We start from the raw sequence: 57,436 nt of genomic DNA on the forward strand, positions 1-57,436 counted from the left end.
TGCCGGACGCGTGGCTGCGCGCTATTGTAAATCAGCTTCTGGTCAGCAAAACCACGCCGACGATGATCACCCCGATGGCCAGCAAACGCTGGGCAGAGACGACTTCACCGAGGAAATACCAGGCGCCGACAGCGTTGATGATGTAACCCAATGACAGCATCGGGTAGGCGATGGTCACGTCCACACGCGACAAGCCGATGATCCATACCACCACCGAAATCACATAGCACGACAAACCGCCGATGATCGGCAACTGCGTGGCAAGCTTCAGGCCCGTGGAAAACCAGTTCTCCGCCGTCAGGTGGATCGCGCCCACGGCATTGGTGCCTGCCTTGAGCAGAAGCTGTGCCACGGCATTGAGGCAGATGCCGACGAAGATGAAACCGAAAGTGGCCAGGTTCATTGTGCCGCTTTCTTGCCGTCGTCGGTAGCGGCGGCATCCGCATCGGGGGCCGGGTCATTGGCCACAATCACGCGGCGCGGATCCTGCCCGATCAGGCGCATCGGCAGCTTGCGTTCCTGCAACTGCTTGTAGAGGGTGGGATCGACGATGGCGATATCCTTCTTGCCGGCCGTGTGGTCAGCCACCCATTGGGCGACAAAAGCGTCCACCGTGGGGAGCCAGAGTTGCGGTTCCTGTTTCAGCCCGAACTCCATTTCGTCGGCGTGCTGCACCAGCGTCATCGTGCGGCGCAGGTAGAAAGGCAGCGCCTGCTCATAGCGGCCCACCAGGTAAATCGGGGTTTCCGGCTTCAATTCCGCCTGCAGTGCGGGGACGTAGTCGACACCGGCGGAGTAGCGGCCCTGCGGATCGTGCCCCAGCATCAGCACCTGGCCGGCGAGGAAAGCGGTGGCGGCCAACGCGGTCACCGCCGCGTCCTTGTGCCGGCGTGCCAGGCGGATAGCGGCGATGCCGCCGATGAAGAAGATCAGCGTGGCGGCATAGATATACGGCACATGCGCCTCGACCAGCGGGCGCGAGAAGGCGTCCTTGGCCAGCGAGGGGACGCGCGGAATGAACGCCAACCCAACCGCGCACGGCACCGCCACCAGCGAGCCGGCCCAGGCCAGCGCCTTGTAGTCGGCCTTTTCCAGGTAACAGGCGACCAGCAGCGCCAGGGCCGGGAAGATCGGCAGGATGTAGGAGGGCAGCTTCGAATCCGAGATGCTGAAGAAGACGAAGATGAATACGGCCCAGATCAGCAGCAGTTTCTTCGGCTGGAAATGCCCGCCGTTGAGGCTGTTGTAGGCAGCGGTGTCACGCTGCTCGCGCATGCCTTGCCACAAGCCCTGGAAGAACACGCCCAGCCACGGGATCACGCCCAGCAGCAGGATGGGAATGAAGTAGTACCAGGGGCCGGTACGGCTGTGGATCTTGGTGGTGAAGCGCTGGAAGTGCTCGTGGATGAAGAAGAACTGGGGGAATTCAGGATTCTTCAGCGAGACGGCCACGAACCACGGCGTGGTAATGGCGAAAAACAGGAGCAGGCCCTTGACCAGGTGCAGCCGCTTCCAGATCGCCCAGTCGCGCGAGAACAGCGTGTACAGCACCAGTACCGCGCCCGGCAGCACGACGCCGATCAGGCCCTTGGACAGCACCGCCAGCGCCATCCCGGCCCAGCACAGCAGCATCCAGTTGCGCTGGCTTTCACGCGAGGCCTCGTTGCGCTGCGCCATCAGCAGCGCGCACAGCGCGATGGTCATCATGCCCGACAGGCCCATGTCCAGCGTGTTGATATGGCCCATGCCGGCCCAGAAGAAGCTCGACGCCAGCACCAGTGCGGCATAGAAGCCGACGCGGCCGCTGAACACGCGGGTGCCGGTGTAGGCAGCAAGGCCGATGCCGAGCAAGCCGCACAGGCCGGTCCACAGGCGCGCCTGCCATTCACCCAGGCCGAACAGCTCGAAGGTGATGGCATTCATCCAGGTTTGCAGCGGCGGCTTTTCGAAATACTTGATGCCGTTCAGGCGGGTGGTGATCCAGTCCTGGGTGGCGACCATTTCGCGCGCCATTTCCGCATAGCGGCCCTCATCGGTGGGCACCAGGGTGCGGGCGCCCAGCATGTAGAACCACACCAGCAAAAACAGGATAAGCAGCGTCCAGACGAACGCCTTCGATTTGTACAGTTCGCGCATTGACGGCGGTTCCTTGTGCGTGTCTTGGGTTTTTTATCGCGGCAGGCCGAAGCCGCTCAGCTCTTGGGGGAAATGATCAGCGCCAGCGCCACCTTGCGGCCTTCGGCCATCAGGATGTTATAGGTGCGGCAGGCAGCCTGGTTGTCCATGCACTCGACGCCGATGCGGCGCGCGGTCAGGGCGGCGATCAGCTTGGGATGGATGAAGCGCTGGCGCTCGCCGGTACCGAGGATGACCACGTCGGGCTGGGTAGCGTCGATCTGGGCAAAGTCGGCCGCGCTGAGCGCCTCGAAGCTTTCCACGGGCCATGGCGCCGGTTCGGTTTCGGGCAGCACTACCAGGCTGTGGATGAAACGGATGGCATTGAGCTCGACGCCGTCTTCATCGTAAGCGGTGACAGTCTGGTATTGCTTGGTTTCGGTTGAATGAAGCTTCATCGCAAGATGGGCTGGAAGGCGGGCGGATCATCGGCCGGCGGGGAACGCCGGGATGTCATTCCGACATGCATTGCAGCAATCTGGTCGTAAAGTGCTGCATTGTAGCCGTTTCCTTATCCGGCGCACGCCTATTTGATTGATAAAACGGACAGCTTTGGGCAAAATGGCCGGTTCCCGGCCGGTGGGTAATGGGCGCTCAGAAGCGTGTTTTCCGCCGCTTTTCATTGCGCCGCACGAATGCGCATCAAGCGAAGCCGCCACGGGAGTTGCCGGAAGGCACCGGATGTAAATCAAAGAATGCGCCGTGATGGAGACGCGGGAGCCCGAAAGGTTCCTTGTCCGCCTGGCGCCAAGCGAAACGGATTCAGCCCGGCATGCCGCGGCGTCCCGCTTCAGAACAAGTAGAGGAATGGCTGTGCGACCGATTCAGAAATCCAAGAAACTGGCAGATGTTTGTTACGACATTCGTGGTCCCGTGCTGGAAAAAGCGCGTCAGATGGAGGAAGAGGGTCACAAGATCATCAAGCTCAACATCGGCAACCTGGCCGCCTTTGGCTTCGACGCCCCGGACGAGATCGTCCAGGACATGATCCGCAACATGGGCAATGCCTCCGGCTATACCGATTCCAAGGGCTTGTTCGCGCCGCGCAAGTCGGTCATGCACTACACCCAGCAAAAGAAGATCGAGGGCGTCACCATCGATGACATCTACTTGGGCAACGGCGCTTCCGAGCTGATCGTCATGAGCGTCAACGCGCTCCTCAATACCGGCGACGAAGTGCTGGTGCCGTCGCCCGACTATCCGCTGTGGACCGCTGCGGTCAGCCTCTCGGGCGGCACCCCGGTGCACTATGTGTGCGACGAGCAGCAAGGCTGGCAGCCCGATATCGCCGATATCAAGAAGAAGATCACGCCCAACACCAAGGCGATCGTGGTCATCAACCCCAACAATCCGACCGGCGCGCTCTACTCGGTCGAGGTGCTGAAGGAAATCATCGAACTGGCGCGCCAGCACCAGTTGATCATCCTGGCCGACGAGATCTACGACAAGGTGCTCTACGACGGCAACGCGCACACCTCGCTGGCTTCGCTGGCCGACGACGTGCTGTTCATCACCTTCAACGGCCTGTCCAAGAACTACCGCTCATGCGGCTATCGTGCCGGCTGGATGGTAGTTTCGGGCGAGAAGAAGCACGCCAAGGACTACATCGAGGGCCTCAACATGCTGGCTTCGATGCGCCTGTGCGCCAACGCGCCGGGCCAGTTTGCAATCCAGACCGCGCTGGGCGGCTACCAGAGCATCAACGACCTGGTCGGCCCGAACGGCCGCCTGACCAAGCAGCGCGACCTGGCGCACAAGCTGTTGACCGATATCCCGGGCGTGAGCTGCGTCAAGCCGAAGTCGGCGTTGTACATGTTCCCGCGCCTCGATCCGGAAATCTATCCGATCAAGGACGACCAGGAGTTCGCCTACGAACTGCTGGCCGAAGAGAAGGTGCTGATCGTGCAGGGCACGGGCTTCAACTGCCCGACGCCAGATCACTTCCGCGTGGTGTTCCTGCCCAATACCGATGACCTGACCGAATCCATGGGCCGCATCGCTCATTTCCTCGAAGGCTATCGCCGTCGTCACGGCACCGCCTGATCCATCGGCAGCGCATCAAGGATCGCCGCGCGGCAACGTGGCAAGGCCGCACGGCGATTACCGTTTTACTTGCAGTACCCGTCCTGTTCCGTGAACAGGGCGGCAATTTTTCACCAACCACGAAGACAATATGAAATCCATCAAAGTAGGTTTGCTCGGCATCGGCACCGTGGGTTCCGGTACTTTCAATGTTCTCAAGCGCAACCAGGAAGAGATTGCGGGCCGCGCCGGCCGGGGCATTGAAATTACCATGGTGGCCGATCTCAACACCGAGCGCGCCACCGAACTGACCAATGGAGAAGTCAAGGTTGTCAACGACGCCAACCTGGTGGTGAACGCCCCTGACATCGACATCGTCATCGAGCTGATCGGCGGCTACGGCATCGCCAAGGACCTGGTCCTGAAGGCGATTGCCAACGGCAAGCACGTGGTCACCGCCAACAAGGCGCTGATCGCCACGCACGGCAACGAGATCTTCAAGGCGGCGCAAGAAAAGGGCGTGATGGTCGCGTTCGAAGCGGCCGTGGCCGGCGGCATCCCCATCATCAAGGCGCTGCGCGAAGGCCTGACCGCCAACCGCATCCAGTGGATCGCCGGCATCATCAACGGCACCACCAACTTCATTCTGTCCGAGATGCGCGACAAGGGCCTGGACTTCGACGTGGTGCTCAAGGAAGCGCAACGCCTGGGCTACGCCGAAGCCGACCCGACCTTCGATATCGAAGGCGTGGACGCCGCCCACAAGCTGACCATCATGGCTTCGATCGCCTTCGGTATTCCGGTGCAGTTCGGCAAAGCGCACGTGGAAGGCATCACCAAGCTGCAGGCCAGCGACATCACCTACGCCGAGCAACTGGGCTACCGCATCAAGCTGCTGGGCATCACGCGCCAGACCGAGAAGGGCATCGAACTGCGCGTGCACCCGACGCTGATCCCGGCACAGCGCCTGATTGCCAATGTCGAAGGTGCGATGAACGCAGTGGTGGTGCGCGGCGACGCCGTCGGCGAGACCCTGTACTACGGCAAGGGCGCCGGCGCCGAGCCGACCGCTTCGGCGGTCATCGCCGATCTGGTCGACATCACCCGCCTGGCCACTGCCGATCCGGAACACCGCGTGCCTTACCTGGCGTTCCAGCCCGGCGCCATGGCCGATACTCCGGTGCTGCCGATGGCCGAGGTCACCACCAGCTACTACCTGCGCATGCGCGTGGCCGACAAGCCGGGCGTGCTGGCCGACGTTACCCGCATCCTGGCGGACTCGTCGATTTCGATCGATGCCATGCTGCAGAAGGAGCCTGCCGAAGGCGAGCAGCAGACCGACATCATCATGCTGACCCACCAGACCCAGGAAAAGAACATCGAGGCGGCCATCGCCAAGATTGAAGCGCTGGAGACTATCGTCGGCAAGACCACCAAGATCCGTCTGGAAGAGCTGAACTGAACGGCGGGGCAAAATGGCCCGCCAATGAAAAACGGAGCCGTATGGCTCCGTTTTTTTATGCTTGATGCAGGGTGGGGCGGGAGGCTTACTTCTTCTTGATCTCGTAGCCGCACACTGCTTGCATCATGGCATCACCGACCGACATCGGCTTGGGTTTGGTGAACTCCATGCCCTTGAGTGCGTCGGAATGGTCGCGCTTGTCGCCCTTGCCGTCGTTCTCGGCGAAGATGATCTCACGCACCAGCTTCATGGTGCCGGCCTTGCAGTTGTACTGGTGCAAATCCTTGTAGGACTTCAGGCTGGGGAAGCTGGTGTCGCCGGTGTTGGGACGGGCTTCCTTGAAATTCCACATCGACCATGCTTCACGAATGCCGCCGCTTTCAACGATGGAATCGGTATCGACCAGCAGCGTCGACTGGTCCGAATCCCCCAGCGATTGCCAGTTTTCCGCGTGCGCCGGGGCGCCAGCCAGCAAGGCGCCGAATGCACCGGAGATCGCCAGCAAGGTCTTGATCTTTTGTTTCATGCCGTTTCCATCCTTCTTGAGTTAATGCCGTCTTTGATGTGGCTGCCGTGCAGGAGTTTCCGCCGGAGCGGATGCACGAAGTGCCGCAGCATAGCCCGGCGTTGCCGGGCTTTCAAGGGTGGTAACGTTTTATTTCATCTGGCCGGGCGCAATTTGTTTTCTTTTTGGAAATAAATCGCAGCCCGGCATAGAGGTATGTCACTTGAAGACCACGGTGCGCTCTTCCTGCGCCGATGCGCCGGCCGGTCCCGCATTGCGCGATGCGCGGGAAGCGCGTGTGGAGGCGGCCGGGTTGAATTGCGCCTCCATTTCGCTGGCCACGGCATCGCCCAGCGAGCGCGAGACCTCCTGCATTACCTTGCTCTTGTTGAGCGCGATCCGGGTTCCGGCGGAATTGGCCAGGCGCGTGTCAGAACCTTCGCCCATGGCCGAGAAGGCAGCCTTGATTTCATAGGTCTTGGTGTTGATCAGCGAGAACTCGCCCACCAGTTCCAGCGCCAGCGAGAACGACACCGCATTGGATCCCTGGATGGGATTGGTTTCCTGGCGGAAGTCGATATTGTTGATGCTGCCGAACAGCACATAGTCCGCGCCGGGGTAATAGCCTTGCTTGATGCGGGCGATGATGTCGTACAGTTTTTCCGTGTTTTGCTGCGTCCACGGCTTGCCTTGCACCAAACGGTATGAGCCGGACTTGAGCAGTTCCCCCTTGATGTCGGCGGTAAATTTGCGCAGTTCGCCGCGGCTGATGACGGTGATGCTGCCCGAGGCCGCCACGACCGAGCTTTCACCGCGGCTCGACGAGCGCTCGGAGGCTGAGCCCGAGGAGCTGTTGGCCGAATCGCGGAACTGGCCGCTGGAAGATGAGCGGTTGTCGTGCTTCTCGCGCGCTTCGTAGTATTGGAAATACTCCTTCACTTGCTCTTCATACGACAGGTCGGTGACGGCGATCTTGGGCAGGTTCTGGGCCACGGCTGCCGAAGAGGCCAGCACGGAGCAGGCCAGGCAGCCGATCGCGGAAGCAGTGCGCAAGGCGCGCAGGATGGATGGGTGCATGAGAGTTCCCTGAAGCGGTGGTCAGCGGCGCGAGGTCTTGCGGATTTCCTTCTCGTCGGCCCATTCGATGGTGCCGGCCTCGATGTCGGTCATGATCAGGCTGAACTTGTAATAGACATCCTTGACATCGCCGCCGCGCTTGACGATGGAAGTGATGTTGCCTTCGATGCGATATTGCGCGCCTTGCATCTTGCCGACCTTGGCGGTAGCCGATTTCTTGTACAGGCCGCTGTTGTTCTGGCGGGTCAGTTCGTCGGTCTGGTTCTGCATGGCGTCGATATCGGTGGCGAAGCGCATGGTGCCGCTCTTGATCAGTTGAGTGCGGATCGAATCGCTGATGGAGCGCGTATCGATGTATTCGCTGGTCTTGTTCTTGACGTCGGCGAAGGTGACCAGCGGCTTGCTCTTGTAGCCGCTGGCCGATTGCGCCAGCGAGCGCGCCATCGATTCGGCGATGGTTTGCAGGTCGGTCGAGCCGAATTCATTGGTGACTTGCTCCACGGCTTTGGCGTCGCCGTACTGGACGTTGCTGCCGACGGTCGGCGTGCCGGGCGTGGCGCAGCCGAACAGGGTGGCGCACAAGGCGCACAGGGCCGTGTAGCGAAGCTGGTGGGAGTGGAGGATGGCGTACATAGGGTATTTCCTTTGGAATGGCGAATAAGGGTGTTCTGTGGGGCGAGAATGCCGCCCCAGCCGTTTCAGCAGGTCATGGGCTGTTGCCGGAAGCACTGGGCTGGCTCAGCGGACGGTTATCGGTGGCGCTGAACTGGATCTTGAAGTCGCGCGCCTTGGTGGTCGGCGCGACAATCTGCAGCGTCAGTTTTTGCGCGCCGTGCAGCAGCACCGGTTTCCAGGCTTCGTCGTCCCATACCTGGAAACCGGACTCATCCAGCCATTGCACCCGGTAATAGGCGCTTTGCTGGCGGGTGTCGAGATTGGAGAGTTCGGCCTGTATCCGGAGCAGGCCGTTCTGTTCGCGCATGCGCAAACCGGTGAATTGCAGCGAGGCCGGCTCGCCCATGGTTTCGATCTTGGATGCGATGGTCTGGCCTACGGCCGGTGGCGCAGCAACCAGCGCGCAGGATGCTGCCAGCACGATGTTGCGTAAAAAAAATTGCATCTGGATTCTCCGATGTGTCGATGTCGTGATGGCGTTGCCGGATGGCCGTTATTCGTTGGCCGACGCCGAGACCGGCACGATGGCCTTCTTCTTGGCGGCGGCGCTGGCCAGCGCCTTTTCTTTGGCCGCCGCAGCCGCTTTGGCGGCATTGTTCGGCGCGGCTTTCTTGCCGCCCTTGGCGACCTTGGCCGGCGGCGTGTCCGGGGCGGCCAGGGCCAATGCGGCTTTTTGTTCGTCGAAAGGCGTCTGGGCGAGATAGAGCGACGGCCCGGAGGTGCGCATGGTCACCACGGCGTAATTGCCGGAGAGCTTCACTTCCCGTGTCAGTTGTCCGGCGCCGGACAGCAGGCTGATGGTGTGGGCGCCGACCGGCAGCTTGACCCGTGCCACCGAGAAGAAGCCAGGCAGGGTGCGCCAGGTACGTTCATCGGCCACTTCCGTCACTACCGTGCCGACCTTGGCCGCCAGGCTCAGCAGCGAGCCGAAGGCGCCCATCGAACCGGCGTTGTCGTCGATGGCTTTCTGTGCGACGCCACGCGTGATGGCGCGCACCGAGGAGCGCGCGATGATGCCGGGCATTTCGTCGGAAAGCGCCTTGCGCGCCATCTGGTCGACGCTGGTCAGCAGGGCGACCGGTGCGGATTGGCCGTCGATGTTGATGGCAGACGGCACCATCGAGCTGTCCGCGGCGCGGATCACCGGCCAGGAAATCGGCGTGGCGATGATGGACAAACCACTGCGTCCCGGAATCGGCAGCATGATGGGCAGGGTCATGGACGTGATGGCCGGGGCGCTGCCCGACTCGATCACGATCAGCGTATCCACCAGCTTGGGCGAGCGCGCGCGTACGCGGCCGTCCAGTCCCTTGAGCCCGTCTTCCAGCACCGGCTCGCCAGGGCGCATCTCGATTGCCTTGCGGTAGCCTGCCGCAGCCAGCGAAGGCTCGCCCAGGCTTTCATAGACGAAGCCGGCCAGGTAGTTGGCGATCGCGGATTCATAGGAATTCTTCAGCGCCTGCACTTGCGGGTCGGTCAGGGTCTCGACCGGATAGCCGTTGAGTTCCTTGAAGGAGGTCGTCTTCAGCCCCTTGGATTCCGCGCTGCCTTTGGCTTCTTCCAGTTCCTTGCTGCGGAACTCGGCGATGATGGCCTCGCGCTCGTGCATCTTCTTGATCTCGGTACGCGCCGAATCCCAGTCGCCGATGGCCAGATGGTCCAGCGCCAGCCGCAGGTTGATGAACGTCTTTTCGTAATCGCGGCCGTCATAGCGGCGCGTGGTGTCGTTGAGCACGAAGGAGCCGATATCGCCGAACAATTTGGACGGATCGGTCTTGGCCTGGTCTTCCCAGCCGCGCACTTTCTCGTCGGCGGCCAGCCAGCTTTCCTTGCTGCTCTCGTAGGAACCCTTCATGCGCAGCAGCTCGCCCTTCTCCATGAAGTAGAGCAAGTCCTTCTCTTTGTCGGGATTCTGCTGTTCGAGCGCTTGCAGCGCGATGTCGGGATTGCCGCCTTGCATGGCGCCGACAGTGCTGCTGGCCTTGTTGTCGTAGCCCTGGGTGGCGCAACCGGCAATCAGTCCTGCTGCCATGGCCCCCGCACACAGCCGTTTGCCCAAATAGAGGGCGGCAGTTGCCCTCCGGTAGTTTTGCTTGTTTTTCATGATGTGTTTCTCCCCGGAATTACCTGCACCCTCAGCCTTGCATGTCTCCTGACAATTGCTTTTGTGAAAAAGCGAGCCGGTTGAGTGTTGAGCAAGAGAAAATTCTAGAGAAACGCAACAGAAAAAGCCTCATCCGTTTGAATGAGAAAGTGAAATGTTCTATCCTCGGAGCGGGGTAGGCCAATCAAGTCGCCATTGTGAGCGGCACGGGGATAAAACAATGAAAACCGCCAATCAGGAACGGCAGTTCGATCATCTGGTCGGGCTGATTTACGAGTCGGTGCACAATGTCGGGCAACTGGTGCCGGCCATGGAGTTGATGTGCGATGAGCTTGGCGCGATCGCCGGACATTACCTCCACATGGATATGTCGAGCAGGGAAGTGTTCAGCTCAGTCATCAGCGATCCTGCATTCAACGCGGCCGATGCCGAATACCGGACTTATTACAACAGTGTCGACGAGCGTCTGCCGTGGGTCGCCACCGGCGCCGTCGGCGAGTGGCGCGCGGACTACGAGCGCTTCGACGAAGGCTTCGTTCGCCGCAGCGAGATCTATAACGATTTCCTGTTCAAGTACGGCGCACGCCACATGGTCCTCGGCCGCATCGGCGGCGAGGCTTCGGAGAATGAAATACTGTCGTTCCTGCGTCCGGTCGGCGCCGAGCAATACGATGCGGATGATCTCCAGTTCCTGACGCGCATCACCGGGCACATGATCCGCTCCTCCATGCTGCGGCGGCGCCTGCGGGCTCTGGAAAGCCAGCAGCAGGCCGACCAGACCCTGTTGCAATACTTTCCTTACGGTACGGTATGGGTCGATGCTGCCTGCCGCGTGGTGTCGTTCAACAATGTCGCGGCAGACATGCTGGCCGGCGCCGATGGCATTTGCGTGAAAGCGCAGCGGTTGCGCATGGCCGACCCCGGCGCCGATTGCATGCTGGCTACCGCCATCGGGCAGGCCACCGGCGCCGAAGGCCGGCGCGGGCAATGGTTTGCTGCCCGCCGCGAGCGGGACGGGCAGCCGCTGGTCGTGTCGGTCATCCCGGCGCAGCCGGATCGCCAGACCGAACTTGCCAATAGCGGCGGGCCGCTGGCCCTGGTGATCCTGCAGGACATGAGCCGGCAGCATCTGCCGCGCAGCGCCATATTGCGCAAGATGTTCGGTTTGACGCCGGCCGAAGCCCGGTTGGCCGAAGCGCTGCTTGATAACGAGACTATCGAAAGTTACGCGCAAAAAGCCAGTGTCAGCCGCAATACGGTGCGCACCCATATGGCCAGTTTGTTCTCCAAGACAGGCACGCGGCGCCAGGCGGAACTCTTGCGTATCCTGATGATGGCTGAGCCGCCGATCCATATCTGAAACGCATCCAGGCATCTATTCCGGGCTGCCGGCTGCAACAAGCTGGGGCAAAAGTGAGCGCGGCAGTGGCGGGGCGCTATAATGTCGGACTTCTCCGATTCCCCCGCATTCACGCATCCTGCAGCCATTACACGTCATGCAATACGTATCCACTCGCGGTCATTCTGCTACTCCTTCCTTTTCTGAAATCCTGCTGGGCGGCCTGGCGCCGGATGGCGGCTTGTACTTGCCGCGCGAATATCCGCAAGTGAGCAATGCCGAGCTGGACCAGTGGCGCAAACTCTCCTACGCCGACCTGGCGTTTGAAGTGCTGAAGAAATTCGCCACCGACATTCCCGAGGCAGACCTGAAAGCCCTGGCGCACAAGACCTATACCGCCGATACCTACCGCAACACCCACGCCGGTGAAGACGCATCGCAGATCACTCCGCTGCGCACGCTGGAAGACAAGGATGGCAAGAAGCTGGTGCTGCAAGGCTTGTCCAACGGCCCGACCCTGGCCTTCAAGGACATGGCCATGCAATTGCTGGGCAACCTGTTCGAATACGCGCTGGCCAAGAAGGGCGCGGAACTGAATATCGTCGGCGCCACCTCGGGCGACACCGGCAGCGCCGCTGAATATGCGATGCGCGGCAAGCAGGGCATCCGCGTGTTCATGCTGTCGCCGCACAAGAAGATGAGCGCCTTCCAGACCGCGCAGATGTTCAGCCTGCAGGACCCCAACATCTTCAACATCGCCATCGAAGGCGTGTTCGACGATTGCCAGGACATCGTCAAGGCGATTTCCAACGACCTGGAATACAAGGCCGCCAAGAAGATCGGCACCGTCAACTCGATCAACTGGGCGCGCGTCGTGGCGCAGGTGGTGTACTACTTCCGCGGTTACCTGGCGGCGACCACCTCGAATGAACAGAAGGTCTCGTTCACGGTTCCATCCGGCAACTTCGGCAATATCTGCGCCGGCCACATCGCGCGCATGATGGGTCTGCCGATCGACAAGCTGGTGGTGGCCACCAACGAGAACGACGTGCTCGACGAGTTTTTCCGCACCGGCGTCTACCGTGTGCGCAAGTCGGCCGAGACCTACCACACCAGCAGCCCCAGCATGGACATCAGCAAGGCCTCGAACTTCGAGCGCTTCATCTACGACCTGCTGGGCCGCGACAGCGATCGCGTCAAGGCGCTGTTCCACAAGGTCGAGACCGCCGGCGGCTTCGACCTGACCGGCAAGCCCGGCAGCGATGGCAACGAATTCACCAGCGTGATCAAGTACGGTTTTGCATCCGGAAAGTCGACCCATGCCGACCGCCTGGACACCATCCGCTTTGCGGAAGAGCGTTACGGCATCACGGTCGATACCCACACCGCCGACGGCATCAAGGTGGCGCGCGAGAACCTGGCGCAGGGCGTGACCATGATCGTGCTGGAAACCGCCTTGCCGGCCAAGTTCAACGAAACCATCCGCGAAGCGCTGGGCCGCGACGCCGACCGTCCGGCCGGGTTCGAGAACATCGAGGCGCTGCCGCAGCGCTTCGAAGTCATGCCGGCCGACGCCGCCAGCGTCAAGAATTTCGTGGCGCAGCACACCGGCCTGTAAGTCTCATCGGCATAGCGGACGCCGCCCGGGCCGAGCAGGCCTGCGCGGCGTTTTTTCATGCGGGAAATCCCGTACGAGGTGATACCGGCCTGCCGTGTCGATTGCATTAAAATGGCAGGTCGCTATATCCAGGCGAAATCAGCGAAAACCAGTCAACAGGCAACAGGCGAAACATGCAAGCACCGAACCCAACCGACAAGCCGGCGCCATCGGCGCGCCCACCGCTGCAAAGCGTGGAGCAGGCGCTCAACACCTTGCTGGCCGCTGCCGTGCCGGTGCAAGGCAGCCAGACCATCTCCACGCTCGACGCCTGCGGCCGCGTGCTGGCGGAGCCTGTGCAAGCGCACATCAACGTGCCCGGCATGGACAATTCGCAGATGGACGGCTATGCGGTGCGCGCCGCCGATTGCACCTCGGGCCAGGCGCGCCTGCGCGTGTCGCAGCGCATTCCCGCCGGCCATGTCGGCCAGCCATTGGAGGCCGGCACCGCTGCGCGCATCTTTACCGGCGCGATGATGCCCGAAGGCGCGGATGCGGTGGTCATGCAGGAAGCCTGTGAAAGCGAAGGCGAATACGTCATCGTGCGCCACGTCCCGAAGCGGGGCGAATGGGTGCGCTACGTCGGAGAAGATATTCGCCAGGGCAGCACGATCCTTGAAGCCGGCACCCGCTTGCGTCCGCAGGAGCTGGGGTTGGCGGCGTCGGTGGGGCAGGCTGAACTCTCCGTCTGGCGCCGCTTGCGCGTGGCGGTGTTCTTCACCGGCGATGAGTTGGCCATGCCTGGCCAGCCGCTGAAGCCCGGCGCCATCTATAACTCCAACCGTTTCCTGCTGCGCGGTCTGCTGGAAAAACTGGGCTGCGACATCACCGACTACGGCATCGTCCCGGACAACCTGGACGCCACCCGCAAGACACTGCGCGACGCGGCACAACAGCATGACCTGATCATCACCAGCGGCGGCGTGTCGGTGGGCGAGGAAGACCACGTCAAGCCGGCGGTGGAAGCGGAAGGGCGCATCAACATGTGGCAGATCGCCATGAAGCCGGGCAAGCCGCTGGCCTTCGGCGAAGTGAACCGCCAGACGGCGCAAGAGGGGCGCGCCTTCTTCATCGGCCTGCCGGGCAATCCGGTGTCGTCCTTCGTTACCTTCCTGATCTTTGTGCGGCCCTTCCTGCTGCGGCTGCAGGGGCTGCCGCGTGAGGCCGTGCTGCCGCAAGCGGTGTCCATGCGTGCCGACTTCGCCTGGCCGAAGGCCGACAAGCGGCAGGAATTCCTGCGCGTGCGCCGCAACGCCAACGGCGGGCTCGACCTGTTTCCCAGCCAGGGCTCCAACGTGCTGACCTCCACCGCATGGGCCGATGGCGTCATCGACAATCCGCCGGGCAAGACCATTGCTGCGGGCGATATTGTCTCCTTCATTTCTTTCCAGGATTTGCTCTCATGAAAATCGAACTGCGTTTCTTCGCCAGCGTGCGCGAGGCACTCCAGACCACGCAGGAAGTCATCGAGCTGCCGCCCAGCGTCAAGACCATTGGCGACGTGCGCGCTTTCCTGATCGGCCGTGGCGGCATCTGGGCCGAAGTGCTGGGGCCGGAAAAGAATTTGCGCATGGCTTACGACCATGTCATGACTGAGGCCGATACCGAGGTCGTCGATGGCGGCGAAGTGGCGTTCTTCCCGCCGGTGACCGGCGGCTGAGGGGCGGCCGTGAGCGAGCGCAACAACGCCTCGGCCGGCACGCTGGGCCACTATCAGCGAAACGCATCGGGTTTCCGCGAGGGGACTTGGGCGCACGACGTCAGCCAGAACATTGCCGCCTTGCTGGAAGCGTTGGCCGGGCGCGATGGCGCTTCAAGCGTGGCGCGATTTTCGATTCTCGACTTCGGCTGCGGCCCGGGGCGCGACTTGCTGGCACTGTCGCGCCTGGGGCATGAGGCGGTCGGCCTGGACGGCGCCGAAGAGTTCGTGCGCATGGCGCGCGAAGCCTCGGGATGTGAAGTGTGGCATCAGGACTTCTTGCAGCTGGATTTGCCGGTATCGCGCTTTGACGGCATCTTTGCCAATGCCTCCCTGTTCCATGTACCGTCAGCCGATTTGCCGCGCGTGCTGGGGCAACTGCGCGATACGCTCAAGGCGGATGGCATCCTGTTCAGTTCCAATCCGCGCGGCCAGGATGTCGAAGGATGGAGCGGCGAACGCTATGGCGTGTGGCACAGCCTGGAAGGATGGCGCCGCTATCTGCAGGATGCGGGATTTGCCGAATTGAGGCATTATTACCGGCCAGATGGCCTTCCCCGTGAACAGCAGCCCTGGCTGGCCAGCGTGTGGGGCAAAGTCGCCTGAAGTCCGATTTGCCGATACTAAAAATTCCGCTACCTCATGACGCTGCAGACTTTCTTCCTCTACGTTGCTGCCGTATTCGTGCTCACCGTCACGCCTGGCCCTGCGGTGCTGATGTGCATCACCAACGGCATCCATTACGGGACTCGCCGGGCCCTGGCCGGTGCGCTGGGCAGCCTGACCGCAGTGTGCGCGATCATGGCCGTGTCGGCCGCCGGACTGGGGGCGTTCTTGCAACTTCCGAGAAGGTCTTTCTCATCCTGAAGTGGTCCGGTGTGGCCTATCTCGCGTATATTGGCGCGCGGACGTTTTTCTCGCGCGACAGCGGGTTCGACGTCGCCGGTGACGAGCAGCACGCGGCATCGGCCGCACCCAGGCAGCGCAGCGTCCTGTCGCTGTATGTGCAGGGGCTGCTGGTCGGCGGCAGCAATCCGAAGGCCTTGCTGTTTTTCACTGCATTCTTTCCCCAGTTCCTCAATCCGGATGCGCCGCAATTGCCGCAATTCCTGGTGCTGGGGCTGACCTTCATCTGCTTCGAGCTGTTCTGGCTGACCTTCTATGCCCACTTCGCATCGCGTGTGGCGCCGTGGTTGCGTACGCCCGGACGCGCGCGCATGTTCAACCGCCTGGCCGGAGCGACTTTCCTCGGCGCCAGTGCGTTGCTGGCCGGCGTGCGCAGATAGGGGCGCTGCACAATCCGTTTTTTGGGAGGAGACAGGGCATGCGCCAAACATGCCTGACCGAGGGGATGCACTAGACATCGTTCAACGATGCGCATTCATCCACACCTGAAGAAGGAACACATTGTGATATCAACCCAACTGGCCGCCTGGGCGGCACAGGATACCCAGCTCTTGCTGGTGACCTTGCTGGCGCTGGTCGCCATCGTGGTGCTGATCAGTTTTCTCAGCATCGCTCCCTTCCTCTCCATCCTGATCGGCACCTTCGTGGCCGGCATCGGCGCCGGCCTGCCGCTGGAAGAAATCGCCAAGGCATTCAGCAAGGGCGCCGGCAGCATCCTCGGCGAAGCCGGCATCATCATCGCCCTGGGCGCCATGCTGGGCGCGCTGATGGCCGATTCCGGCTCCGCCGACAAGATCGTCACCACCTTGCTGCGCTACGCGCGCGGCCGCGCCATCCCCTGGATGATGGCAGTAGTGGCGCTGGTGATCGGCCTGCCGCTGTTCTTTGAAGTCGGCCTGGTGATGATGGCGCCGATCATCTTCGTCATGGCGCGCCGCTCCGGCTTGCCCATCATGCGCGTGGCCATTCCCGCGCTGGCCGGCATGACCACGCTGCACGCCTTGCTGCCGCCGCACCCGGGCCCGCTGATTGCGGTGAGCGCGTTGCATGCCGATCTTGGCACCACCATGCTGCTGGGTTTCCTGGTGGCGATACCGGCGGTGATCATCGCCGGTCCCTTGTACGGCAATTTCCTGGCGCCGCGCCTGAACGTGGCCGAGCCGGACCAGATCGGCAAGCTGTTCGCCGAGCGCGAGCAGAAATCGCAGCCGGGTTTCGTGCCGGCGCTGGTGACCATCCTGCTGCCGGTGGTGCTGATGCTGGGCCGCACCGTGGCGCGCATCTGGGTCACGCCCAAGACCGAGCTGTATGAGATGCTGAACTTCTTCGGCGAGCCCATCATCGCGCTGACCGTCACGGTCCTGTTTGCCGTGGTGGTGCTGGGCTGGGGCCAGGGCACCAGTCGTTTCGATGTCGGCGCCACTTTGCGTAAGGCCTTGCCGCCGATCGCCGGCCTGCTGTTGACCATCGGTGCAGGCGGCGGCCTGAAGCAGGCGCTGTTGACCGCAGGCATTAGCGACACCATCACCAAGATCGCTGCCGGCACCCATGTGCCGCTGATCCTGCTGGCCTGGATCATCGCCGTGGCGCTGCGCCAAGCGACCGGTTCGGCCACGGTGGCGACCACCGCTACCGCCGGTATCGTGGCGCCGCTGGTGGCGGGCCTCTCGGCCACCCACAACTCGTTGATGGCGCTGGCTATCGGCGCCGGTTCGGTGTTCTTCTGCCACGTCAATGACGCCGGTTTCTGGATGGTCAAGGAATACTTCGGCCTGAACCTGAAACAGACGCTGGCGACCTGGTCGGTGATCCAGACCCTGGTGTCGGTGATCGGGTTGGGGATGACGCTGCTGTTGTGGGGCATACTGGTTTAAACGCCGGCGAGACACCGCCAGCGGCGCTGGGTCCCGACTTTCATCAGGACGACGGAGGAGCGCCAAGTCTTCCTGTCGTCCCGGCGGAAGCCGGGGCCCAGTGCCGTTTACGTCGCTTATGCGTCCGCAGGCGCTGTTAGAATCTATTACTTATCCCATTCTTTCTGCCGCCATGCCTGTACGCGTACAAACCGCCGATTTCGATCTCTCCGCCGAAGTGGCGCAACTGCGCCTGGCCAATCCCAAGGTCGGCGCGGTGGCGGCATTCGTGGGCACGGTACGCGACCTGAATGATGGTGCGGAAGTGTCCGGGATGGAGCTGGAACATTATCCGGAGATGACCGAGCGCGCACTGGAGCAGATCGTGGAGCAAGCCAAGGTGCGCTGGCCGATCTTCGACGCGCTGGTGATCCATCGCGTCGGCCCCATGACGCCGCTGGAACAGATCGTGCTGGTGGCCGTGACTGCACGCCATCGCGGCGAAGCCTTCGCCGCCTGCGAATTCATCATGGATTACCTCAAGACCCAGGCGCCGTTCTGGAAGAAGGAGCAGACGCCGGAGGGCGCCCGCTGGGTCGACGCGCGCGAAAGCGATGACGCCGCATTGGGCAAGTGGGATAACTGACGCCCAATGAAGCCGCCGCACCGATAAGAATCGAGGGGAAGCCAGCTCTTGCCATTTACATTCCGATTGCCGCGCATTCCGGGTTTGCCGACCACTGCGACGGCGCCTTTCTGTCCATCTGAAGTTGCCGGTACGGTGGATGTGCCGGCCACCGCCTCGGTCTGGCAAAAACTCAAGCTCTATGTCGGCCCGGGGCTGCTGGTGTCGATCGGTTACATGGACCCGGGCAACTGGGCTACCTCGATCCAGGCAGGTTCCCAGTTCGGCTACCAACTGCTGTTCGTGGTGATGTTGTCCAGCCTGGCGGCGATCGTGCTGCAATGCCTGTGCGCGCGGCTGGGCATCGCCACCGGCAAGGACCTCGCCGTGCATTCGCGCGAGCACTATCCTCCAATGGTCGGACGCGGCATGTGGGTGTTGGCCGAACTGTCCATCATCGCCTGCGACCTGGCTGAAGTGCTGGGCTGCGCACTGGCGTTCAACCTGCTGCTGGGCGTGTCGCTGCCGGTGGGCGTCATGCTGACAGCGCTGGACACGCTGATCGTGCTGGGCCTGAAGGGGCGGGGTTTCCGCCAGGTGGAGGCGATCATCCTGGCGCTGGTACTCACCATCGCCGTGTGCCTGCTGGCGCAACTGGCCTTCGTCAAGGCCGACTGGCACGCGGTGGTGCTGGGCTTCGTGCCGTCGCTGCAGGCCATTTCCAGCCGCGAACCGCTCTACCTTGCCATCGGCATCATCGGCGCCACCGTGATGCCGCACAACCTTTACCTGCATTCCTCCATCGTGCAGACGCGCACGGTGCGGCGCGATCCTGCTTCGTTGAAGGATGCCGTGCGCTACACCCGCATCGACACCGTCGTCTCGCTGCTGCTGGCCATGGTGATCAATGCCGCGATCCTGGTCCTGGCGGCCTCGGCCTTTCACCAGAGCGGCAACACGCAGGTGACGGAGTTGGATGAGGCGTACCACTTGCTGGACCCGATCACCGGTTCCGCGGCTGCCGCCATCCTGTTCGGCGTCGGTTTGTTCGCGGCCGGGCAGAGTTCAACCTTCACCGGCACTATCGCCGGCCAGGTGATCATGGAAGGTTTCCTGAAGATGAAGATCCCGTGCTGGCAGCGCCGCATCATTACCCGCGGGTTGGCGTTGATTCCGGCGCTGATAGGGGTAGTGACGCTGGGCCCGCACTCGGTGGGCAAGCTGCTGGTGCTGAGCCAGGTGGTGTTGAGTCTGCAACTGCCATTTGCCATGTATCCGCTGATCCGCCTGACCAGCCGGCGCGACCTGATGGGGGCACTGGCCAATCCGTGGTGGGTGGCGTTGACTGCGTGGATATTGTTTGCGGCGATTTCAGCGGCTAATGTCTGGCTGGTGGTGCAGGTGTTTGCCGGCTGAGCGCCAGGTTTCGGCCTCGATGCTTGCGATGCGGGTGGATGAAAAAAGCGGGCGGATGAGAAATCATCCGCCCGCTTTTTTGTTACCCGAGAATCCTGGAACTCAGCTCTTGGATGCCGGCGCAGTCTGCTTTTTCTCCTTGCCGCTACCCGGTTCCAGCACCACGGTACAGGTCAGGCCGGAAGCCAGCAATACATCTTTCGGCACTTCGTCCAGGTGGATGCGCACCGGGATGCGCTGGGCCAGGCGCACCCAGTTGAAGGTCGGGTTGACGTCGGCGATCAGCTCGCGGCTTTGCGGGTTGTCGCGGTCGTAGATGCCGCGCGCGATGCTGTCGACATGGCCGGAGAGGGTGGCGCCGTTGATCAGCTGGATATTGGCCTTGTCGCCCACGGACAGCAGCGGCAGCTTGGTTTCTTCGAAGTAGGCGTAGACCCAGAACGAATGGCTGTCGATCACTGCGATCTTGGCCGCGCCGGCGGTGGCATAGTCGCCGCGGCGCACGTTCAGGTTGGTAATGTAGCCGTCCACCGGCGAGAACACCTTGGTGCGCTCCAGGTTCAGCTTGGCGGTGTCGCGCTGGGCGACGGCGGCCTGGTACTGCGCCTGGGCCGACTGTAGCTGCGCTTGCGCGGCCTGGAACTGGGCCTCGGAGGAGGTGACCTGGGTGCCGGCGTCTTCGCGGGCTTCGCGCGAGACGACCAGCGCATCCATGTCGGCACGGCGGCGGGCCTGGGCGCGGCGCATGCTCAGGTCGGCGCGGCGCACGTCGATGTCGGCGCGGCGCACATCGAGATCGGACTTGCGCGCCGCCACGGCGGCATCGGCCTGCTGCAGCGCCAGTTGGTAGCGCGCTGGATCGATCTCCATCAGCAGGTCGCCTTTCTTGACCAACTGGTTATCGCGTACCGGCAGCTCGACCACCTGGCCGGAGACGTCCGGCGCGATGTTGACCACATCGGCGCGCACGCGCCCGTCGCGGGTCCACGGCGAGACCATGTAATGCTGCCATAGCGTCCAGGCGAGGAAGATGGCCAGCAGGAAAATCAGCAGGGTGATGGCGAGGCGAAAAATCGATTTGACCGACATGATGAACTACTCCTGAATGTTTCTTTATCTTTTCGTATTGCGTGTTTGGTGCTTGTTATAGGTTGGCGCGGCAGGCGTTGGGATACTCAGCTAGGCATACACGTACAGCCCCATCAGAGAGGCGAAGCAGACGAACATGCTCACGCGGAACAGCGCCGGATGCCATACCAGGTTGTACAGGCCGATGCGTACCAGGATGCGGTCGGCCACGAAGGCCACGGCGCCGGCCGCAATCACCAGCAGCAACAGCGTGGGGATATAGGCGTCGAAAAAGGAAATCTCACGTGGCATGGCGGGCTCCGGAATGCGTGGTGTTGGCTGCACCGTCGCGCATTGTGTGCAATGGCGACTGCTGGTCCAGCAGGGCGGTGCGGATGAAATGCAGGTAGCTCAGCGTGCGTTGCAGCCGGTGGCGTTCGCTGCGTTCGCGGTAGTGCGGGCCGATGGTTTGCTGCACCTGGGCAATCGCATGGTCGTTGGCGGCCAGGGCGTCTGCGAACGTATCGCGGTTGGGTGTACTGAACAGCGCAGGGATGGTTTCACGCAGGCGGTTCAGCGCGGCATAGGCCTCGGCCGACAGCAGGTCGGGGCGTTCGGTGCGGATGCCGTTGAGTTCGGTGCGCAGTTCGATGATGGCGTGGCCGACTTCCAGCGTGGCGAACGTCCAGCCGAATGCATTCTGGCGCAGTGCCGGGCGGCTGCTGGTGAGCATGGTGATCTGGTGCATCAGGTCGCGGGTGCCGCTTTCGAATTTCAGCGCCAGGTGGCCGAGCTTGCCGAAACAGGCGTCCACCACTTGTTTGCGTAGCTGTTTCTCCAGTACGCGCACAGTCCAGTCGGTGGTCGGCGGCAGCAGCAGCATGAAGGAGACGGCGGTGACGATGAGCGACACCAGCAAGGCGATCGATTCGTTGAGATAACCGGCGGCATTGAAATGCGCGAAGTTGTCCGGTACCGCGAGGAAGGGGAAGAAAATGCAGATCCCCAGGCCATAGCCGGCCCATTTCGGTTTGGTGGTCAGCCACACGGCCAGCATCAGCGCGGGCATGAGCATCGCCGCCAGCATCCAGTAGCCGTCGGTGCGCGGCAGCAGGTGGAAGGTATAGATGTAGCCGGCAATGGCGGCAAACACCACGCCGATGGCTACCGTGCGCGTGGCTCTGGCCGGATCGGGCGCGGCCGAGGTGATGGCGCAGAAGGCGGCGGCATTGAGTGCGGCCACGTCGCCGCTGGGCCAGCCGCTGGCGAGCCAGAAGGCCGAGAGCAGGAGCAGCGTGATGGCGGCGCGGGCGCCGGCGATCAGTGCGGTGGTCATGCTGGTCTTGGAGGCGTATGCGTGTTCCCATTGCTCGCGCTCATGGCGGCGCTGGTTCAGCGAAGCATAGGTCAGCGTGTAGGCGTGCAGTTCTTCGATGACGCGGTAGAGCAGTTCGGATGCGGTGTCGAAGTCCAGCATGGCGGCATCGCTGTCGAGCTGCAGCGTGTTGCGGGTGGCGCGCACGCGGCGCGGCAGTTCGCGCTTGTAGGTTTCCAGCTTCAGCGCGGCATCGGCGGCGTCTACCGCGCTCATCACCGGTTCGCCGCTCTCGCGGGTCAAGAGCGGCTGCACTTCCTTGAAATAGGGGGAAATGGCGTCGATGATGATCTGCGCGCTGGGCGCGGGATTGGCATGCAGCCGGTTCATCAGTTGATGCAGCGCGTGCACGCGGGTCGACAACGCCATGAACTCGCTGTTCATGCGCGTCAGGCGGCCGCTGCGCAGGCGGATTTCCGGGTCTTCGAAGATGGCCGAGCTGCGCAGCGCTTCCAGGCCGATGATGTCGCCGACGAAACGGGCATTGGCGATATCGAGTTGCTTGCGGTCGGTGGTGCCGCCCAGGGTGGCGCCGATCAGGTCGACGAAGGCGGTGAAGCGGCCGCGGATGATGCGCACCAGGCCAGGGGCGCTGGCTTGCGGAAACACCAGTGCGCTGACCAGGCCGGCGCATACGATGCCCACGGTGATTTCGGTGCCGCGGGTCATGACCGAATCGAAAGTGATGCCAGGATTAAGCGCGGCCGGCAGGCCGATCAGGGCCACCGTATAGCCCGACAGCACAAAGCCGTAGGAGCGGAAGTTGCGGTTGTGCGCCGAGCCCACGGTGCACAGGCCGATCCAAAGCGCCGACGCGATCAGGAACAGTTCGGGCGTCTGCGCGAACAGGCCGACGAACACGATGATGGCGACCGAGCCGACCAGGGTGCCGATCACGCGGTAGAAGCTCTTGGCCAGGATCATGCCGCTTTGCGGCTGCATCACGATGAACACCGTGATCAGCGCCGAACGCGGCGATTCGAGGTCGAGCGCGTAGCCGATGCCGAGCGCCAGCAGGCCGGCGAACACCATCTTGAAGACGTAGATCCAGGTCGGCCGTTCATTCTGCCACCAGTCGCTGGCGGCGTCGTGCAGCTGCGCCCCGAAGGACGGGCGCGGTGCGGCTGCTGCGGTGGTGTTGGCGGGCTGGTTCATTTTGCGGCAGCCTTGATGGTGTCGCCGCCGGCATCAGCATCAGGCGCGGCAGCCGGCTCCAGGCCGCCGCCCAAGGCAGCGATCAGCGCGGCATAGGCAGCCAGGTTCTGGGCCTGCAACTGTTGCACGATCTGTTGCTGGCGCAGCCATTGGGTCTGCGCTTGCAGCACATTGAGGTAGTCGGTGAGGCCGCGCTGGTAGGCGCGGATGGCGATGTCGACGTTCTTTTGCGCGGCGGTGACCGATTCATGCGCTTGCTGCTGCTGGCGGGCCACGGACTGCAGTGTCACGACCTGGTCGGAGATGGACTTCAATGCTTGCGACAGCAGGGCGTTGTAATGCTCGACCTCGATGTCGTAGCCGGCGGTGGTGGCGCCCAGCTGGCCGCGCAGGCGGCCGCCTTCGAAGATCGGCAGAGAGATCGCCGGTCCGTAGGTGGTTTGCCAGTTTTTCATGCTGAGGAAAGACAGTATGCTGCCGCCGGCGGCGGCCGGGCCGATGCCTGCCATCAGGTTGATGTTGGGATAGAAGGCGGCCTTGGCCACGGCGATGCCCTTGGCCGCGGCTTCCACGCGCCAGCGCGCGGCGCTGATGTCGGGACGGCGGCCGATCAGGTCGGCAGGCAGCGCGTTGGGCAGGCCGATGGCCGTGTGCAACGCCAGCACCGGCCGGGCGATGCTGTCGCCGGCGCCCGGGCCTTCGCCCAGCAGGGCGGCCAACTGGTTGCGCACCAGCGCAATGCTTTCATTGAGGGCTTCGATCTGGCGGCGGGTTTCCGGCAGCGGGGATTCGGCCTGGGTGATTTCCAGCTGGGTGCCGATGCCGCAGGTGAAGCGGCGGTGCGCCAGGCCGAGGATTTTCTGTTCTTCCTTGAGCATCGCCTCGGTGTTGTCCAACAAGCCGTATTGCAGCGCCAATTGGACGTAGGTGCGCACCACGTTGCTTTCCAGGTCGAGCTGGGCGGCGCGGGCATCGGCAGCGATCGCGTGCAACTCATCCTGGGCGCGTTCGGTAGTGTTCTTGTTGCGGTCCCACAGGTCAACGTTGTAGGCCAGGCTCAGGGTAGCGGTGTTGTTCCAGGTCAGCTTGTCGCGAAAGCTGGCGCCGTAATAGATGTTGTCGGACCAGTCCTTGCGGCCGACGGCGGCGTCCAGTTGCGCATTGGGCAATTCGCCGGCATGCGCCACCACCACCATCGATTGCGCCTGGCGCACGCGGGCGGCGGCGATGGCCATGCTGGGGTTGCCGGCTACGGCTTTTTGCACCAGCGCATCGAGTTGCGGGTCGTTATAGGCCTGCCACCATGCACGTTGCGGCCAGCCGGCTTCGGCGCCGGCCTGGCGAATGGCCTGGCCGGCATCCAGGGTGGCGATGTCGCGGACTTGCGCTTGCGGTTTGATGCCTCCCTGGTCGGCGCAGCCGGCGATTGTCAAAACTATCAGCGATAGCGCAATGACGGTCAGGGCAGACAAATGGCGGTAGGAGAGGCGGTTCATGAAATTACCCCAAAATATGCAAATATCAGATGATATGTATTGTATTTTGTAATTATCTTGGGAGAAATCCGACAATTTGCAATTGTTTATCCTATAAATTGAAATAATAACTAAGCCGTTTTAGGTAACAATGCTGTCATCCGCCAGTCCGGAAAATGCGAGCACGGCTCAGTGCAGCTTACCCGAGAACTGGCCACAGCATAGGATTAAGAGTATGGATACCTTGCAAAACATGCGCGTGTTTGTGCGCGTGGTCGATGCCGGCAGTTTTACCTCTGCGGCGCAGCAGATGGGCTTGACCACGGCCCATGTATCGCGCGCCGTGGCCGACCTGGAAAGGCATTTGCGCACCCGCCTGCTGAACCGCACCACCCGCCGCATTGCCTTGACGGAAGCCGGCGAGCGCTATCTATTGCGTTGCCAGCAGATCATGTCTTATGTCGAAGAGGCAGAAGCCGAGGCCAGCGCTGCCTATGTCAAGCCTTCCGGGCGTTTGCGAATCCACGCGATGACCAGTTTCGGCCAGCGCTACGTGATCCCGGCCATTTCCAGCTACCAGAAGCGCTATCCTGACGTGGCGGTGGAGTTGACCCTGGCCCAGCGCATTCCGGACATGCTGGAGGAGGGCTATGACGTCTCGCTGGTGCTGGCGCGCGAATTGCCGGATTCCGGCCTCATTTTTCGCCAGCTCGGCAGTACGTTCAGCATGCTGTGCGCCTCGCCCGCATATATCGACAAGCATGGCATGCCGCAAAAGCCGGCCGATCTGGCGAACTACACCTGCCTGCAACTGGTCAGCCCGGTTTCGCCACTGGACGAATGGGTGATCGAAGGGCCGGAAGGCATGGACACGATCGCCGTCAAGAGCAATTTCCAGGTCAACGTGGCCGAGGCCATGCTGGCCAGCATCCGCGAAGGCATGGGTATCGGCGTGCTGCCCATCTATTCGGCAGTGGACCCGTTGCGGGCCGGCACCATCGTGCGCGTGCTGCCGCAGCACCGCATGCAGCACATGGGCGTGTATGCGCTGTACCCGTCGCGCCAGTACCTGGACGCCAAGATCAGCACCTGGGTCGACTGGATGCACGAGAGCGTAGACAAGGCGCTGCAGGAAGACCATCAGGCGCTGGAGCGCATTGGATCGCTGCGTGAAGAAATGCAGGGGATTGTTACCGCCCAGGAACACATTTCCTGAGAGAGCACTGAGGTGGCTGGCCGGGACTATTGCAGTTTCTGGCATCATCGCAGCAGAGAACAAGACGAGGAGGCGGCATGGGATGGCTGGCGGTGGGCGTGGGAGCGACATTGGGGGCATGGCTGCGCTGGCGGCTCTCGGTGGTGTATAACGTCGGCGGCCATCTGGTGCCGATCGGCACGCTGGCGGCCAACTGGATAGGCGGTTATGTGATCGGTTTTCTGGTCGCCTATTTCGAGCAGCATCCAGGCCTGTCGCCGGAATGGCGCCTGTTTGCCATCACGGGTTTCCTCGGCGGATTGACCACCTTTTCCACCTTCTCCGCCGAGGCCATGATCCTGCTGCAGCGGGGCGACTATCTTTGGGCCATTGGCCATTCGGCGTTGCACTTGCTCGGCTCCATCGCGTTGTGCGTTGCCGGCTTTGCAACTTACCGCGCGCTGGCCGGATAACGAGGGACGAGCATGGGGTGTTGCGGGCATGATGCAAATCAAATTTCCGCACCGGCACTTTGCTTGAAAATCAAATGTCCGGCCCAATTTTCATTACATTGAAAAATTGGAGCGAACCATGCGTCTCGACAAACTCACCACAAAATTGCAGGAAGCGCTGGCCGACGCGCAATCCCAGGCGGTCGGCCACGATAACCAATACATCGAACCGGTACACCTCGTCATCGCCCTGTTGAACCAGGACGATGGCGGCGCGCGCTCGCTGTTGCAGCGCGCGGGCGTGAACGTGAACGGCCTGTCCATTGCTTTGCAGGGCGCCTTGCAACGCCTGCCGCAAGTGTCGGGCAACGGCGGCGAAGTGCAGATCGGCCGCGAACTGGTGGCCTTGCTGAACCTGGCCGACAAGGAAGCGCAAAAGCATGGCGACCAGTTCGTCGCCAGCGAAATGGTGCTGCTCGGCCTGGTGGACGACAAGTCCGACGCCGGCCGCGCCGCACGCGAAAACGGCCTCACCCGCAAGTCGCTGGAAGCCGCCATCAAGGCCGTGCGCGGCGGCGCTTCGGTGTCTTCGCAGCAGGACGAAGGCCAGCGCGAAGCGCTCAAGAAATACACGCTGGACCTGACCGAGCGCGCCCGCGCCGGCAAGCTCGACCCGGTGATCGGCCGCGACGATGAAATCCGCCGCGCGATCCAGGTGCTGCAGCGCCGTAGCAAGAACAACCCGGTGCTGATCGGTGAACCGGGCGTGGGCAAGACGGCTATCGTCGAAGGCCTGGCGCAACGTATCGTCAACGGCGAAGTGCCGGACAGCCTGAAGTCCAAGCGCGTGCTGTCGCTGGACATGGCGGCGCTGCTGGCTGGCGCGAAGTACCGCGGCGAATTCGAGGAGCGCCTGAAGGCGGTCCTGAAGGAGATTGCCCAGGACGAAGGCCAGACCATCGTCTTCATCGATGAGCTGCACACCATGGTCGGGGCCGGCAAGGCTGAAGGCGCGATGGATGCCGGCAACATGCTCAAGCCGGCATTGGCGCGCGGCGAGCTGCATTGCGTGGGTGCGACCACGCTGGACGAATACCGCCAGTACATCGAGAAGGATGCTGCGCTGGAGCGCCGCTTCCAGAAGATCCTGGTCGACGAGCCGAGCGTGGAGGCGACCATCGCCATCCTGCGCGGCCTGCAGGAAAAGTACGAGGTGCACCACGGCGTGGACATCACCGACCCGGCCATCGTGGCCGCGGCCGAATTGTCGCACCGCTACATCACCGACCGTTTCCTGCCGGACAAGGCGATCGACCTGATCGACGAAGCCGCTGCCAAGATCAAGATCGAGATCGATTCCAAGCCGGAAGTCATGGACAAGCTCGACCGTCGCCTGATCCAGCTGAAGATCGAGCGCGAAGCGGTCAAGCGCGAGAAAGATGAGGCTTCGCAGAAGCGCCTGCAACTGATCGAGGAAGAGATCGAGAAACTGGAGCGCGAGTACGCCGATCTGGAAGAGATCTGGAAGGCTGAGAAGTCGACCGCGCAGGGCGGCCAGCAGCTGAAGGAGGAGATCGAGAAGATTCGCCTGCAGATGGAAGAGGCGACCCGCAAGAGCGACTGGCAGCGGGTATCCGAGCTGAAGTACGGCAAGCTGGCCGAACTCGAGGCCGCCCTGGAAGAGCAGAACAAGCGTGACCAGGCGAGTGCCGCCACGGAGAAGCCCAAGCTGGTGCGCACCCAGGTCGGCGCCGAGGAAATCGCCGAGATCGTGGCGCGTGCCACCGGCATCCCGGTCTCGCGCATGATGCAGGGCGAGCGCGAGAAGCTGCTGCATATGGAAGACGTGCTGCATGAGCGCGTGGTGGGCCAGGACGAGGCGATCGTGGCCGTGTCCGATGCCATCCGCCGTTCGCGTGCCGGACTGGGCGACCCCAGCAAGCCGTATGGTTCGTTCATGTTCCTGGGGCCTACCGGCGTGGGCAAGACCGAGCTGTGCAAGGCGCTGGCGTCCTATCTCTTCGACACCGAGGAGGCGATGATCCGTATCGACATGAGCGAGTTCATGGAGAAGCATTCCGTGGCCCGCCTGATCGGCGCGCCGCCGGGCTACGTCGGTTACGAGGAAGGCGGCTACCTGACCGAAGCCGTGCGCCGCAAACCGTACAGCGTGATCCTGCTCGACGAGATCGAAAAGGCCCATCCGGACGTTTTCAACGTGCTGCTGCAAGTGCTGGACGATGGCCGCATGACCGATGGCCAGGGCCGCACGGTGGACTTCAAGAACACGGTGATCGTGATGACCTCTAACCTGGGTTCGCACCGGATCCAGTCGATGGAAGACAGCGATCCGGCGCTGGTGAAGCTGGCGGTGATGGCCGAGGTGCGCACGCATTTCCGTCCGGAGTTCATCAACCGGGTGGATGAGATCGTGGTGTTCCACGCGCTCGATGAGAAGAATATCGGCGCTATCGCCAAGATTCAGCTGCACATTCTGGAAGAGCGTCTGGCCAAGCTGGAGATCGGTTTGCAGATCAGTGAAGCCGGCCTGCAGAAGGTCGCCGAGGCCGGGTTCGATCCGGTATATGGCGCACGGCCGTTGAAGCGTGCGATCCAGCAGGAGATCGAAAACCCGCTGTCCAAGGAAATCCTGGCTGGCAAGTTCGGTCCGAAGGATGTGGTGCATGTGGACGCACAGAACGGGCAACTGGTGTTCACCAAGTAATGCCTCAAATGGGACGGGGAGTGTCGGGATAGTTTTCTTGCCCGGTCCATGTCCGATTGGAAGCCGATTGTGCCGTGAGGCGCAATCGGCTTTTTTCATGGCAAGGTGCAATGCCTTGTACAGAGCGCTTGCGCCCTCGAGATTTTTTGTTGTCTTTTTGGAAATCTCTGCCGGGCGATCGATGCCTCCATTTGCCAGTGCAATCCGAAGTGCAGGCCCGGCAATGCCAGGTTGCGCCCCAAATCCACGCCAGTCATGGGCTTTTGGCATACAATGATTGCTCAATCGAAATAACTGGTGCAGTGCGCCGCAACGCCTGTCATGGCCGTTGGCGATGCGCATCGGCGGGGGAAATTATGCGAAAGATAATTGGCGGCGAGAGTCCGCGAAGGGATCGATCCTGAGGCAATCGTCTTTGCAGCGGCTTTTCATTTTGCCGTTCATCTTCCTGATGGTTTGCCTGGCGCTGACGATAGGCTGGTTCCTTTATCGCGCTGGAGACGACGCTACCGAAATTCTCGCGCGCAATGCGCTGATGGAGGTAATGGGGCGCGTCGGCCAGGCAATTGACCGCCAGACCCTGAGTGCGCGCGAGAGCCTCAATATCGTGGCGCCGCCGCCGATACCGCCAGTCAACCCCGGCGACAAGCCGGCTGCATTGCCATTCCCGCAAGACCATAAGCAATTGGAAGAGCGGCTGTGGCTGGCCAATTCCTTGTTCAGCGATCCCAGTTACGTTTATTTCGGCGGCGCCGATGGCAGCTTCCTGGGCATCAAGCAGGAAAGCGCCAACGTGTTCATGTACAGCATCCGCGAGCCTGAAGGGAAGGATTACGTCTATTACCTGCGCGGTCCCGGCACCGAAATGAAGCTGACTGCGGTGCAGGATTATGAGCCGCGTAAGCGGCCCTGGTACATCCAGACAGTGGCGAGCGGACGCGAGACATGGTCCTCGGTGTATGCCGATTTTCGCCAGAAGTTTTTGGGCATCAATCTCTCCAAGCCGGTTTTCGATACCGAGGGCACCTTCTTGGGCGTGGCCAACAGCAGCATCGGCTTGAGCCAGCTCACCACCTTTTTGCAGCAGTTGCCCTTGAGTCCCAATGGCGTGGCCTTCATCGCCGAGCTTAAAGGCGACATGGTCGCCACTTCCCTCAACGAAGTGCTGCACGAAATCAAGGGTAACACCGGGGAGGTGGTGCGCCTGAACGCCCAGCAAAGCAAGTCGCCGCTGGTGCAACAGGCGTTCGATGAGGTACAGAAATACATGGCGGAGCATCACCTCGTACCGGGCCAGCTGGTGATGCTGGGCGCGCGCAGCGAGGGTAGCAAGATCGAGGTAGCTGTCCGCCTGCACCATGACGAGGCCGGCCTGGACTGGCTGGCTATCAGCGCTGCGCCGCGTTCGGATTTTCTCGGTTCGGTGACTGGCGGCGTCTATCAGACCCTGCTGCTGGGGCTGGTGGCGGTGTGCCTGACTTTTGTGATCGGCTTCGTGTTGTTGCGCTGGGTGCTGCGCGACATTCGCAAACTGACGCTGGCGGCCAAGAGCATCGGCAACGGCAGCCCGTTCCCGGCCCTCAATATCGATCGCGACGACGAGATCGGGCAATTGGCGCTGAGTTTTCAGGAAATGGAGCGCAACCTGCGCACCGATCGCCTCACCAATGTGCTCAACCGCGATTCGCTGATTGCGCAGATCGAATTCCGCCGCCGTAATTCGTCGGAAGCCAATCCGCTGCATTTCGCCATGCTGTTTATCGATCTCGACCGCTTCAAGGCGGTCAATGACGAATATGGCCATGACGAAGGCGACAGGGTACTGGTCGTTATCGCCGAACGCCTGCAGCATGCGCTGCGCCATGACGACTCGGTGGCGCGTTTTGGCGGCGACGAGTTCGTGGTGTATCTGCATGGGGTGACCGATGCCGATGTGGCGCGCAGCATTGCCGACAAGATCCGCCATGCCGTCAACAGGCCTATCGAGGGGCGGGACGGCAACCAGTACACCGTGGATGCATCGGTGGGCGTCTCGCTTTATCCGGAAGACGGCCTCGATGTGGAAACTCTGCTGCGTATGGCCGATTCACGCATGTTCGACCAGAAGCGCCTGCATCGCATGCTGTCGGTGTGAGGCAGGATTGCCCGTACCAACCGATCACGGAGACCACCATGAGCTTTGCCACCTGCGACCTGTGCGATCACCATGAAGACAAGCTGGCCGCCGGCACCTTGCATGTGCTGCCGCCCATCTTCGCCTCGTTCGGCAAACAAAATACCTTTGCCGGCCCTGTCAGGACGCTCAAGGTGTTTGAAGACAATGTGCTGGTGCGTGCCGCCCTGGAAACGCCGGGCAATGGCCATGTTCTGGTGGTGGATGGCGGCGGCAGCTTGCGCTGTGCATTGGTGGGCGGCAACCTCGGCGTGCTGGCGCAGAAGAACGGTTGGGCCGGCATCCTGGTCAATGGCTGCGTGCGCGATGCGGCGGAGCTCAACGCTTGCGATGTCGGTATCCGGGCACTGGCCACGCATCCGCAGCGCAGCTTCCGCAAGGGGGCAGGCGACGCCGACCTGAAGGTAACCATTGCCGGCGTGGCGGTGTATCCGGGCGACTGGATGTATGCGGACGTGGACGGCGTACTGATATCGCGTACCCAACTGTGACGCCGGATTGGATCGGCGGCATCGATTTGCCGGATGTGCCGCAAGAACCTGTTGGGGATCAGTTCTGGCGCAGGATATTGTCGATGGCCGTGGTCTGGGCGACGATTTCGCGCAAATCCTGATTGAGCAGGCTGGTCCGGCGCTGCAAGGTGCTCCAGCCTGACCATGCACTGGTTTCGGCCGACACCGGCTCGGGGGTGACAGGGCCGACCAGTTCGATCTTGGCCGATAGTGCCTTGTTTTCCGGCGCTTCCGGCGAGACGGTAACCGCGCCGCTCCGTTTCTTCGACTTCGGCGCCAGGATGCGCTGGGCCTCAGCCAACTGTTCGCTGGCTTCCAGATAAGTACTTTCGATCAGCTGGTTGACCGAGCCTTGCGGGATATTCTCCTGATGGCGCCGCAGCATCAGGCGCAGGGCGGCAATGTGCGCCGCCACCAGGTAGTTCTGCACGATGAAGCGGTTGAGCTCCTTGACCGCACGGTGCTTGGTCACCGGTTCGTCCATCATGCGCACCAGCGCCGAGATCAGTGCCGCCAGGCTATCCATGAAGCCCTTGCGGCATACCCGGTAGAAGAAATCGTCCTTGACCTTGCCTTCCAGCATGTCGCGGCTGGCGGTGAGGTAACGCTGGCTGGCCTTCAATACGTTGCGCAGCAGCTTGGGCAGGTCGCGGTATTCCCAGGCCGGCAGCACATAGCTGAAGATGGTGGCGATCACCACACCGATCACGGTGTCGATCAGGCGCTCGCTGACCACGCCCTGGTGGCCGGCCGGCAGCAGCAGGTTGAGCAGCATCAGGATCTGTACCGAAGCAGCGATGGCGGTGTAGCGGTATTTCACATAAGTGAACGCGGGCGCGGCGACGCTGGCGGCGAACAGCACTGCCATCAGGCCCATCGGATTATGGACGAAGCGCAGGATCAGCGCCGTGATCAGGCAGCCGATGATGGTGCCGATCAGGCGGTCGGCCACGCGTTGCTTGGTGGCGCTGAAATTGGGTTTGAGAATGATGACGATGGTCAGCACGATCCAGTAGCCGTGCGCCATGTAGGGCAGGTGGCTGGAGATCCACAGGCCGGTGGTCACCGCCAGCGCGACGCGGATGGCGAAGCGGAAGATCGGGGACTGCCAGCGCAGGTTGACCAGCAGCATGTTGAACTTGAACTTCTGCTGGGTCAGGAACGGCGTCATGTCCGAGCCGGGCAGGATGGGCAGGGGATCGACCGGATTCTGCGTGGCCTGGTGCAGTTGGCCGATCAGTTCGATGATGTCGCGGATCTTGTTGTAGGTCACGCGCAGGATGGTCAGCGCCTCTTCGGAGGCCTGGTTCGGCCCCGGCTGGGCCATCTGCTGCATCTCGTACTGGATGGCGCGCAGCTCGGCCTTGTAGTTGACGGTAGGGGCTGAGGCCTTCTTGCGGGTGATGGCGTAGGCGATCGATTCGATGTCTTCGGCGGTCTTGTTGGCCAGGTCGCGCAGGAAGATCATCACGTCCTTGTCGCCGAAGTGGTCGCGGAGGAAGGCGTAGTCGGCGTGAGTGGACAGCACCTGCTCATACAGTTCCAGCATCGACAGGTGCACTTGCACCAGCAGGCCGTCCTGCTTGGTATAGAGGTCGCGCAGGATCAGGTCGCGCGAGGCCTGCTGCTTGTCGGCTACCACGATCTGCTGGCGCACCAGCTGGTTGAACTGGGCGGCGAGGTCGTGCCGCACGTCGTAGAAATCTGCCTTGATGCGCAGGTAGCGCGCCAGCTCGAACAAGGCTTCGGCCAGTACCTGCTGCTTGATGCGGCGGCGCAGGAACCACGACACCACCATCGAATACGCCAGATAACCGAGACCGCCGCCCAGGAACAGCGCGCAGTTCGTCAGCGCGGCCGAGATCGGCACCTGGTTTTCCATCGACAGCGTCATCACCATCAGCGCGGCGAACTGCAGCGGCATGGTCTTCTTACCGTACACCACCATCATGCTGGCGAAGAAGCTGACTACCACCATCATTGCGCCGACCAGCCAGGGTATCGGCGCGCACAGGCTGATGACCAGCATCACCAGCGTACACAGCAGCACGCCGGCCAGCATCTCGTTGAACTTGTGCCGCAAGGGGCTGGGCAGGTCCATGAGGCTGGTGCACAGGGCACCAAGAAAGACCGTCATGGTGGTCGGCATGTCGGCCACGTTGTACACCAGCATGGTGAGGCCGACCACCCCGATCGCGATCCGTACACCAGTATAAAAATAATGACTGAATAGAAAGGTGCGGATGTCCAGGGCGTAATGCATGAAGACTATCGACGTTGAATCGCCGTTCAATTTTAGTAGGCGTTCATTCTGTGCCTTCTTCGTCGATTAAACAACCGAGCCGTCACGTTGCCGCAAAAAGAAATTGGCGGAACGAAAGCCAGCCGCGCCGGTCGCCGCGTTCCGGCGTGCAGGCGCAGCGGCAATTACCCCGATGGTTTCGGTACGCCGGAATATCGAGAGGGGATATTGCGTGAAGTTTTTTCACTTCCGGCGTTTCAGGGAAGGGGAAAGACCAGGCAGGTAGTGGTCGCATGGGCGTACAGGCGGCCTTCGGTATCGATGATGCGTCCCTCGGCGATGCCGACCTGTTTGCCGACCTGTATCACGCGGCCTTCGGCGCGCACCGGCCCGGTCTTTTCCGTCAGTGCCCGCACCAGGTTCACTTTCAGTTCGAGCGTGGTGTAGCCCATGCCTTGCGGCAGCACCGAATGCACCGCACAGCCGACGGCAGAATCCAACAGGGTGCAGAAATAGCCGCCATGTACGCTGCCCAGCGGGTTGTAATGGCGTTTGTCGGGCGTACCCTGGAACACGATGCGGCCCGGTTCGCCTTCCACCGGGATGAAGTCCATGGTCTGGCCGATAGGCACCGACGGCAGCAAGCCATCCCAGATCTTCTGCAGGAAGTCCATGCCGCTGCCGGCTTTCAGGTCGGCCATGGTGGCTACGCCGGGCGGCGCCAGCTTGGCGCGCACGTCCTCTTCCTGCTGGCGCCACAGTGCTAGTGTCTCTTCTTTTGTCGTCATGCTTCCTCCGGGCCGGGGTCCTTGATGTGAATGGAAAGCCTTGTCTTGGCAAGTGACTTTTATTATGCAAGAGGTGGGTGCGGACGTCAAAAATTTTCGAACGATCGTCTTAATCCGAGGTGGATTGCTTAAGCCGAAACTGCAAAGTCTGTGCAAGGCCGCCATTTTTCACGATGAGAAATTTTCATTTCGTATTGTGAAAAACGCGGGTGCAGAGCATCAAAAGCATTTTTCATTTCCAGAAATTTCGTTCCGTATCGCAAAAAATGAAAAATAAGTATTTGATTTTATTGATATAAAAAAATTACCTATATCTTATACAAGACATTGTTGCTCTGCACATGGCGGGACTACTATGAAGTCATGGAATTCGCGATTTCATCCAGTTTTTAAACACCTCAACATTGACGAAAAAAGGAGATCACCATGAGCACACGTGAACAGCAAATCCAGGCACTGGAAAAGGATTGGGCAGAAAATCCACGCTGGAAGGGCATCAAGCGCAACTATACGGCCGAGGACGTGGTCCGCCTGCGCGGCTCGGTGCAGATCGAGCATTCGCTGGCCAAGCGCGGCGCCGACAAGCTGTGGCACCTGGTCAACAACGAACCTTTCGTCAACGCGCTGGGCGCCCTGACCGGCAACCAGGCCATGCAGCAAGTGAAGGCCGGCCTGAAGGCGATCTACCTGTCCGGCTGGCAAGTGGCGGGCGACGCCAACCTGGCCGGTGAAATGTATCCCGACCAGTCGCTGTATCCGGCCAATTCGGTGCCGATGGTGGTCAAGCGCATCAACAACACCTTCCAGCGCGCCGACCAGATCCAGTGGTCCGAAGGCAAGGACGACATCGATTTCTTCGCACCCATCGTGGCTGACGCCGAGGCCGGTTTCGGCGGCGTGCTCAATGCCTTCGAACTGATGAAGTCGATGATCGAAGCAGGCGCCGCCGGCGTGCACTTCGAAGACCAACTGGCTTCCGTCAAGAAGTGCGGCCACATGGGCGGCAAGGTGCTGGTGCCGACTCGCGAAGCGGTCGAGAAGCTCAACGCCGCACGCCTGGCGGCCGACGTCATGGGCACCAAGACCCTGGTGATCGCCCGTACCGACGCCGAAGCGGCCGACCTGCTGACCTCCGACGTGGATGCCAACGACAAGGCGTTCCTGTCTGGCGAGCGTACAGTCGAAGGCTTCTTCAAGACCCATCCCGGCATCGACCAGGCCATCTCGCGCGGCCTGGCCTATGCGGAATATGCCGACATGGTCTGGTGTGAAACCGGCAAGCCCGACCTGGCGTTTGCCAAGACGTTCGCCGAAGCCATCCACGCCAAGTTCCCGGGCAAGCTGCTGGCCTACAACTGCTCGCCGTCGTTCAACTGGAAGAAGAACCTGGACGATGCCACCATCGCCAAGTTCCAGCGCGAATTGGGCGCAATGGGCTACAAGTTCCAGTTCATCACGCTGGCTGGCTTCCATGCGCTGAACTACTCGATGTTCAACCTGGCGCACGGTTATGCCCGCAACCAGATGTCGGCCTTCGTGGAATTGCAGGAAGCCGAATTCGCTGCCGCCACCAAGGGCTTCACCGCGGTCAAGCACCAGCGCGAAGTCGGCACCGGTTACTTCGACGCCGTGACCCAGGCGATCCAGCAAGGCCAGTCGTCGACCACTGCGTTGCATGGTTCGACCGAGGATGAGCAGTTCTTTGAAGATCAGACGGAAAAGAAGGCTGCCTGATAGCCCGAACAGGCTTGAGTTGGTTGTGTGTTGTGTGAAGCCGGCTTGACTCCAGTGCAAGCCGGTCGGGGTATCCCCCCATCCTGGAACCGCACCTCAAAAGGGTGCGGTTTTTTTTCGTGGGATGGAATCAGAGCGAGCGCTGTGCGCTGATGCGCCCGTCGCGTATTTCGAACACTTCGTCGCCCAGGGCGTCGACATCGGCCGGGTCATGCGTGATCAGCAGCATGTGCACGCCTAACCGCTGTTGCAGCTCGGCCAGCTCGTGCCGCATGCGTTCGCGCAGCGACAGGTCCAGCGCAGAGAAGGGTTCATCCAGCAGCAGGATGTCGGGCTCCGACACCAGCGCGCGCGCCAGTGCCACGCGTTGCCGCTGGCCGCCGGAAATCTGCGCGGGATGGTTGCCGGCGATTGCCTGCAATTCAAATGCCGTGATCCATTTTTGTACCGCAGGATGCGAAGCGGGTTTGCGCAGGTTGAAGCAGCCGCGCGCCAGGCCGAAAGCGATGTTTTGCGCCACCGTCAGGTGCGGAAACAGTGCGTAATCCTGGAACAGGTAAGCGACGTTGCGCTCCTGCACGCGCACGTTGATTTGCTGCTGCGCATCGAACAGCATGCGGTCGTCCAGCCGGATGTAGCCGGCGTCGGGCGTCATGAGGCCGGCCATGGCTTTCAAGGTCAGGCTCTTGCCCGAGCCGGATGGGCCATACAGCACGATGCGCTCGCTGTCGGAGGCAAAGGCGATGTCGAGATCGAACTCACGGTCGCCGGCGCGCAGTTTTTTCTGGATGTGGAGTTCGACGCTCACGGCAGCTCAGGATGGATTTGGAAAGTAGGGCGCATGGCGGGATGGGCGGAAATCAGCGCAACGTAAACTGCGCGCGGTCCGGCACCAGCCGCCCAGCCAGCATGAGGATAGCCACGCAAGTTATTGAGGTGATTATCACCAGCATGGTGGCGGCGCCGTCGTCGCCGGCTTGTACCGCTTCATAGATGGCGACCGACAAGGTCTGGGTACGGCCCGGCAGGTTGCCGGCCACCATCAGCGTGGCGCCGAATTCGCCCAATGCGCGGGCGAAGGCCAGCAGCACACCGGCGGCAATGCCCTTGGTCGCCATCGGCAGGCTGACGCGGAAGAACACGCCTGCCTCCGACACTCCCAGCACGCGGGCGGCATTTTCGAGCTGGTGGTCGACGTTTTCGAAAGCGGCGCGGGAAGCCTTGAGCACCAGCGGGAAGGCGACGATGGTGGACGCCACGACTGCGCCTTGCCAGGTGAATACGAGTTGGATGCCGATGCTTTCAAGCCAGGCGCCGAACGTGCCGCGGCGGCCGAACAGCACCAGCAGGTAATAGCCCAGCACGGTCGGCGGCAGCACCAGCGGCAAGGTCAGGACGGAATCGATGAAGTCGCGCAGTGGCGAACGCCAGCGCGACAAGCCGTAAGCCGCAGCCACACCCAGCACCATGTTGAGCAAGGTCGCCAGCCCGGCGACCTTGAGCGAAAGCAGCAGCGGTGTCCAGACGGGATGCATGGTGTGCGGTTTATACGGGGTGGAGATCAGGGCTTGAGGAAGCCATAACGCGCCAGCACGGTCTGGCCGGTGGGCGAGAGCACGTAGCCGATGAACTTGTCGGCCAGTTCCTTTTGCTGGCTGCCGGCGGTGGCGGCAATCGGATAGGTGGCAGGCGAGTCCGACGGGATGCGGATGGCGACCTTGACCTTGTCCGGCATCACAGCGGCGTCGGTGGCGAACACGAAGCCGGCGTCAACTTCACCGCGTGCCACGTAGTCCAGGCTGGTGCGCACGTTCTCGGCCATCACGGCTTTGGCCTGGACCTGCTGCCACAGGCCGGCGCTTTCCAGTGCGGTCTTGGTGTAGCGGCCGAACGGCACGGAAGCGGGGTTGCCCAGGGCGATGCGCTTGTAGTCGGGCTTGTTCAGGTCGGCCAGCGCGGCCGGCTGCAGCTTGCTGTCATGCGGGACGATCAGCACGATCTGGTTGGCGGCGAAATTCTTGCGGGTGGCGGGATTGACGGCTTTTTCGGCGACCGCCTTGTCCATCGCGGTCTGGTCGGCCGAGGCGAACACGTCGGCCGGGGCGCCGCGCACGATCTGCTGCATCAGGATGTCGGAGGCGCCGAAGTTGGTGATCACCTTCACGCCGGGGTTCTGTTGCTCAAACGACTGTGCCAGCTCCTTGAAGGCATTGGTCAGGCTGGCCGCGGCTGACACCACCAGGTCGGTGGCGTTGGCGGCGCTTGCGGAAAACATCAGGGCGGCGGCAAATGCCGCTCCAAAGGCGGCTTTCAGGCGGGTGTGCTTCAGCATCTGCGGTCCTCTTTGTTCTGGTGTGGAAATGGCGGGCATGCCGTCTGCCGGCATCAGGCGGCAGACAAGCAAAAGCGCGCGGACCGATGGCCGACGCGCGCTTGTTGAACCCATCGAAATATACGCAAGGATATAGCGTGAGTCAACCGCAGGCAAAACTGTGCTGTTCCCGGAACCTGTTTGCTGTCTCTTCGTGGGCTGTAGCGGACGCCAACGGCATCATCGTTGCTGTTGCGGCACTGAGGTGTTGGACGTGCAGGGAGGCCCTTGTACAATCACGCGCATGACTTATTCCAAGACCATCAGATTGCGCGTGATGCAGGGCGACACCATCGCCTTCGGCCCGGGGAAGGCAGATCTCTTGCAGGCCATCGAGCGTACCGGATCGATTTCCGGCGCCGCGCGCGAGATGGAAATGTCGTACCGGCGCGCCTGGTTGCTGGTCGAGGAAATGAACCGCTGTTTCTCCAATCCGCTGGTGGCGACCGCCACCGGTGGGGCGCGTGGAGGCGGGGCAGTGGTGACCGAGCTGGGCCGCGAGGTGCTGGCACGCTACCAGCGCATGCAGAAAAAGGCCGATGCAAGCATTGCCGCCGATCTCGGCTACCTGCATTCGCTGATGACCGATAACAAATAGGCGCTGGCAATGCGAGAAATCTGGCTCAAATACCGCCTGCGGGTGCTCAATGCGTGCCGCGTCTCTGAAAACCATTCGATGCTGCTGTGGGGAGCCTTGGCCGGTTTCGTCGGCGCGCTGGCAACCATCGCCTTTCGCGAAAGCATCGCGCTGCTGCAGTTGCTGCTGACCGGCCATAGCGGCAGTTTCGTGGAAATCGCCAAGGGACTGCCTTGGTACATGCGCATGCTGCTGCCGACGGCCGGCGGCATCGTGGCCGGCCTGTTCCTGGTGTGGGCCAAGCGCGTGCCGGCCGGCGCCGGCGGCGACTACATGGAGGCGGTGGCCATTGGCGACGGCGCCATTCCTGTGCGGCATACCCTGTTGCGCAGCATTTCCTCGCTGGCGACCATCGCTTCGGGCGGCTCCATCGGCCGCGAGGGCCCGATGGTGCAACTGGCGGCGCTGTGCGCTTCGCTGGTGGGCAAGTTTTCGCATTTCCCCGCATCGCGTCTGCGCTTGCTGGTGGCTTGCGGCGCCGCTGCCGGCATTACTTCAGCCTATAACGCGCCGATTGCGGGCGCATTTTTCATTACCGAAATCGTGCTCGGCTCCCTGGTGATGGAGAGTTTCGGTCCCGTGGTGGTGGCCTCGGTGGTGGCCAACATCACCATGCGCGAGCTGCCGGGCTACAAGCCGACCTATGAAATGCCGTTCTTCCCGGACGTGGCGGGTTGGGAAATCCTGCTGTTCGTCGTGCTGGGGGTGCTGGCAGGTTTGCTGGCGCCGCAATTCCTGCGCACATTGGAGTTTGGCAAGGCAGCATTCGGCAAGTTGCGCTTGCCGTTGCCGGTACGCCTGGGTGTGGGCGGTTTGCTGGTGGGCCTGATTTCGGTACAGGTGCCCGATGTCTGGGGCAACGGCTATAGCCTCGTCAATTCGCTGCTGCATACCGATTGGGTGTGGCATGCGGTGCTGACGGTATTGCTGGTCAAGATATTGGCGACCACAATCACGGTCGGATCGGGAGCCGTGGGGGGGATCTTCACGCCGGTGCTGTTCGTCGGGGCGGCGGTCGGTTTCCTGTTTGGCGATGCGGCGCAGGCGCTGATACCTTTTCATGTGTCGCAGCCTTTCGCCTATGCGATGGTGGGAATGGGGGCTTTCCTGGCGGCGGCGTCGAATGCGCCGTTGATGGCGATCCTGATGATTTTCGAGATGACCTTGAGCTATCAGGTGGTCTTGCCGCTGATGCTGTCTTGCGTGGTGGCCTATGTCGTCGCCCGCAGCCTGGACGGCCGCTCGATGTATGACATCACACTCAAGCGCCATCGCGATGCCGAGGAGCGCCTGCGGCTGCGCGGCACCCACATGAGCGAGCTGATCCGTCCCGCCGAAACGGTATTGAAGGAAGACGCCAGCATGGAGGACATGAGTGCGGTGTTCCTGAAGTACCCGGTTAAATATATCTACATCGTCGATGACGACGAGCGTTATCAGGGGGTGGTGGCGCTGCAGGACCTCACTTCTTGGCTACTGGACAAGAACGACGACGCAGACCGCAAGGCCAGGGATTTCCTGCGGCCCCATTTCCTGCATGAAGTGACGCCGGACATGTCGCTGGGCGAGGCGCTGCAGCTTTTCCTGGACCATCAGGGGGAGCGCTTGCCGGTGATTGCCAATGCCGAAGATCCCCGGCTACTGGGTGTTGTCTACAAGACCTCTCTGCTTGACGCTTATTTCCGGCTTGACCGCTCGGGTAATTGAGTCGCGTAAATTTCTGTTAAGCATTAACATGACGGCGTGCCGCCGCAAATACCTTATGTACTGCATATTCGCGCGTGATGCCGGCATGGGTAAAAAGATGGCCGGGTTGCTATCGCGAAGCGCTGTTTCTTTGTAACAATTACGTCCTGTGCGGTTTACTGGCATCGTATCCTTGCTAGAATGCCAAACGTTTCTTCTGCCGCACGATAGTCATTTTCCAACTCGTACGATTTCCATTTTTTATAAAGAGCACAATTCCCCATGCTGAGTTATCGCCACGCTTTTCATGCCGGCAACCACGCCGACGTCTTGAAGCACATGGTGGTGATTCAACTGATGCGCTACCTCGGGCAGAAAGATGCTGCCTACATGGTCGTCGACACGCATGCCGGCGCCGGCGTATATGCCCTCGATAGCGACTATGCCAGCAAGAATGCCGAATACGAGACCGGTATCGCGCAGTTGTGGGGCCGCAAGGACCTGCCGCCGGTAGTTCAGGAGTATGTCGATCTGGTGAGGGCGCTCAATCCCAGCGGCAAGATGCGCTACTACCCCGGTTCACCTTATTGTGCCGAGAAGGTCATGCGAGAACAGGACAGATTGCGCCTGTTCGAATTGCATCCCTCCGAAGTCAAGATACTCGAAGACAATTTCCGCAAGCTGGAAGCCCACGCACTGGCGCAAGGCCAGCGTCCCTCTGCGCGCGGCAAGCGCGTGATGGTGTATCGCGCCGACGGTTTCGCCGGACTCAAGGCGCTGCTGCCGCCGCCTTCGCGCCGGGGCCTGGTGCTGATCGATCCCCCTTATGAAGACAAGCGCGACTACACGCACGTAGCGCAGGTACTGGCAGATGCGCTGACCCGTTTCCCGACTGGCATGTATGCCGTCTGGTATCCCGTTTTGCAGCGTAATGAATCGCGCCAGCTGCCGGAACGGCTCAAGCGGCTGGGTGCCAAGAGCTGGCTGAACGTGACGCTGGCGATCCATGGCCCGGCTCCTGACGGCTTCGGTTTGCACAACAGCGGGATGTTCATCCTCAATCCGCCATGGACGCTTGAGCCGATGCTTCGGGAAGTCATGCCTTACCTGGTCGATGTGCTGGGCACCGATGATAGCGCCGGCTTTGTCTTGGAAGCGGGAGAGGCGTGATATGCTGGCACGCGGCCCGTTTTGTGATTTTCTGTGATTTTCTTCCGGTGACGTTATCCCAAGCGGCCGAAGCGATGTTGAACCGACATACAATGTACGGCATTGCCGAAAATAAAGAATCGTTACCACGCTTGGGGCACCTAAAATAAGAACCATGTCCGACCAGCCATCCGACCAATCCAACCCTGTGCACCACCACGCTCTGGATTTCTTCCTGGCCCGCCAGCCTATCCTGAATCGTGAGCAGGATCTGATCGGCTACGAGCTGCTGTTCCGTAGTGCCGCTTTCGGCCCTGCCAACGTGAAAGATGACGTCACCGCGACGGCTGCGGTGATTGCGCACGCGTCGGAACTGGGCTTGTCCAACGTTATCGGCAACCTGCAAGGCTTCATCAACGTCGATGCGGCGGTCCTGATGAGCGACTTCATCTATTTCCTGCCGACCGACAAGGTGGTGCTGGAGATTCTGGAAACCGTGAGGGTCACGCCGGAGCTGGTGGAGCGTGTGCGCGAACTGGTCAAGGCCGGCTACGTGTTTGCGCTGGATGACGTGGTGGCCGAGTCGGAAGAAATCGAAGAGCTGCTGCCATTGGTCAAGATCATCAAGATCGATGTCATGGAAGTCGATCCCAGCAAGTTGCTCAAGCTCTCCGTGCACTTCAAGCGCGCCCAGAAGGAGCTGCTGGCGGAGAAGGTCGAGACCCTGCAGCAGTTCAATGACTGCATGACGTTCGGTTTCGATTACTTCCAGGGCTATTACTTCGCCAAGCCCATGATCCTCCAGGGCAAGAAGCTGGAAGCCTCGAAGGTGGTGATCATGCACCTCCTGACGCTCCTGGTGCGCAATGTCGACAACGGCGAGATCGTGCGCTACATCAAGCGTGACGTGGCCTTGAGCCTGACGCTGCTGCGCCTGGTGAATACCCCTGTTTACGGCTTCCAGAAGTTCATCGATTCGCTGGGGCAGGCGCTGATCGTGCTTGGCCGCCGCCAGCTCAAGCGCTGGCTGCAGATCCTGTTGTTTGCCAATACCGACAAGAACAAGGTGCATACCCTGTCGCCGCTGATGATTCTGGCGGCCACGCGCGGCAAGATGCTCGAACTGGTCACTGCGAAGATCCGTCCGGGACGCCGCAAGATGTCGGAAATGGCGTTCACGGTCGGCATCATGTCGCTGGTGGACGCGCTGTTTGGCATGAGCATGGAAAGTGTCTTGCGCCAGATCACCGTCAGTACCGAGATACGCGAAGCACTGCTGCGCCGTACCGGCTTTTACGGGACTGCCTTGAAGCTGGTCGAGTGCACCGAGCAGCGCGAGCAGAACCAGGAAGAAATGCAGCAACTGCTCGAAGAGCTGGGAATGTCCGCTGACGATTTTTTCGAGGCGGAAAAATATGCCTTCGAGTGGGGCAACAGCATCTCCACCAACAATGTCGGCCAGGCGGCCGGCGTGCCGATGGCGCCGCCGCCGGATGGCTATGTTGAGGATGACGACGACGATTGACCGGTTGTTCGGTTCAGTTATTCGTCCCGGTGGGATTGGGACTGAACTGGATCTGAAGAAAAAGAAAAGGCCGCCAGTGCATTTGCATGGCGGCCTTTTCTTTTGCCGATCAATGACCGAGGTTCAACATTTCAATTCCGATAGGATGGCACGCCAATGCCGGTTTCAATTGGAACGGAATTTACGCCATTTCTTCATCCTTGCCACCAGGCGCCGGAACAGGCGCAGCAACCGCCCGCCCTCGGAGCGAGGCGACCCGGTCAGGCGCGCTTTCATGGCGTCGATGGCGCGGCGCGCCGTGCGCCGCAAGCTTGCGATCAATTTCTGGATTTGCTGCCAGCCGGGGCTGGCGTACAGATGGGCAATCATCCTGTCCTTGAACGCCAGGACCTTGTCATGCGCGCGTTGAAACCATCCCAGAGACAGCATGCTGCGGCGCGTGAGCGCGTAGATGCGGGCTACCAGCGCCGTGCCAAGTACCTTGGCCGTGAGGATGATGCCGAGGCCCAACGTGGGGTGGCCATGGGTGATGGAGAGCAGGGCGAGGATCTTGACCGGCAACAGCAACAGGGTCGGCGCCAGGAAAAACACCAGTGCGGCATAAGGCGAGAGCCGCTCTACCCAGCGCTGCAGTTTCGCCAGAAAAGGCCAGGAAGGGATACGTTCCAACACTGCCTGGGTAACGTCCCACAGCCATTCTTCCAATATCAGCAGCAAGGCCGCCAGGTAGATCAGCGGCGCCAGCAAGCGCCGTCGCCATCTTGACGGGCGGCGCGGGGCAGGAGGCGGTGGAATCGGCATGATATCGTCGGTGCAGGCCGGGTCAGACCTGGCGCGCGCCGATCAGCGACAGCCAGCGGTCGCCCCATTCGACGTCGCTCATGCAGGAAGCGTAGTCGGTCACGGTGCGCGCGGCGCGTTCCAGCAACTGGATGTCGGCCTCGTGCTGGCGCGCCACATGCGGGTCTTCCAGGAACAATACGCGGCGGCACTGCTGTTCAAGAATCAGTTCGGCGATCTGCGCGTCGCCGCCCAGCGGGCCGGAGAGGAAGGGCTTGACCCAATGACGTCCGGCTTCGCCCTTGATTTTCATGGCCAGTTGGTTGAGCTGCCCGCCGGTGGTGCCGGTGGCGCAGCGAAAGGCAAACTTGTCGAGCACATCGAAATGCTTTTCGGCCAGTGCCAGCATGCGCGGCTTCATCGCATCGTGGGCGATCAGCGCGATGCCTTCCTGCTCCAGCTTGAATCGGCTGTCCAGTGCCGGGTCGGGAGCGGCGCCGGTAGCGATGGACTCCAGCTCCAGCCATTCCTGGGCGCCGGCCAGCGTCGACAGGAAGGGCTTGCCGTGGATCACGCACTGGCGCTTGAGCGCTACCGCTTCAGGGAAGGTGGAGGAGGGATCGACCGGGTCGATCAGATAGATCACCGCATCCAGTGTGCGCTCGGGATCGGCATCCACCGTACGCGAGACCAGTTTCATCAAGCCGCCGTTACGTCCATAGGGGAAGCGCACCAGATGCGGGTAGCCGGGCAGCAAGTCCATCTGGCCGATGGCGTCGAGGGTGCGGCCGACCACGATCAGTTCCGGCTGCAGCGCTTCGATGCGATGGCGCGAACCGGTCAGCAACTGGACCAGTGCGGAGTCGGGGGCGTTCTGGTGGGCGCGGTTGGCAATCAGGCCGATGCGGTAACGGGGAGCAATGGAGGACATGGATGGTCGTTGGATGGAAACGGAGGCAAGAGGAATGGCGTTATCCGGGATTATCGCCGAGGGCGCGGGAAAGGGCGAGGGCCAGGCAAGAAAAGCCGGGAAAGGCCAGTACAGCAAAGGGGGCGTTTACTCCCTCAACTGTACCCTCGCAGCATTCCGCATCCGGCTACAATGCAGTTTAAGACAAGCCGTGCGCAGTGCGGCCGCAGCCCAATTGAACTGAATATTGCAGATGAACAAGGCCTTTGTAAAAGAATCCGATGGCGGCGACGACGATGACGAAATCGCCTTGCCCGCCATCCCGGCAGGCTCCAAGAATTACATGACGCCCCAAGGGCATCAGCGTATCAAGGACGAGCTGCTGCAACTGATCGACGTTGATCGCCCCGAGGTGGTGCGCATCGTGTCCTGGGCCGCGTCCAACGGCGACCGTTCCGAGAACGGCGATTACCTGTATGGCAAGAAGCGCCTGCGCGAGATCGACCGCCGCATCCGTTTCCTGACCAAGCGCCTGGATCTGGCCGAGGTGGTCGACCCCACGGTACACCATGGCAGCGACCAGATATTCTTCGGCGCCACCGTCACCTATGAAAACCAGCGCGGGGAAGCCCATACGGTGACCATCGTCGGTATCGATGAGCTCGATCCGCTCAACGGCAAGATCAGCTGGGTCTCACCGGTGGCGCGTACGCTGACCAAGGCGCGCGAAGGCGACGAGGTCGTGCTGCAGACGCCGTCGGGCATCGAACAGCTGACCATCCTTGAAGTGAGCTATCCGGCGCCGGAATAAGCGCGGGTATCTCGGTCGGGGCCGACATCCAATCACCAGCAAGACATAACGTACGCCGTTCCCGGCATGCTTTTCGCATGCGTGAAACGGTGGCAAGCCAGTATTCAACATCATCCGCGGGAAATCCATGTCTATCGTCTATGCCAGCCTGAACCATCCCCAGCGCGTCGTCCTGGCGGCCGAGGTGCATTCGCGCCCGTTCCTGCAACTGACCCAGTCCGAAACGCTGACGCATCTGGCCGTCTATGTGCGCGAGGAGGGCAATGGCAACCAGCACGCCAAGACGCAGCACGCGCTGCTGGAAGCGCTGTGCGCCCATTTTGGCGTAGTGGCGCCCGGCGCCGAAGCCAAGCATTTTTATCATGACTTCGGACGCTTCCGGCTTAAATGGGAATGCCATACCGAATTCGCCACTTATACCTTCGCGCAAGCCCATGAGGAGCCGGTTTCGACCGCAGAAGCGTTCGTCCGGGCGCCGCTGTCGCATATTCCCCAGCAATGGCTGCTGTCGCTGCAGGGCAAGCTGATGGTGGCTGCACACGTAGTGGTCGAGCCCGGCGCCGACGACCTTGCCGATACCGCGCGCAGCATGCAGCGCATCTTCGAAGGCAAGTTGATGAGTTCGAGCAAGGTCTTGCAGGGCGGCGAGATCTGGACCGATTTCCAGATCCAGTCTGATGGCTTTTCCCGTTTCGTGGTGCGCGACATCGACTTGCGCGAACTGCAGGGCGGCCGCCTCGCGCAGCGCATCCTGGAGATTGAAACCTATCGCATGATGGCCTTGCTGGGCCTGCCGCACGCCCAGCAATCGGGGCCGCTGCTGAACCAGATCGAAGGCGACCTGGCGGCATTGACCGCGGCCATGGTGCAGTCCGAGCAATCCATGGGCGGCACCCCCGAGGAGCATGCCGAGGACGAACGGATGCTGCGCAAGATCACCGGGCTTGCCGCACGTATCGAAAAACTGTCGCTGGAAAACAGTTACCGTTTCTCGGCGTCACAAGCCTACTTCCAGCTGGTGCAGGCGCGAATCGAGGAGTTGCGTGAGCAGCGTATTGAAGGCGTGCCGACTATCGGCGAATTCATGGAGCGCCGGCTGGCGCCTGCAATGAACACCTGCCAGGCGGTTGCACGCCGGCAGGAGGCGTTGGCCGAGCGCATTGCCCACACCAACGACTTGCTGCGCACCCGTATCGGGATCGTTCAGGAACAGCAAAACCGCCAGATCCTGCAATCGATGAACGCACGCGCCGCCCAGCAGTTGAAGTTGCAACAAGCGGTCGAAGGGCTCTCGGTTGCGGCGATCTCGTACTACGTGATCGGCCTGATCGGCTACGCCGGCAAGGCCGCCAAGGCAGCAGGCCTGCCGATCAATCCGGACCTTGCCACGGGCCTTGTGGTGCCGGTGGTGGCGGCTTGCGTGTGGCTGGGATTACGCCGCATGCACAGGGGACTGGACCGCCATTGACGAAGCTCCGGCGGCCCTGAACCTGGCCTTTATTCTCCGGCCAGGCCTGGCAGGCTGGCCAGTTGGGCGATCCGCTCCAGTTTGCGCGTGGAGACGATGATCGAACCGCTCGCGTTGCGGGCCAGGGCCTGGGTCAGCTTGACCGGCGCCGGCACCGCGCGCGTGGCGGCATCGGCCATATAGCCGTAGGTGAATTGCAGCGGGCGCTGGTGCGCCTGGAGCAAGTCTGCCTGATGCAGGCTCAGGCTGTCGCGTACCTGCACCAATTGCGCCAGCCCCGGGCTCTGTTCCAGCATGGCGGCAATGGCCGCTGCTTCCCCCGCGATGCCCCAGTAGCGGATTTTCCCGGCCAAGACCAGGCTCTCCAGCCAGCGCTGCCATTCATCCGAGGCGATCAGTTCCGGCACCGGCTCATGCAGGTAAAGGATATCGATATGGCCGCGCCGCAGCCGGCGCAGGCTTTGCTCCAGGCTGGCCCGGGCGCGCGCCAGCGACCAGTCCACGACAGGCTGGTTGAGGCTCTTGATGAACTTGCCGGCTACCTTGCGCAGCAGGATGTCCGGCACCTGGGGACTGGAGCCGGGAGGGCCGTAGAGGCCGACCTTGGTGGCGATCGTGATGTCTTGCAGCTCGCTGGCGGAAAGCTGGCCGAGGCTTTGTTCGGCCAGGCCGAAGCCGTAGTAAGGCGAGGTGTCGAAATGCGTGAAGCCGGCGTCGATTGCCGCGCGCAGCAAGGCCAGGCGCTGTTCCTGCTTGAACAGGTGGTGCAGGCTGGCGGTGCCGAAGGAAAAGCGGCTGACGGCCAGGTCGGTGCCGGGGATGGTGATTTTCTTCATGGGCGGAATGTGGGTATTGTCCTGTCCCGATGTTGGCAGCGGGAACGGATAAAACGAAGGGATGGCGCTGCGCTCCTGCGCTCCGCCGGCCAGGCGCGCGGCCTGGCGCACGCCCATCGCCACCGCGAGAAAGGTCGGGTTGGCTTCGCCGGTGGTGGGGAAATTGCTGCTCGATGCCACATGCAAATGCGCCACGCCGTGCACCGCGCCATCGCGGTCGACCACGCCGGCGCGGGGATCGGCACTCATGCGCGTGGTGCCGGTCTGGTGGAAGCCATCGGAAGCCTGTTCCAGGATATGGTCGAGGCGTTGTTCGGGCGGCCGGTGATAGGTGATATGACCCATGCCCGCCGCGCGCAGGTTCTGGTCCAGCACTTCGTGCGCCTGGAGCACCGATTCGGCATCGGCCGGCAGGTAGCGGAAGTCGATGTGCAGGCGCGGCCTGCCATAGGCATCCTGTTGCTTGGTCAACGTGACCCGGCTATCCGGATTGGGCAATTGCTCGGCGTGATAATTCAGTGCATAGGTGCCGCCCTCGTTGCGCAGTACGAAGCCCGGCTTGCGGGTCGGCGACAGGTAGCGCAGGTGCAGGATGTTGAATACGTCGGCGACGGCGCGCCAGGGCCGCCGCAGCACGTTCAGCACATGCGCGCCATAGCGGTATGGCGGAGGGCCGATGTGTTTCAGGCGGATCGCTTCGCTGAGCAGGCGGCGGCCGAGCAGCGGGACGGAGAGGGCGAGGAACACCAGTGACAAGGTCGGATTGCAGTGGCGCTCGTCGTAGAACGGCGGGTTGTCGGCGAAGAACGAGGTATTGAGCAGTTGCCGTTCGCGCTGCACACGTTCGGTCAGCGTGAAGCGGCGGCGCACATAGGTGCCGGTCGGGTCGAGCGAGAAGTCGAGCGCCGTGAAGGATTTCGGCTTGTTCAGCACCAGGCTGCCGATGCTGCCGAAAATATGCCCCATGTAATAGCCGCCGAGCGGTCCGCCCTGGCCACCGAACAGGCCCGGCATGTCTTGCGTCCGGCGCGCCTGTTCGGCCAGCAGCAGGCGGGTCGTCTCCAGCCCGCCGCAGGCCAGCACGTAATCGCCGGCATGGACTTCGATAGCTTGGTCGACATGCCGCACTTGCAGGCCGCGCAGGTGGATACCGCCGTCGGCTTGCGGTATCAGGTCCAGGCCGGTGACCGTCGCATCGAACAGGATATCGATGCCCGGTGTGGCCAGCGCCCAGCCGCCAAGCTTGGGCGCCAGCTTGGGCTGCTGTGACCAGCGCTCCAACTGCGAGAGCTCGATGTCCGGCATCGCGGGCCAGTCGGATGGCGAGCGGAACAGCGCCTTGCTGCAATCGAGGAATTGCGCCGCCGCCGGATACCAGGGCAGCAGTTCATCGAGCGCAATCGGCCACTCGCTGCCGGGCACGAAATCGCGCGGGGCGAAATCGATCGGCTCGAACGGCACGCAACGCCCGCCCCATAACCAGGAGCCGCCGCCCAGGCCGCGCTGTGTGGCAATCTCCATCGGAGCATGGCGGTGCGCATCGGTGATGTGGGCCCGGGCATGCTCCTGTCCAGTGTCGTCGCGCTCACTCTTTCCCGACTCCAGGAGCAGTACGCGCGCGCCGCGCGCCCGTGCTTCCAGTGCCATTGACAAGCCGACCGGGCCGGTGCCGACAATGCAAAGGTCGTAACAGTGGTCGGCGGTCAGGCCGGACAGAATTGCCATAAGGCACCCCCCGATTAGTTCTTTTTACCGAAAAAATGCTGCTTCAGACGCTTCATTTGCCATGCGCGCAGGTAGCGCCGGAATTCGGGGTTGTCGTAACGCGGCAGGCCGCGCAGCGCCGACAGGAAATAGCTGTAGATCATCAGCAGGCCGCCGATGACGACAGGCTTTTCGCGCATGCGGTTGATGCCGGTGGCGATCGCGTAGAGCGGGTGGTACCCCATATACCAGTTGCCGCGCCCCCAGCGCAGGCGTCCTTCGTAGATATGCTTGTCGGACGAGCCCATGATCCGGTGGTGCCACAGCCAGGCTTGCGGATCGTAGTAGCAGAAGGTTTTCCAGCCCTTCATCCAGGCCGTATGCACATCGATGCCATCCCATGACAGATGCTGCACAAAGCCGCCGATGTCCTCGAAGGCATCGCGCCGGTACAGTTTGAACTGGCCGGCGACTTGTTCATCGATATGGCTTTCCTCGATGTACTTGCCGTCTTCGTAGCGATAGACCTTGCCCGATACTGCCGCCAGCTTTGGGTCTTCGCTGAATTGTTGGAACATGTGTTCCAGGTAGTGCGGGCCGAACGACATGTCGCCATCCAGCTTGGCGATGTATTGGTAATCCTTGTTGAGGATGTGTTCGACGCCGAAATTGAAGGCCGCCACAACGCCGCCGCCCAACTTGCGGAAGCCGCGGTCCTGCCGGGGGACCAGCCGGATGAAGGGAAACTTCGCGGCATATTCGCGCACGATGTCGGGCGTCTGGTCGGTCGAACCGTCGTCCACCAGGATCCACTCCAGCGGCCGGTATGTCTGCGCGACCATCGAATCCATGGTCAGGCGGAGATATTGGGCCTCGTCTCTCACCGGCGAAATGATGACCAACGGAACGACACGCGGATTATCTGCCGGAGGCGCGGCAACCGGCTGCAACGCTTCTGCCTGTTGGAGAGCGTTCATGCGCGGGGAGCGGAAAGAGGAAATGGATGCATGGCAGTTTGCTATCGGGACGGTTTCAAGATTTTTTTAAAGTCCGGAAAATCGTGTTTTTGTCGGCATTTTCGAGAATTGCCGACGAAAAACATCATAAATTTATTCAACGAGCCATCGTTAGAATTGCTAAAATGATGTCAATTTTATACTATTTTATCGCTCGAAAAGCTTTTGGGAAAGCGATACGATCAATGGAAGGCATCAGTGCAATGCAGACACAAGCGGTGCCAGCGGGGCTGAGCACGACGGAATTTCCGACTGTACCCTTGTTCGGGCTGGATATCTGCGCGGTCCGCTTCGACGAGGCTGCCGACGCCTTGTTTGCCTACGCCAGCGCCGGCGCGCGTCCCGCCCGCGTGATCGTCACACCCAATGTCGACCATCTGGTACGGCTGCAGGATGCGTCCGCCGAATTCACCGAGCCGTATCGTGGTGCGGATTACATTTTCGCCGATGGCATGCCAGTGGTGTGGGCCAGCCGGCTCCTGGGTCGGCCCTTGCCGGAGCGCGTTACCGGCGCCGATCTGTTCCTGGCGCTGGCGCAGAAGGCGAGCCAGGCCGGGATGCCGGTCACTGTCATTGGCGGCATGCCGGGGCAGGAAGAGATGCTGCGCGCAGCGTTCGCACGCGTTTATCCGGGGATGCCGCTGGAGCTGTTTTGCCCATCGATGCAATTCGACCCGTTGGGTGCGGAGGGGATCGAAGCCCGGGACCGGGTCAATCGCCAGCGGCCCGGGATCGTCTTCATCTGCCTGGGCATGCCCAAGCAGGAGCGTTGGGCGTTCGCTTGGCAGCAGCAACTGGATGCGTCGCTGGTGCTGTGCGTTGGGGCCGCAATGGACTTCGCGCTCGGCTTCAAGCGGCGGGCGCCGCGCTGGATGCAGAAAGCCGGGCTGGAGTGGTTCTGGCGGCTGGCATCGGAGCCGCACCGCTTGTGGCGGCGCTACATCATGCGGGGATCGCGTTTCGTTGGCTTGCTGGCGCGGGAGCTGAAAAAAAACAGTAAAGGCAAGGCCGGCCGCTGAGCGGCATTCGAACCGGACCCGGAGGGTCATCACGACAGGAGTGGAACGTGGGTTTTTATCGCGATAACAACAATCACCATATCGCCTTGTTTGGATTTATCGTCGGTGCCGTTTATGCGGCCGCCATCGTGCTGAGCCTGATGCTGTGCGTGACGTTCTATGAGCCGGCACAGTTCGCGACATTCCGTTACATCGGCTTGCTCGGCATGATCGGCGGGTTCATCGTGTTCAGCGATACGCGCCGTTTCGAGATCAACAATGACGCTTGGGCGATCCACGGCATCGGCAGCATTTTCAAATCCTGGCTGACGGTGTATTTCTTCATCGTGCTGCTGGTCTACCTGTCCAAGACGGGCGAAGACTATTCCCGCATCGTCATGGCTTCCTGGCTGGTCGTCACGCCGTTCGCGCTGGTGCTGGCCTCGATTCTCACCCGTTACTGGGCATTGCGGCTCTACAACTCCAAGGAACAGCGCCGCACGGCGGTTTTCGTCGGCTTCAGCGAGGATGCACAGCAACTGGCCGGTTCCTTCAAGAGCGCCAGGATCCTTGGCATCAAGCCGGTCGGTTTCTTCGACAACCGCCAGGGAGTGCAGCGCATCGGCGATACCCTGCCGCGCCTGGGCGCGCTGAGCGATGCCTCGGAATGGCTGCGCAAGAACCCGGTGGATGTCGTGTTCATCGGCCTGGTGCATGTGCGCGCGGCCGACATCCTCCCCATCATCGATTCGCTGCATGACTCGGTGGCCTCGTTCTACTTCGTGCCGGAGTCCAAGCTGTTCGGCCTGGGCCATATCCAGTACGAAGAATTTGCCGGCGTGCCCGTGCTGTGCGCTTACGAAACCCCGTTCATCGGGCTGGCGCGCATCTTCAAGCGGCTGTTCGACGTGGTGCTGGCGGCGATGATCCTGATCTTGCTGAGCCCGCTGATGCTCTTGATCTCCATCGGCGTCAAGCTGTCGTCGCCGGGGCCGGTGATTTTCAAGCAAAAGCGCTATGGCGTGGGCGGGCAGGAAATAGTGGTGTCGAAATTCCGCTCCATGCGCAGCGACCTGCCGCCGGAAACCGGCGAGGTCAAGCAGGCAACCGTGGGCGATGTGCGCGTGACGCCGCTGGGCCGCATCTTGCGCAAGACCTCGCTGGATGAGCTGCCGCAGTTCCTCAACGTGCTGGAAGGCTCGATGAGCATCGTCGGCCCGCGCCCGCACGCGGTCCAGCATAACGAGCTCTATCGCCGCCAGGTGAAAGGCTATATGCTGCGCCATAAGGTCAAGCCGGGCATTACCGGATGGGCGCAGATCAATGGCTTCCGCGGCGAGACCGATACCTTGGAGAAGATGCAAAAACGCATCGAGTGCGACCTGTACTACATGCGGCACTGGTCGCTGTCCCTTGACCTGAAGATCATCCTGAAGACCGTCCTGGTTGTATTCAAAGACCAAAATGCGTATTGAGCCGGCTGCCATGCCGCTTGCCGTGCCCGGCCTGAACCCGGGCGCGTTGCAGGTACGCGTTTTCACTTCGCTGGAAGCGGCGCAGGCGCGCTGGGAGGCGGCCGAGCAGGCATGCGCCGGCTACGGCTTCCAGCGTTTCGCCTGGCTGGCCCATTGGCAGCGCCAACTGGGGCAGCGGCAGGGATGGCGGCTCGCCTTGACCGAAGTCTGCGATGCCGGCGGCAACACGCTGATGTTCATTCCTTTCGGCCTGCGGTCCCAGGCTGGCTTGCGTGTGCTGGGGCTGCTCGGCGGCGAAGTGACCGACTACAACGCCTGCCTGTTGCATCCCGACTTCGTCCGGCAGGTTCCCACCGGCCGCTGGGAAGCATTCTGGCAGGCGCTGCGGCCTGCGCTGCCGCCGTTTGACCTGGTGCGCATCGGCCGTTCTCCATTGCAGATCGAGCATCCCGCCAGCGGCGAGATGTTCGACAATCCTTTGACGTATTGGCCGCGGGACCGGGCCGCCTGGCAGCTCGAACGCGCTCATATCGCGACACTGGGCGAGAGTTTCGAGGCCTTCCAGAAAACGCGCAGCGCCAAGATGTTTGCCGATACCCGCCGCCAGCGGCGGCGCCTGGAAGAACTGTGCCCGGGAGGCGTGCGCATCGTCCTGCGGGCGGCCGGTGCGGAACAGGACGCCATCGTGGCTGCCATGGCACGCCAGAAGGCGCGGCGCTGGCGCGAAACCGGCAGCCACGACGTGTTCGCCGAACCCGGCTACCTGGACTTCTATCGGGGCTTGGCGGTCGATTGCGGGGGGACGGAGGGCTGGGTGCAGGTGTCCGCCTTGTTCGTCGGGGAAGACATCGTCGCCACGCATTGGGGCATGGCGCACGGGCGGCGTTTCTACTGGATCATGCCCGGTTATGAAGACGGCGAATGGGGGCGCTACTCGGTCGGCCGCGTATTGATGGATGCGGTGGTGCAGGATTGCATCGCACGCGGTTTCGCCTTGTTCGACCTGACCGTGGGCGACGAGGCCTACAAGGCGCAATGGGCCGACCATGAACTGGCGCTCGCCAGTTTCGAGGCCGGCGTCAGTTGGCGCGGCAAAGGCGTGGTGGCGTTGCGTCGCCTTTTGCGCGCCGCGAAAGAAAAAGCACGCAGCCATCGTGGTTTGCGCAACCTGGTGCGCCGCCTGAGCGGCAAGGCGCCGTTATAGCTTCTTATCCTGCCCGGGATTCCCAGTAATCGATCGCGGCGCCCACCGGCAATACCTTGCAGCCGGCATCGAGCGCGGCTTTCACCGCCAGCGCCAATTTCTCCGGGGCATAGCCGAAACGGCTGGGCGGATCTTCCACATCGTGCGTGTTGAGTACCAGCCAGCCTTTGCGGGCGGCGGTTTGGCCGACCAACTCTTCATAAGAAGGCGTCTCGGTCGTTTCGGCATACAGGCGGTGGGTCTGGATCGCATTCAGGTCGACCTCGCCGTAATGCGGGCCGCCGCCGGTGATGCGGCTGGAGCGGAAGCGCCGGCTGCAGATCCGTTTGGCGCCCAGCGCGTAGGCGCCGAACGGGTAAGCGAAATCCAGTCCTTGCAAATCCACACCCAGGTGCGCAAGAAAACGTGCATTGCGTTCCAGTTCCGCCGTGAGCCGGCAGGTGCCGAGGGTGTCGCAGCGGATGTGCGAATAGCTGTGGCAGCCGATTTCATGCCCGTTGGCCAGGAGCCGGCGCAGTTGTTCTTCGGAGTGGCAGGGCTTGCCTTCTTCCAATTGGCCGGTCAGGCCGCCGGCGACGTAGAACGTGCCGCGCACCCCATGCCGTTCCAATGCCTCCGCGCCGGCTTCGCAGGCTGAGGCCGGCACGTCGTCGAAGGTGAAGCTGACCACACCGGCCGGCCCGCGCAGGGGCAGCATATTGCGGTGGGTATGGCGGGCGAGCAAGCGGCTCAGGCGCAGTGCAATGGAGAGAGACATGGTGATGGGTTCGCGTCAGTCATTGACGATATGCGCGCCGAAGCGCTTGCGCAAGTTCATGAAGGGTTGCTCCAGGCCATAGTATGACGCTGTCGCCAACGCGAATGATAGTACCAGCGCCGTCAGCGCGAAGCCCATATAGTGCTGCAGGCCGATCCGGCCGACGCCGAGGCTGCCAGGCCCCCAAAGTATTTCGCTCAACACGATGGCGATAGGGTGGTAGAGGTAGAGCGAATAGGACCATGCCCCCAGCTTGCGGCCCGGCCTGGATTCCAGCGCCGCCGTCACCGGCTGCATTGCATGGGTGAAGCAGATCGCGGTGATCAGCGGCATCAGCGCCAGTCCTTGCAGCGAATAGCGCAGCGTGTCGCGGAAATGGTCGTTGCGGATCAGGAAGGAGGCCAGCAGCATCAGCACGCAAACCGCCTGCACCAGCTTGCCCGACGAGAAACGCACCCAGTGCTGCTGCGTGTCATTGGCCAGGATCAGCGTCAGCCACGCGCCGTAGAGGATGGAGTCGATACGGGTATCGGTGCCCATATAGATGCGGTCGCTGCTGGCGCCGGTGAAATGCAGGCCGCTGCGCCATAGCAGCACCGCCAGTACGCCCAGCCCAAGCGTCAGGGAAAACGTGCGCAGCCGGGGCGCCAGTGCGGCGCACAGCAGGGGGAACAGCAGGTAGTACTGCTCTTCGATCGACAGCGACCACAGGATGCTGAACGGGTCGAAGCCGTCGCGCCCTTGGCCGAAGTGGATGTAGATGCCGTAGTAGTTGGCGTAGTAGAACAGGGCCGAGGCGATCTTGCCCCAGGGGGTGATGCCGCCGTCGGCGTTGAAGGCCAGCGTGCCCAGAACGATCGCCGCCAGCAGCGCCGGGTAGAGCCGGAACGCCCGGCGCGCGTAGAAGTTGCCGATGCCGATGCGGCCCTTGGCCTCATGCTCGGCCAGCAGCAGCCGGGTGATCAGCATGCCGCTGATGAAGAAGAACAGCGTCACGCCGAAGCCGCCCGGAATCACGTGATTGAACCCCAGGTGCGCGAACAGCACCAGCATCACTGCGCAGGCGCGCAAGCCATCCAGGCCGGGAATGTAACCGTAGGCAGGCGTTGCGCCGGCAGGCGGCCTCATCGGAGATCCTCGATCTGTTGCCGGGCTTTGTTGTAGCCCATCGGGTTGGCGTCGGTATAGGAGCCGGAGATGTTGTCGAAGGTGTAGTTCAGGCTCATCTGGAAATAGCTGCGCGTGTAGTCGGCGCCGCCGCCCGACATGGTCTGCTCGCGCATGGCGTCGGCACGGAAGGCCAGGCGGCGGGTGATGTCGTAGTCGTAGCGCAGGCCGATGCGCAGCAGCTTGTCCTGGCCGCTGCCGGTGCCCTGGAGGGTCGTGACGCCGTTGTTGACGGAGAAGCTGTCGTATTTCTGGGATTCCAGCGACAGCAGCAGGGTGACGCGGGATTTCGGCGTGGCCTGCCAGACGTTGCGGCCCTGGATGCCGGTATTGATCACATACAGGCGGTTGTCTGCCTCCACGTTGGATTGCGGGGAGTGCCAGATGCGGCCGTAGAAGGTGCTCTTGCTGCTGTAGTGCCAGTCGATACCGAGTTCGGTCGACAGCAGCTTGCTGTTGCGCTCGGCGTGCGTATTGAACTGGCGCGAGATGGAGCCGAGATGGCCGATGAAAATGGTGTTTTCGGTGTAGCG

At 62.0% G+C, this 57,436-nt stretch carries 52 protein-coding genes (1 of these 52 running past the window's edge); 28 read left to right on the plus strand and 24 right to left on the minus strand.

Translation table 11 applies throughout. From position 1 onward, the window contains the following. Positions 1-31: 31 nt before the first annotated feature. The 3 genes from AKL28_RS02675 to AKL28_RS02685 are packed head-to-tail and all read right to left on the minus strand — an operon-like array spanning position 32 to position 2,573. Positions 32-403 carry an EamA family transporter gene (locus tag AKL28_RS02675; protein WP_050466502.1) on the minus strand — a complete coding sequence of 124 codons (372 nt, stop codon included), beginning with the start codon at positions 401-403 and terminating at the stop codon, positions 32-34. Beyond that, on the minus strand, positions 400-2,136 hold the full coding sequence (locus AKL28_RS02680) for a glycosyltransferase family 39 protein (protein ID WP_050466503.1): 1,737 nt from the start codon (positions 2,134-2,136) through the stop codon (positions 400-402). Before AKL28_RS02680 ends, AKL28_RS02675 begins: the two co-directional genes overlap by 4 nt. 56 nt (positions 2,137-2,192) lie before the next feature. Continuing rightward, positions 2,193-2,573: an Mth938-like domain-containing protein gene (locus AKL28_RS02685; RefSeq protein WP_050466504.1), complete on the minus strand. Its 381-nt coding sequence runs from the start codon at positions 2,571-2,573 to the stop codon at positions 2,193-2,195. 415 nt (positions 2,574-2,988) lie between these two features. Between AKL28_RS02685 and AKL28_RS02690 the strand changes: the two genes are divergently transcribed. Both AKL28_RS02690 and AKL28_RS02695 read left to right on the plus strand, forming a co-directional pair. Further along, positions 2,989-4,218 (plus strand): pyridoxal phosphate-dependent aminotransferase, encoded by a 1,230-nt coding sequence (locus AKL28_RS02690; protein ID WP_050466581.1) that lies wholly within the window; start codon positions 2,989-2,991, stop codon positions 4,216-4,218. 130 nt (positions 4,219-4,348) lie between these two features. Next, positions 4,349-5,659 (plus strand): homoserine dehydrogenase, encoded by a 1,311-nt coding sequence (locus tag AKL28_RS02695; protein ID WP_050466505.1) that lies wholly within the window; start codon positions 4,349-4,351, stop codon positions 5,657-5,659. Positions 5,660-5,744: 85 nt separating this feature from the next. On the opposite strand, the gene AKL28_RS02700 is transcribed toward AKL28_RS02695, so the two are convergent. From AKL28_RS02700 to AKL28_RS02720, 5 genes are all read right to left on the minus strand, one after another. Continuing rightward, a complete protein-coding gene (locus tag AKL28_RS02700) occupies positions 5,745-6,185 on the minus strand; it encodes a surface-adhesin E family protein (protein ID WP_050466506.1) in 441 nt (146 codons plus the stop codon). A 198-nt stretch (positions 6,186-6,383) separates the two neighbouring features. Continuing rightward, on the minus strand, positions 6,384-7,241 hold the full coding sequence (locus tag AKL28_RS02705; RefSeq protein ID WP_050466507.1) for a hypothetical protein: 858 nt from the start codon (positions 7,239-7,241) through the stop codon (positions 6,384-6,386). Positions 7,242-7,262: 21 nt separating this feature from the next. Further along, positions 7,263-7,874, minus strand: coding sequence for a penicillin-binding protein activator LpoB (gene lpoB / locus AKL28_RS02710; protein WP_050466508.1), 612 nt, complete (start codon positions 7,872-7,874; stop codon positions 7,263-7,265). A 73-nt stretch (positions 7,875-7,947) separates the two neighbouring features. After that, entirely contained in the window at positions 7,948-8,361 is a 414-nt protein-coding gene (locus AKL28_RS02715; RefSeq protein ID WP_050466509.1) for a YcfL family protein, read from the minus strand. Positions 8,362-8,409: 48 nt separating this feature from the next. Further along, positions 8,410-10,020 carry a COG3014 family protein gene (locus AKL28_RS02720; RefSeq protein WP_050466510.1) on the minus strand — a complete coding sequence of 537 codons (1,611 nt, stop codon included), beginning with the start codon at positions 10,018-10,020 and terminating at the stop codon, positions 8,410-8,412. A 220-nt stretch (positions 10,021-10,240) separates the two neighbouring features. Between AKL28_RS02720 and AKL28_RS02725 the strand changes: the two genes are divergently transcribed. From AKL28_RS02725 to AKL28_RS02765, 10 genes are all read left to right on the plus strand, one after another. Then, positions 10,241-11,380 (plus strand): helix-turn-helix transcriptional regulator, encoded by a 1,140-nt coding sequence (locus AKL28_RS02725; protein WP_050466511.1) that lies wholly within the window; start codon positions 10,241-10,243, stop codon positions 11,378-11,380. A gap of 136 nt (positions 11,381-11,516) precedes the next feature. Then, entirely contained in the window at positions 11,517-12,977 is a 1,461-nt protein-coding gene (gene thrC, locus AKL28_RS02730) for a threonine synthase (RefSeq protein WP_050466512.1), read from the plus strand. 173 nt (positions 12,978-13,150) lie between these two features. Next, positions 13,151-14,422, plus strand: a complete 1,272-nt coding sequence (locus AKL28_RS02735) for a molybdopterin molybdotransferase MoeA (RefSeq protein WP_050466513.1) — start codon at positions 13,151-13,153, stop codon at positions 14,420-14,422. Next, positions 14,419-14,676, plus strand: a complete 258-nt coding sequence (gene moaD, locus AKL28_RS02740) for a molybdopterin converting factor subunit 1 (RefSeq protein ID WP_050466514.1) — start codon at positions 14,419-14,421, stop codon at positions 14,674-14,676. The genes AKL28_RS02735 and moaD overlap by 4 nt, the downstream gene beginning before the upstream one ends. Positions 14,677-14,685: 9 nt before the next feature. Beyond that, on the plus strand, positions 14,686-15,321 hold the full coding sequence (locus AKL28_RS02745; protein WP_050466515.1) for a class I SAM-dependent methyltransferase: 636 nt from the start codon (positions 14,686-14,688) through the stop codon (positions 15,319-15,321). 36 nt (positions 15,322-15,357) lie between these two features. Next, entirely contained in the window at positions 15,358-15,582 is a 225-nt protein-coding gene (locus AKL28_RS24995) for a LysE family translocator (RefSeq protein ID WP_231602314.1), read from the plus strand. An 11-nt stretch (positions 15,583-15,593) separates the two neighbouring features. Continuing rightward, positions 15,594-16,001 (plus strand): LysE family translocator, encoded by a 408-nt coding sequence (locus AKL28_RS25000; RefSeq protein ID WP_231602315.1) that lies wholly within the window; start codon positions 15,594-15,596, stop codon positions 15,999-16,001. 87 nt (positions 16,002-16,088) lie between these two features. Then, a complete protein-coding gene (locus AKL28_RS02755; RefSeq protein WP_174525325.1) occupies positions 16,089-17,495 on the plus strand; it encodes a GntT/GntP/DsdX family permease in 1,407 nt (468 codons plus the stop codon). Positions 17,496-17,667: 172 nt separating this feature from the next. Beyond that, on the plus strand, positions 17,668-18,120 hold the full coding sequence (locus tag AKL28_RS02760) for a molybdenum cofactor biosynthesis protein MoaE (protein WP_050466583.1): 453 nt from the start codon (positions 17,668-17,670) through the stop codon (positions 18,118-18,120). Positions 18,121-18,168: 48 nt separating this feature from the next. Then, positions 18,169-19,515: an Nramp family divalent metal transporter gene (locus AKL28_RS02765; protein ID WP_050466516.1), complete on the plus strand. Its 1,347-nt coding sequence runs from the start codon at positions 18,169-18,171 to the stop codon at positions 19,513-19,515. A gap of 102 nt (positions 19,516-19,617) precedes the next feature. Here the strand turns inward: AKL28_RS02765 and AKL28_RS02770 are convergent, their stop codons facing one another. The 4 genes from AKL28_RS02770 to AKL28_RS02785 form a co-directional block, all read right to left on the minus strand. Next, positions 19,618-20,604 carry a biotin/lipoyl-binding protein gene (locus AKL28_RS02770; protein WP_050466517.1) on the minus strand — a complete coding sequence of 329 codons (987 nt, stop codon included), beginning with the start codon at positions 20,602-20,604 and terminating at the stop codon, positions 19,618-19,620. A gap of 90 nt (positions 20,605-20,694) precedes the next feature. After that, complete coding sequence (locus AKL28_RS02775; protein WP_050466518.1) at positions 20,695-20,895, minus strand: DUF1656 domain-containing protein; 201 nt, start codon at positions 20,893-20,895, stop codon at positions 20,695-20,697. Next, complete coding sequence (locus AKL28_RS02780; RefSeq protein ID WP_050466519.1) at positions 20,885-23,113, minus strand: FUSC family protein; 2,229 nt, start codon at positions 23,111-23,113, stop codon at positions 20,885-20,887. Before AKL28_RS02780 ends, AKL28_RS02775 begins: the two co-directional genes overlap by 11 nt. Continuing rightward, the gene (locus AKL28_RS02785) at positions 23,110-24,609 is read right to left on the minus strand and encodes an efflux transporter outer membrane subunit (RefSeq protein WP_050466520.1); all 1,500 of its coding nucleotides are present in this window, start codon (positions 24,607-24,609) and stop codon (positions 23,110-23,112) included. Before AKL28_RS02785 ends, AKL28_RS02780 begins: the two co-directional genes overlap by 4 nt. A 214-nt stretch (positions 24,610-24,823) precedes the next feature. On the opposite strand from AKL28_RS02785, the gene AKL28_RS02790 reads away from it, so the two are divergent. From AKL28_RS02790 to rraA, 5 genes are all read left to right on the plus strand, one after another. Beyond that, a complete protein-coding gene (locus tag AKL28_RS02790; protein ID WP_050466521.1) occupies positions 24,824-25,804 on the plus strand; it encodes a LysR family transcriptional regulator in 981 nt (326 codons plus the stop codon). A gap of 77 nt (positions 25,805-25,881) precedes the next feature. Further along, positions 25,882-26,256, plus strand: coding sequence for a fluoride efflux transporter CrcB (gene crcB, locus AKL28_RS02795; protein ID WP_050466522.1), 375 nt, complete (start codon positions 25,882-25,884; stop codon positions 26,254-26,256). A 118-nt stretch (positions 26,257-26,374) separates the two neighbouring features. After that, positions 26,375-28,960, plus strand: a complete 2,586-nt coding sequence (gene clpB, locus AKL28_RS02800; protein WP_050466523.1) for an ATP-dependent chaperone ClpB — start codon at positions 26,375-26,377, stop codon at positions 28,958-28,960. Between the two features lie 433 nt (positions 28,961-29,393). Beyond that, complete coding sequence (locus AKL28_RS02805; RefSeq protein ID WP_462491131.1) at positions 29,394-31,094, plus strand: sensor domain-containing diguanylate cyclase; 1,701 nt, start codon at positions 29,394-29,396, stop codon at positions 31,092-31,094. 38 nt (positions 31,095-31,132) lie between these two features. Then, positions 31,133-31,624, plus strand: coding sequence for a ribonuclease E activity regulator RraA (gene rraA / locus AKL28_RS02810; protein ID WP_050466525.1), 492 nt, complete (start codon positions 31,133-31,135; stop codon positions 31,622-31,624). A gap of 58 nt (positions 31,625-31,682) precedes the next feature. On the opposite strand, the gene AKL28_RS02815 is transcribed toward rraA, so the two are convergent. Both AKL28_RS02815 and AKL28_RS02820 read right to left on the minus strand, forming a co-directional pair. After that, complete coding sequence (locus AKL28_RS02815; RefSeq protein WP_050466526.1) at positions 31,683-33,908, minus strand: FUSC family membrane protein; 2,226 nt, start codon at positions 33,906-33,908, stop codon at positions 31,683-31,685. A gap of 236 nt (positions 33,909-34,144) precedes the next feature. Beyond that, positions 34,145-34,675 (minus strand): PaaI family thioesterase, encoded by a 531-nt coding sequence (locus AKL28_RS02820; protein ID WP_050466527.1) that lies wholly within the window; start codon positions 34,673-34,675, stop codon positions 34,145-34,147. 40 nt (positions 34,676-34,715) lie between these two features. On the opposite strand from AKL28_RS02820, the gene AKL28_RS02825 reads away from it, so the two are divergent. Both AKL28_RS02825 and aceA read left to right on the plus strand, forming a co-directional pair. Then, positions 34,716-34,952 carry a hypothetical protein gene (locus AKL28_RS02825; RefSeq protein ID WP_156226217.1) on the plus strand — a complete coding sequence of 79 codons (237 nt, stop codon included), beginning with the start codon at positions 34,716-34,718 and terminating at the stop codon, positions 34,950-34,952. A 149-nt stretch (positions 34,953-35,101) separates the two neighbouring features. Continuing rightward, complete coding sequence (aceA, locus tag AKL28_RS02830) at positions 35,102-36,409, plus strand: isocitrate lyase (RefSeq protein WP_050466529.1); 1,308 nt, start codon at positions 35,102-35,104, stop codon at positions 36,407-36,409. A gap of 130 nt (positions 36,410-36,539) precedes the next feature. On the opposite strand, the gene AKL28_RS02835 is transcribed toward aceA, so the two are convergent. Genes AKL28_RS02835 through modA form a run of 3 tightly spaced genes read right to left on the minus strand, consistent with a single transcriptional unit; the run spans position 36,540 to position 38,741 of the window. Then, the gene (locus AKL28_RS02835; RefSeq protein ID WP_050466530.1) at positions 36,540-37,217 is read right to left on the minus strand and encodes an ATP-binding cassette domain-containing protein; all 678 of its coding nucleotides are present in this window, start codon (positions 37,215-37,217) and stop codon (positions 36,540-36,542) included. A 52-nt stretch (positions 37,218-37,269) separates the two neighbouring features. After that, the gene (gene modB, locus AKL28_RS02840) at positions 37,270-37,944 is read right to left on the minus strand and encodes a molybdate ABC transporter permease subunit (RefSeq protein WP_050466531.1); all 675 of its coding nucleotides are present in this window, start codon (positions 37,942-37,944) and stop codon (positions 37,270-37,272) included. Between the two features lie 26 nt (positions 37,945-37,970). Further along, positions 37,971-38,741: a molybdate ABC transporter substrate-binding protein gene (gene modA / locus AKL28_RS02845; RefSeq protein ID WP_050466532.1), complete on the minus strand. Its 771-nt coding sequence runs from the start codon at positions 38,739-38,741 to the stop codon at positions 37,971-37,973. 283 nt (positions 38,742-39,024) lie between these two features. Between modA and AKL28_RS02850 the strand changes: the two genes are divergently transcribed. From AKL28_RS02850 to AKL28_RS02865, 4 genes are all read left to right on the plus strand, one after another. After that, positions 39,025-39,378 carry a winged helix-turn-helix domain-containing protein gene (locus tag AKL28_RS02850; protein ID WP_050466533.1) on the plus strand — a complete coding sequence of 118 codons (354 nt, stop codon included), beginning with the start codon at positions 39,025-39,027 and terminating at the stop codon, positions 39,376-39,378. 9 nt (positions 39,379-39,387) lie between these two features. After that, positions 39,388-41,124: a ClcB-like voltage-gated chloride channel protein gene (locus AKL28_RS02855; protein ID WP_050466534.1), complete on the plus strand. Its 1,737-nt coding sequence runs from the start codon at positions 39,388-39,390 to the stop codon at positions 41,122-41,124. Positions 41,125-41,385: 261 nt separating this feature from the next. Further along, positions 41,386-42,273: a 23S rRNA (adenine(2030)-N(6))-methyltransferase RlmJ gene (locus AKL28_RS02860; RefSeq protein ID WP_050466535.1), complete on the plus strand. Its 888-nt coding sequence runs from the start codon at positions 41,386-41,388 to the stop codon at positions 42,271-42,273. A 154-nt stretch (positions 42,274-42,427) separates the two neighbouring features. After that, positions 42,428-43,777 (plus strand): EAL and HDOD domain-containing protein, encoded by a 1,350-nt coding sequence (locus tag AKL28_RS02865; protein ID WP_050466536.1) that lies wholly within the window; start codon positions 42,428-42,430, stop codon positions 43,775-43,777. A 165-nt stretch (positions 43,778-43,942) separates the two neighbouring features. On the opposite strand, the gene AKL28_RS02870 is transcribed toward AKL28_RS02865, so the two are convergent. Continuing rightward, entirely contained in the window at positions 43,943-44,578 is a 636-nt protein-coding gene (locus AKL28_RS02870) for a hypothetical protein (RefSeq protein ID WP_050466537.1), read from the minus strand. Positions 44,579-44,600: 22 nt separating this feature from the next. Then, positions 44,601-45,488 carry a methylglyoxal synthase gene (locus AKL28_RS02875; RefSeq protein ID WP_050466538.1) on the minus strand — a complete coding sequence of 296 codons (888 nt, stop codon included), beginning with the start codon at positions 45,486-45,488 and terminating at the stop codon, positions 44,601-44,603. A 232-nt stretch (positions 45,489-45,720) separates the two neighbouring features. Between AKL28_RS02875 and greB the strand changes: the two genes are divergently transcribed. Further along, positions 45,721-46,278 (plus strand): transcription elongation factor GreB, encoded by a 558-nt coding sequence (gene greB / locus AKL28_RS02885; protein ID WP_050466540.1) that lies wholly within the window; start codon positions 45,721-45,723, stop codon positions 46,276-46,278. Positions 46,279-46,405: 127 nt separating this feature from the next. Continuing rightward, positions 46,406-47,746, plus strand: coding sequence for a DUF3422 family protein (locus tag AKL28_RS02890; RefSeq protein WP_050466541.1), 1,341 nt, complete (start codon positions 46,406-46,408; stop codon positions 47,744-47,746). A gap of 29 nt (positions 47,747-47,775) precedes the next feature. Here the strand turns inward: AKL28_RS02890 and AKL28_RS23810 are convergent, their stop codons facing one another. Both AKL28_RS23810 and AKL28_RS02900 read right to left on the minus strand, forming a co-directional pair. Beyond that, positions 47,776-50,307, minus strand: coding sequence for an aldo/keto reductase (locus AKL28_RS23810; RefSeq protein WP_082221335.1), 2,532 nt, complete (start codon positions 50,305-50,307; stop codon positions 47,776-47,778). A 14-nt stretch (positions 50,308-50,321) separates the two neighbouring features. Continuing rightward, positions 50,322-51,263 (minus strand): glycosyltransferase family 2 protein, encoded by a 942-nt coding sequence (locus tag AKL28_RS02900; RefSeq protein ID WP_050466542.1) that lies wholly within the window; start codon positions 51,261-51,263, stop codon positions 50,322-50,324. A gap of 26 nt (positions 51,264-51,289) precedes the next feature. Here AKL28_RS02900 and AKL28_RS02905 point away from each other — a divergent pair, with 26 nt between their 5' ends. Genes AKL28_RS02905 through AKL28_RS02915 form a run of 3 tightly spaced genes read left to right on the plus strand, consistent with a single transcriptional unit; the run spans position 51,290 to position 54,979 of the window. After that, positions 51,290-52,321: a WecB/TagA/CpsF family glycosyltransferase gene (locus AKL28_RS02905; RefSeq protein ID WP_231602316.1), complete on the plus strand. Its 1,032-nt coding sequence runs from the start codon at positions 51,290-51,292 to the stop codon at positions 52,319-52,321. Positions 52,322-52,368: 47 nt separating this feature from the next. Next, positions 52,369-53,775, plus strand: coding sequence for an undecaprenyl-phosphate glucose phosphotransferase (locus AKL28_RS02910; RefSeq protein WP_050466543.1), 1,407 nt, complete (start codon positions 52,369-52,371; stop codon positions 53,773-53,775). A 10-nt stretch (positions 53,776-53,785) separates the two neighbouring features. Next, positions 53,786-54,979 (plus strand): GNAT family N-acetyltransferase, encoded by a 1,194-nt coding sequence (locus AKL28_RS02915; protein ID WP_169801799.1) that lies wholly within the window; start codon positions 53,786-53,788, stop codon positions 54,977-54,979. Positions 54,980-54,983: 4 nt separating this feature from the next. Here the strand turns inward: AKL28_RS02915 and AKL28_RS02920 are convergent, their stop codons facing one another. The 3 genes in view from AKL28_RS02920 to AKL28_RS02930 are tightly spaced (at most 15 nt apart) and all read right to left on the minus strand, a layout consistent with a single transcriptional unit that may run on beyond the window. Next, the gene (locus AKL28_RS02920) at positions 54,984-55,736 is read right to left on the minus strand and encodes a polysaccharide deacetylase family protein (protein ID WP_050466545.1); all 753 of its coding nucleotides are present in this window, start codon (positions 55,734-55,736) and stop codon (positions 54,984-54,986) included. A gap of 15 nt (positions 55,737-55,751) precedes the next feature. Then, the gene (locus tag AKL28_RS02925; protein ID WP_050466546.1) at positions 55,752-56,864 is read right to left on the minus strand and encodes an acyltransferase family protein; all 1,113 of its coding nucleotides are present in this window, start codon (positions 56,862-56,864) and stop codon (positions 55,752-55,754) included. Next, positions 56,861-57,436 carry the 3' end of a hypothetical protein gene (locus AKL28_RS02930; protein ID WP_050466547.1) on the minus strand. It continues 867 nt past the right edge of the window, so the window shows 576 of its 1,443 coding nt (coding positions 868-1,443); its start codon lies off the right edge, out of view; it ends in the stop codon at positions 56,861-56,863. Before AKL28_RS02930 ends, AKL28_RS02925 begins: the two co-directional genes overlap by 4 nt.

Source organism: Herbaspirillum chlorophenolicum, assembly GCF_001189955.1.
In the GTDB taxonomy this organism is placed as follows: Bacteria; Pseudomonadota; Gammaproteobacteria; order Burkholderiales; family Burkholderiaceae_D; genus Herbaspirillum; species Herbaspirillum chlorophenolicum.

Coding starts and splice junctions, on each gene's coding strand:
- AKL28_RS02675 (WP_050466502.1), bottom strand. CDS start 403: ATGAACCTGGCCACTTTCGGTTTCATCTTCGTCGGCATCTGCCTCAAT.
- AKL28_RS02680 (WP_050466503.1), bottom strand. CDS start 2,136: ATGCGCGAACTGTACAAATCGAAGGCGTTCGTCTGGACGCTGCTTATC.
- AKL28_RS02685 (WP_050466504.1), bottom strand. CDS start 2,573: ATGAAGCTTCATTCAACCGAAACCAAGCAATACCAGACTGTCACCGCT.
- AKL28_RS02695 (WP_050466505.1), top strand. CDS start 4,349: ATGAAATCCATCAAAGTAGGTTTGCTCGGCATCGGCACCGTGGGTTCC.
- AKL28_RS02700 (WP_050466506.1), bottom strand. CDS start 6,185: ATGAAACAAAAGATCAAGACCTTGCTGGCGATCTCCGGTGCATTCGGC.
- AKL28_RS02705 (WP_050466507.1), bottom strand. CDS start 7,241: ATGCACCCATCCATCCTGCGCGCCTTGCGCACTGCTTCCGCGATCGGC.
- lpoB (WP_050466508.1), bottom strand. CDS start 7,874: ATGTACGCCATCCTCCACTCCCACCAGCTTCGCTACACGGCCCTGTGC.
- AKL28_RS02715 (WP_050466509.1), bottom strand. CDS start 8,361: ATGCAATTTTTTTTACGCAACATCGTGCTGGCAGCATCCTGCGCGCTG.
- AKL28_RS02720 (WP_050466510.1), bottom strand. CDS start 10,020: ATGAAAAACAAGCAAAACTACCGGAGGGCAACTGCCGCCCTCTATTTG.
- AKL28_RS02725 (WP_050466511.1), top strand. CDS start 10,241: ATGAAAACCGCCAATCAGGAACGGCAGTTCGATCATCTGGTCGGGCTG.
- thrC (WP_050466512.1), top strand. CDS start 11,517: ATGCAATACGTATCCACTCGCGGTCATTCTGCTACTCCTTCCTTTTCT.
- AKL28_RS02735 (WP_050466513.1), top strand. CDS start 13,151: ATGCAAGCACCGAACCCAACCGACAAGCCGGCGCCATCGGCGCGCCCA.
- moaD (WP_050466514.1), top strand. CDS start 14,419: ATGAAAATCGAACTGCGTTTCTTCGCCAGCGTGCGCGAGGCACTCCAG.
- AKL28_RS24995 (WP_231602314.1), top strand. CDS start 15,358: ATGACGCTGCAGACTTTCTTCCTCTACGTTGCTGCCGTATTCGTGCTC.
- AKL28_RS02755 (WP_174525325.1), top strand. CDS start 16,089: ATGCGCATTCATCCACACCTGAAGAAGGAACACATTGTGATATCAACC.
- AKL28_RS02760 (WP_050466583.1), top strand. CDS start 17,668: ATGCCTGTACGCGTACAAACCGCCGATTTCGATCTCTCCGCCGAAGTG.
- AKL28_RS02770 (WP_050466517.1), bottom strand. CDS start 20,604: ATGTCGGTCAAATCGATTTTTCGCCTCGCCATCACCCTGCTGATTTTC.
- AKL28_RS02775 (WP_050466518.1), bottom strand. CDS start 20,895: ATGCCACGTGAGATTTCCTTTTTCGACGCCTATATCCCCACGCTGTTG.
- AKL28_RS02780 (WP_050466519.1), bottom strand. CDS start 23,113: ATGAACCAGCCCGCCAACACCACCGCAGCAGCCGCACCGCGCCCGTCC.
- AKL28_RS02785 (WP_050466520.1), bottom strand. CDS start 24,609: ATGAACCGCCTCTCCTACCGCCATTTGTCTGCCCTGACCGTCATTGCG.
- AKL28_RS02790 (WP_050466521.1), top strand. CDS start 24,824: ATGGATACCTTGCAAAACATGCGCGTGTTTGTGCGCGTGGTCGATGCC.
- crcB (WP_050466522.1), top strand. CDS start 25,882: ATGGGATGGCTGGCGGTGGGCGTGGGAGCGACATTGGGGGCATGGCTG.
- clpB (WP_050466523.1), top strand. CDS start 26,375: ATGCGTCTCGACAAACTCACCACAAAATTGCAGGAAGCGCTGGCCGAC.
- rraA (WP_050466525.1), top strand. CDS start 31,133: ATGAGCTTTGCCACCTGCGACCTGTGCGATCACCATGAAGACAAGCTG.
- AKL28_RS02815 (WP_050466526.1), bottom strand. CDS start 33,908: ATGCATTACGCCCTGGACATCCGCACCTTTCTATTCAGTCATTATTTT.
- AKL28_RS02820 (WP_050466527.1), bottom strand. CDS start 34,675: ATGACGACAAAAGAAGAGACACTAGCACTGTGGCGCCAGCAGGAAGAG.
- aceA (WP_050466529.1), top strand. CDS start 35,102: ATGAGCACACGTGAACAGCAAATCCAGGCACTGGAAAAGGATTGGGCA.
- modB (WP_050466531.1), bottom strand. CDS start 37,944: ATGCATCCCGTCTGGACACCGCTGCTGCTTTCGCTCAAGGTCGCCGGG.
- modA (WP_050466532.1), bottom strand. CDS start 38,741: ATGCTGAAGCACACCCGCCTGAAAGCCGCCTTTGGAGCGGCATTTGCC.
- AKL28_RS02850 (WP_050466533.1), top strand. CDS start 39,025: ATGACTTATTCCAAGACCATCAGATTGCGCGTGATGCAGGGCGACACC.
- AKL28_RS02855 (WP_050466534.1), top strand. CDS start 39,388: ATGCGAGAAATCTGGCTCAAATACCGCCTGCGGGTGCTCAATGCGTGC.
- AKL28_RS02860 (WP_050466535.1), top strand. CDS start 41,386: ATGCTGAGTTATCGCCACGCTTTTCATGCCGGCAACCACGCCGACGTC.
- AKL28_RS02865 (WP_050466536.1), top strand. CDS start 42,428: ATGTCCGACCAGCCATCCGACCAATCCAACCCTGTGCACCACCACGCT.
- AKL28_RS02870 (WP_050466537.1), bottom strand. CDS start 44,578: ATGCCGATTCCACCGCCTCCTGCCCCGCGCCGCCCGTCAAGATGGCGA.
- AKL28_RS02875 (WP_050466538.1), bottom strand. CDS start 45,488: ATGTCCTCCATTGCTCCCCGTTACCGCATCGGCCTGATTGCCAACCGC.
- greB (WP_050466540.1), top strand. CDS start 45,721: ATGAACAAGGCCTTTGTAAAAGAATCCGATGGCGGCGACGACGATGAC.
- AKL28_RS02890 (WP_050466541.1), top strand. CDS start 46,406: ATGTCTATCGTCTATGCCAGCCTGAACCATCCCCAGCGCGTCGTCCTG.
- AKL28_RS23810 (WP_082221335.1), bottom strand. CDS start 50,307: ATGGCAATTCTGTCCGGCCTGACCGCCGACCACTGTTACGACCTTTGC.
- AKL28_RS02900 (WP_050466542.1), bottom strand. CDS start 51,263: ATGAACGCTCTCCAACAGGCAGAAGCGTTGCAGCCGGTTGCCGCGCCT.
- AKL28_RS02905 (WP_231602316.1), top strand. CDS start 51,290: ATGCATGGCAGTTTGCTATCGGGACGGTTTCAAGATTTTTTTAAAGTC.
- AKL28_RS02915 (WP_169801799.1), top strand. CDS start 53,786: ATGCCGCTTGCCGTGCCCGGCCTGAACCCGGGCGCGTTGCAGGTACGC.
- AKL28_RS02920 (WP_050466545.1), bottom strand. CDS start 55,736: ATGTCTCTCTCCATTGCACTGCGCCTGAGCCGCTTGCTCGCCCGCCAT.
- AKL28_RS02925 (WP_050466546.1), bottom strand. CDS start 56,864: ATGAGGCCGCCTGCCGGCGCAACGCCTGCCTACGGTTACATTCCCGGC.